At 41.0% G+C, this 57671-nt stretch carries 51 protein-coding genes, 2 pseudogenes and 1 riboswitch (2 of these 54 running past the window's edge); of the genes and pseudogenes, 6 read left to right on the forward strand and 47 right to left on the reverse strand.

Annotated elements, in window-relative coordinates; genetic code table 11:
* Positions 1 to 1332, forward strand: the 3' portion of a protein-coding gene (gene pdxR, locus BUA78_RS03980) for a MocR-like pyridoxine biosynthesis transcription factor PdxR (RefSeq protein WP_072911157.1). The gene continues 69 nt to the left of window position 1, outside the view; the window shows 1332 of its 1401 coding nt (coding positions 70-1401); its start codon lies off the left edge, out of view; it ends in the stop codon at positions 1330 to 1332.
* Positions 1333 to 1465: 133 nt separating this feature from the next.
* Here the strand turns inward: pdxR and BUA78_RS21005 are convergent.
* The 6 genes and pseudogenes from BUA78_RS21005 to BUA78_RS04010 all read right to left on the reverse strand — a co-directional run bounded on the left by BUA78_RS21005 (position 1466) and on the right by BUA78_RS04010 (position 7402).
* Positions 1466 to 2025 (reverse strand): annotated as a pseudogene (locus tag BUA78_RS21005) (NADPH-dependent FMN reductase).
* Between the two features lie 341 nt (positions 2026 to 2366).
* Positions 2367 to 4064: a sensor histidine kinase gene (locus tag BUA78_RS03990; protein ID WP_084082296.1), complete on the reverse strand. Its 1698-nt coding sequence runs from the start codon at positions 4062 to 4064 to the stop codon at positions 2367 to 2369.
* A 3-nt stretch (positions 4065 to 4067) separates the two neighbouring features.
* Positions 4068 to 4745 (reverse strand): response regulator transcription factor, encoded by a 678-nt coding sequence (locus tag BUA78_RS03995; protein ID WP_072911158.1) that lies wholly within the window; start codon positions 4743 to 4745, stop codon positions 4068 to 4070.
* Positions 4746 to 5011: 266 nt separating this feature from the next.
* Positions 5012 to 5743, reverse strand: a complete 732-nt coding sequence (locus BUA78_RS04000) for a class I SAM-dependent methyltransferase (protein ID WP_072911160.1) — start codon at positions 5741 to 5743, stop codon at positions 5012 to 5014.
* 156 nt (positions 5744 to 5899) lie between these two features.
* A complete protein-coding gene (locus BUA78_RS04005; RefSeq protein ID WP_072911161.1) occupies positions 5900 to 7090 on the reverse strand; it encodes a DUF2812 domain-containing protein in 1191 nt (396 codons plus the stop codon).
* Between the two features lie 3 nt (positions 7091 to 7093).
* The gene (locus BUA78_RS04010; protein WP_072911163.1) at positions 7094 to 7402 is read right to left on the reverse strand and encodes a PadR family transcriptional regulator; all 309 of its coding nucleotides are present in this window, start codon (positions 7400 to 7402) and stop codon (positions 7094 to 7096) included.
* 265 nt (positions 7403 to 7667) lie between these two features.
* Between BUA78_RS04010 and BUA78_RS04015 the strand changes: the two genes are divergently transcribed.
* Both BUA78_RS04015 and BUA78_RS04020 read left to right on the forward strand, forming a co-directional pair.
* Positions 7668 to 8567, forward strand: a complete 900-nt coding sequence (locus BUA78_RS04015) for a hypothetical protein (RefSeq protein ID WP_238456710.1) — start codon at positions 7668 to 7670, stop codon at positions 8565 to 8567.
* A 140-nt stretch (positions 8568 to 8707) separates the two neighbouring features.
* Positions 8708 to 10132 carry a trypsin-like peptidase domain-containing protein gene (locus tag BUA78_RS04020; RefSeq protein ID WP_072911164.1) on the forward strand — a complete coding sequence of 475 codons (1425 nt, stop codon included), beginning with the start codon at positions 8708 to 8710 and terminating at the stop codon, positions 10130 to 10132.
* Between the two features lie 124 nt (positions 10133 to 10256).
* Here BUA78_RS04020 and BUA78_RS04025 read toward each other — a convergent pair whose 3' ends face one another.
* The 12 genes from BUA78_RS04025 to BUA78_RS04080 form a co-directional block, all read right to left on the reverse strand.
* A complete protein-coding gene (locus BUA78_RS04025; protein ID WP_072911166.1) occupies positions 10257 to 10676 on the reverse strand; it encodes a VOC family protein in 420 nt (139 codons plus the stop codon).
* 237 nt (positions 10677 to 10913) lie between these two features.
* A complete protein-coding gene (locus tag BUA78_RS04030; protein ID WP_072911168.1) occupies positions 10914 to 11855 on the reverse strand; it encodes an EamA family transporter in 942 nt (313 codons plus the stop codon).
* 230 nt (positions 11856 to 12085) lie between these two features.
* Positions 12086 to 13558: a hypothetical protein gene (locus BUA78_RS04035; RefSeq protein WP_072911170.1), complete on the reverse strand. Its 1473-nt coding sequence runs from the start codon at positions 13556 to 13558 to the stop codon at positions 12086 to 12088.
* Positions 13551 to 14945, reverse strand: coding sequence for a sensor histidine kinase (locus BUA78_RS04040; RefSeq protein ID WP_072911171.1), 1395 nt, complete (start codon positions 14943 to 14945; stop codon positions 13551 to 13553). Before BUA78_RS04040 ends, BUA78_RS04035 begins: the two co-directional genes overlap by 8 nt.
* Entirely contained in the window at positions 14942 to 15655 is a 714-nt protein-coding gene (locus BUA78_RS04045) for a response regulator transcription factor (RefSeq protein ID WP_072911173.1), read from the reverse strand. Before BUA78_RS04045 ends, BUA78_RS04040 begins: the two co-directional genes overlap by 4 nt.
* A 4-nt stretch (positions 15656 to 15659) precedes the next feature.
* A complete protein-coding gene (locus BUA78_RS04050) occupies positions 15660 to 17561 on the reverse strand; it encodes an acyltransferase family protein (protein ID WP_072911174.1) in 1902 nt (633 codons plus the stop codon).
* Positions 17562 to 17760: 199 nt separating this feature from the next.
* A complete protein-coding gene (locus tag BUA78_RS04055; RefSeq protein WP_072911176.1) occupies positions 17761 to 18093 on the reverse strand; it encodes a DHHW family protein in 333 nt (110 codons plus the stop codon).
* Between the two features lie 14 nt (positions 18094 to 18107).
* Entirely contained in the window at positions 18108 to 19514 is a 1407-nt protein-coding gene (locus BUA78_RS04060) for an MBOAT family O-acyltransferase (RefSeq protein ID WP_072911177.1), read from the reverse strand.
* Positions 19515 to 19524: 10 nt separating this feature from the next.
* Positions 19525 to 20130, reverse strand: coding sequence for an SGNH/GDSL hydrolase family protein (locus BUA78_RS04065; RefSeq protein WP_072911179.1), 606 nt, complete (start codon positions 20128 to 20130; stop codon positions 19525 to 19527).
* Positions 20131 to 20351: 221 nt separating this feature from the next.
* The gene (locus tag BUA78_RS04070; protein WP_072911180.1) at positions 20352 to 22085 is read right to left on the reverse strand and encodes a sensor histidine kinase; all 1734 of its coding nucleotides are present in this window, start codon (positions 22083 to 22085) and stop codon (positions 20352 to 20354) included.
* Positions 22082 to 22756, reverse strand: a complete 675-nt coding sequence (locus tag BUA78_RS04075) for a response regulator transcription factor (RefSeq protein ID WP_072911182.1) — start codon at positions 22754 to 22756, stop codon at positions 22082 to 22084. The genes BUA78_RS04070 and BUA78_RS04075 overlap by 4 nt, the downstream gene beginning before the upstream one ends.
* Positions 22757 to 23026: 270 nt before the next feature.
* Positions 23027 to 23605 carry a cyclase family protein gene (locus BUA78_RS04080; protein WP_072911183.1) on the reverse strand — a complete coding sequence of 193 codons (579 nt, stop codon included), beginning with the start codon at positions 23603 to 23605 and terminating at the stop codon, positions 23027 to 23029.
* A gap of 163 nt (positions 23606 to 23768) precedes the next feature.
* On the opposite strand from BUA78_RS04080, the gene BUA78_RS04085 reads away from it, so the two are divergent.
* On the forward strand, positions 23769 to 24245 hold the full coding sequence (locus BUA78_RS04085) for a MarR family transcriptional regulator (protein ID WP_072911185.1): 477 nt from the start codon (positions 23769 to 23771) through the stop codon (positions 24243 to 24245).
* 47 nt (positions 24246 to 24292) lie between these two features.
* Here BUA78_RS04085 and BUA78_RS04090 read toward each other — a convergent pair whose 3' ends face one another.
* The 16 genes from BUA78_RS04090 to BUA78_RS04165 all read right to left on the reverse strand — a co-directional run bounded on the left by BUA78_RS04090 (position 24293) and on the right by BUA78_RS04165 (position 42142).
* Entirely contained in the window at positions 24293 to 25192 is a 900-nt protein-coding gene (locus BUA78_RS04090; RefSeq protein WP_072911186.1) for an ABC transporter substrate-binding protein, read from the reverse strand.
* Between the two features lie 33 nt (positions 25193 to 25225).
* Positions 25226 to 25882, reverse strand: a complete 657-nt coding sequence (locus BUA78_RS04095) for an ABC transporter permease (protein WP_072911188.1) — start codon at positions 25880 to 25882, stop codon at positions 25226 to 25228.
* A complete protein-coding gene (locus tag BUA78_RS04100) occupies positions 25882 to 27015 on the reverse strand; it encodes a betaine/proline/choline family ABC transporter ATP-binding protein (RefSeq protein ID WP_274377370.1) in 1134 nt (377 codons plus the stop codon). Before BUA78_RS04100 ends, BUA78_RS04095 begins: the two co-directional genes overlap by 1 nt.
* A 148-nt stretch (positions 27016 to 27163) precedes the next feature.
* A riboswitch (cyclic di-AMP (ydaO/yuaA leader) is annotated at positions 27164 to 27303 on the reverse strand.
* A gap of 339 nt (positions 27304 to 27642) precedes the next feature.
* Positions 27643 to 28284: a Vat family streptogramin A O-acetyltransferase gene (locus BUA78_RS04105; RefSeq protein ID WP_072911189.1), complete on the reverse strand. Its 642-nt coding sequence runs from the start codon at positions 28282 to 28284 to the stop codon at positions 27643 to 27645.
* Complete coding sequence (gene mef(A), locus BUA78_RS04110) at positions 28268 to 29536, reverse strand: macrolide efflux MFS transporter Mef(A) (protein WP_072911191.1); 1269 nt, start codon at positions 29534 to 29536, stop codon at positions 28268 to 28270. Before mef(A) ends, BUA78_RS04105 begins: the two co-directional genes overlap by 17 nt.
* Positions 29537 to 29895: 359 nt before the next feature.
* A complete protein-coding gene (locus BUA78_RS04115) occupies positions 29896 to 30426 on the reverse strand; it encodes a GNAT family N-acetyltransferase (RefSeq protein ID WP_072911192.1) in 531 nt (176 codons plus the stop codon).
* Between the two features lie 7 nt (positions 30427 to 30433).
* Complete coding sequence (locus BUA78_RS04120) at positions 30434 to 31603, reverse strand: GGDEF domain-containing protein (protein WP_072911194.1); 1170 nt, start codon at positions 31601 to 31603, stop codon at positions 30434 to 30436.
* A gap of 318 nt (positions 31604 to 31921) precedes the next feature.
* Positions 31922 to 32524, reverse strand: a complete 603-nt coding sequence (locus BUA78_RS04125; protein ID WP_072911195.1) for a class I SAM-dependent methyltransferase — start codon at positions 32522 to 32524, stop codon at positions 31922 to 31924.
* Between the two features lie 43 nt (positions 32525 to 32567).
* Positions 32568 to 33743, reverse strand: a complete 1176-nt coding sequence (locus BUA78_RS04130; RefSeq protein WP_072911197.1) for a macrolide family glycosyltransferase — start codon at positions 33741 to 33743, stop codon at positions 32568 to 32570.
* Positions 33744 to 34015: 272 nt separating this feature from the next.
* Entirely contained in the window at positions 34016 to 35395 is a 1380-nt protein-coding gene (locus BUA78_RS04135) for an ABC transporter substrate-binding protein (RefSeq protein WP_072911198.1), read from the reverse strand.
* 35 nt (positions 35396 to 35430) lie between these two features.
* Entirely contained in the window at positions 35431 to 36546 is a 1116-nt protein-coding gene (locus BUA78_RS04140; protein WP_072911200.1) for an ABC transporter ATP-binding protein, read from the reverse strand.
* Positions 36515 to 37930 (reverse strand): ABC transporter permease, encoded by a 1416-nt coding sequence (locus BUA78_RS04145; RefSeq protein ID WP_072911201.1) that lies wholly within the window; start codon positions 37928 to 37930, stop codon positions 36515 to 36517. Before BUA78_RS04145 ends, BUA78_RS04140 begins: the two co-directional genes overlap by 32 nt.
* On the reverse strand, positions 37927 to 39093 hold the full coding sequence (locus BUA78_RS04150) for an efflux RND transporter periplasmic adaptor subunit (protein ID WP_072911203.1): 1167 nt from the start codon (positions 39091 to 39093) through the stop codon (positions 37927 to 37929). The genes BUA78_RS04145 and BUA78_RS04150 overlap by 4 nt, the downstream gene beginning before the upstream one ends.
* A 56-nt stretch (positions 39094 to 39149) precedes the next feature.
* Positions 39150 to 40034: a carbohydrate ABC transporter permease gene (locus BUA78_RS04155; protein ID WP_072911204.1), complete on the reverse strand. Its 885-nt coding sequence runs from the start codon at positions 40032 to 40034 to the stop codon at positions 39150 to 39152.
* Between the two features lie 23 nt (positions 40035 to 40057).
* Positions 40058 to 40930, reverse strand: coding sequence for a carbohydrate ABC transporter permease (locus BUA78_RS04160; RefSeq protein WP_072911206.1), 873 nt, complete (start codon positions 40928 to 40930; stop codon positions 40058 to 40060).
* A 141-nt stretch (positions 40931 to 41071) separates the two neighbouring features.
* Positions 41072 to 42142, reverse strand: a complete 1071-nt coding sequence (locus BUA78_RS04165; RefSeq protein WP_072911208.1) for a D-alanyl-D-alanine carboxypeptidase family protein — start codon at positions 42140 to 42142, stop codon at positions 41072 to 41074.
* A gap of 287 nt (positions 42143 to 42429) precedes the next feature.
* Between BUA78_RS04165 and BUA78_RS04170 the strand changes: the two genes are divergently transcribed.
* Positions 42430 to 43149 (forward strand): VanZ family protein, encoded by a 720-nt coding sequence (locus BUA78_RS04170; protein WP_072911276.1) that lies wholly within the window; start codon positions 42430 to 42432, stop codon positions 43147 to 43149.
* Between the two features lie 137 nt (positions 43150 to 43286).
* Here the strand turns inward: BUA78_RS04170 and vanS are convergent, their stop codons facing one another.
* Positions 43287 to 44450 carry a vancomycin resistance histidine kinase VanS gene (vanS, locus tag BUA78_RS04175; protein WP_072911209.1) on the reverse strand — a complete coding sequence of 388 codons (1164 nt, stop codon included), beginning with the start codon at positions 44448 to 44450 and terminating at the stop codon, positions 43287 to 43289.
* Positions 44428 to 45135, reverse strand: coding sequence for a VanR-ABDEGLN family response regulator transcription factor (vanR, locus tag BUA78_RS04180; protein ID WP_420795490.1), 708 nt, complete (start codon positions 45133 to 45135; stop codon positions 44428 to 44430). The genes vanS and vanR overlap by 23 nt, the downstream gene beginning before the upstream one ends.
* A 460-nt stretch (positions 45136 to 45595) precedes the next feature.
* Here vanR and BUA78_RS04185 point away from each other — a divergent pair, with 460 nt between their 5' ends.
* Entirely contained in the window at positions 45596 to 47011 is a 1416-nt protein-coding gene (locus BUA78_RS04185) for a catalase (RefSeq protein WP_072911212.1), read from the forward strand.
* Positions 47012 to 47118: 107 nt separating this feature from the next.
* On the opposite strand, the gene BUA78_RS04190 is transcribed toward BUA78_RS04185, so the two are convergent.
* From BUA78_RS04190 to BUA78_RS04240, 11 genes and pseudogenes are all read right to left on the reverse strand, one after another.
* Positions 47119 to 48288: an MFS transporter gene (locus BUA78_RS04190; RefSeq protein ID WP_084082299.1), complete on the reverse strand. Its 1170-nt coding sequence runs from the start codon at positions 48286 to 48288 to the stop codon at positions 47119 to 47121.
* 67 nt (positions 48289 to 48355) lie between these two features.
* The gene (locus BUA78_RS04195; protein WP_072911215.1) at positions 48356 to 48628 is read right to left on the reverse strand and encodes a hypothetical protein; all 273 of its coding nucleotides are present in this window, start codon (positions 48626 to 48628) and stop codon (positions 48356 to 48358) included.
* A gap of 141 nt (positions 48629 to 48769) precedes the next feature.
* Positions 48770 to 49141, reverse strand: a complete 372-nt coding sequence (locus BUA78_RS04200; RefSeq protein ID WP_420795491.1) for a MarR family winged helix-turn-helix transcriptional regulator — start codon at positions 49139 to 49141, stop codon at positions 48770 to 48772.
* 323 nt (positions 49142 to 49464) lie between these two features.
* Complete coding sequence (locus tag BUA78_RS04205; RefSeq protein ID WP_072911218.1) at positions 49465 to 49953, reverse strand: hypothetical protein; 489 nt, start codon at positions 49951 to 49953, stop codon at positions 49465 to 49467.
* A 163-nt stretch (positions 49954 to 50116) separates the two neighbouring features.
* The gene (locus BUA78_RS04210) at positions 50117 to 52114 is read right to left on the reverse strand and encodes an FtsX-like permease family protein (protein WP_072911220.1); all 1998 of its coding nucleotides are present in this window, start codon (positions 52112 to 52114) and stop codon (positions 50117 to 50119) included.
* Positions 52107 to 52874, reverse strand: a complete 768-nt coding sequence (locus tag BUA78_RS04215; protein WP_072911221.1) for an ABC transporter ATP-binding protein — start codon at positions 52872 to 52874, stop codon at positions 52107 to 52109. Before BUA78_RS04215 ends, BUA78_RS04210 begins: the two co-directional genes overlap by 8 nt.
* A gap of 171 nt (positions 52875 to 53045) precedes the next feature.
* Entirely contained in the window at positions 53046 to 54092 is a 1047-nt protein-coding gene (locus BUA78_RS04220; RefSeq protein WP_072911223.1) for a sensor histidine kinase, read from the reverse strand.
* Position 54093: 1 nt separating this feature from the next.
* Positions 54094 to 54752: pseudogene (locus BUA78_RS04225) on the reverse strand (response regulator transcription factor).
* Positions 54753 to 55005: 253 nt separating this feature from the next.
* Positions 55006 to 55824, reverse strand: a complete 819-nt coding sequence (locus BUA78_RS04230) for a CvfB family protein (RefSeq protein ID WP_072911224.1) — start codon at positions 55822 to 55824, stop codon at positions 55006 to 55008.
* Between the two features lie 67 nt (positions 55825 to 55891).
* Complete coding sequence (locus BUA78_RS04235; RefSeq protein ID WP_072911226.1) at positions 55892 to 56287, reverse strand: hypothetical protein; 396 nt, start codon at positions 56285 to 56287, stop codon at positions 55892 to 55894.
* A 103-nt stretch (positions 56288 to 56390) separates the two neighbouring features.
* Positions 56391 to 57671, reverse strand: the 3' portion of a protein-coding gene (locus BUA78_RS04240; RefSeq protein WP_072911227.1) for a DEAD/DEAH box helicase. Its footprint extends 162 nt past the window's final position; only the last 1281 of its 1443 coding nucleotides appear in the window; the start codon falls outside the window, past its right edge; it ends in the stop codon at positions 56391 to 56393.

Consider the following 57671-nt stretch of genomic DNA (forward strand, 5'->3'; position numbering starts at 1 on the left):
AAAGATATTCTGAGCGGCATTTTAAAACCTGACGAGAAACTACCTTCTAAGCGTAATCTTGCACAACACTTAAAGATCAGTGTGATTTCAGTAGAAAACGCCTATGCACAGTTAATACTGGAAGGATACATTTACGCCATTGAGAAGAAAGGATATTTCGTCAGCCCATTGCACGACACATTACCCGATCCGGTGGTTTCTCCTGTGAAAAAGCAATTTGTTCACGCTGCTGCCAAAGACGGATATATTTTTGATTTTCAATCCAATAATATCTGTTCTGGTAAATTTCCTTTCTCGACCTGGGCAAAATTAATGCGTGAAACCTTATCCGAACAAGCTGCTCATTTGCTGGAGGCTACGCCATACAACGGCATTGAAGAACTGAGAAAGGCCATTGCAGACCACTTATACCGTTTTCGTGGCATTTCTGTGCTTCCCCAACAAATTGTTATCGGTGCCGGGACCGAATATCTCTACAGCCTGATCATTCAGCTATTCGGGAGAAATCGTATTTATGCAATTGAAGATCCTGGTTATCCCAAAATGGCTAAGATCTATAAAAGTAATGATGCCTCATGTGTATTTATCGGTATGGATAATAGTGGCCTATCTCTCAAGGAATTAGAGGCTTCTGCTGCGGATATCGTGCACATATCGCCTTCCCATCATTTCCCTACCGGTATTGTTATGCCGATCAAACGACGACAAGAGCTCCTGATATGGGCAAATAAAAAGGATGGGCGCTATATCTTGGAGGATGATTATGATAGCGAGTTCCGTTTCTCAGGAAAACCCGTGCAAACCCTGCAAAGTATTGATGTCAACGAGAAAGTGATTTACATTAATACCTTTAGCAAAAGCATCGCCCCCTCCATCCGCATTAGCTTCATGGTTTTGCCGCCGCATTTAATGAATAAATACAGAGAAGATTTCCATTTTTATTCCTGTACCGTACCAAGCTTTGAACAATTTACCTTAGCTAAATTTATAGCCAATGGGTACTTTGAACGCCACATCAATAGGATGCGTTATTACTATAAAAGACAAAGAGACTCAGTCATTCACTTGTTAAAGTGCAGTCCTTTACGAGATAGAATCACAATATTAGAAGAAGATTCGGGCCTTCATTTCCTTATGAAAATACAGACCAACATGAGTGACGAGGCGATTGTCAAAACAGCGAATAAGCAAGGCATACGACTATCCTGCCTATCTAATTATTTCTATGATTCCTCAAGGCAGGAGGACGGCGTTATCATCGTCAATTATTCCGGCATCGAGTATGATAAAACGGAAGAGGCCATGCAACGCCTGATAAAGGTATTCATGTAAATATCAACATCTTGGGGTGAAACCGTCTTATTTTCCCTCTTGACCACGGTAATCATTTACATTCCCACCGTGAACGAAATCAGCGCAAAAAGACCCACTCTGTTACAGGTGGGTCATACGGCGGGTGCCGATATTATTTCCTATTTCTAATAAAAGCAAGAAAAGCATCTGCTTGTTTGATTAAATATGGAGCGCTTGTGGTTAGCTCTAGTTTCCCATCTTGATTCACCTGTTGCATGGCATTTGGGATGGTTAGACGAGGCAGATTCATAATATCCATATTTAGAAAGCTCAGCAAGGTAACTAAATGATCCTGGGCAATCCCTGTACCAGACATTCCCGGTGAAATCCCGCTGATGGCAGCTGGCTTCCCTGTTAAAACCTGCCCTTCTGTTTTGCTAATTGGCCTTGAAAGCCAATCAATTAAATTTTTCAGCACCCCAGGGAAGAAATGATTGTATTCTGGTGTAAAAAACAAATGCCGTCGGCCTCTTTAACCTTTTCTCTTATTTCTTTAACCTTTGCCGGAGCTGGATATTCAATGTCCTGATTAAAAAGAGGAACCTCACTATAATCTAATATTTCAACACTTGCTTTATCTTTTATATATTTTTCCGCCTCTTTGGCAAGTTGAAGATTAAAAGAGTCCTTCCGCAGAGATCCCACAATTAACATTATCGTAGTATTTTCCATTTATTTTCCTCCTTACGCGATTAATTTATTCCAGTATCAACCCATTTTTTGTTCTTGTAAAGATATAAAGCTATATTTTTCCTCATCTAGTTTCGCTTTTAATCATCAGGCAATTCATTGAATGAGCCAATGCTCCACAAATTGGCTGCAATCAATATCTAGTTTTTAGCCTGGCGTTTACTATATTCCTATAATTGGCTTATTTATCCCAGATTTGTACCTGCTAACTTCTGCCTCAGTCAATAACTTACGTAATCTATAACCCTTTGCCTCCATCTCTTCTTAAGGGAAGCCTATCAATACCAACTCTTATTTCCTTGTTTTTAGAAGTTTGTTTATATCTAAACAAATTTAAACCAGAATACTACCCCATCCTTGCTATTTTTAACACCATACGAAAATTTATGTACTTCCAGAATTGTACGTGAAATGGAAAGTCCAAGCCCTGTACCCTTTGTCTTACTGCGTGAAACCTCCGCTTTTCTGTAAGGCAGCCATATTTCGTTTATCTTTTCTTCCGGGATGTGGCTGCCGCTATTGTAAAATTCAAGTGTAGTGTCAAATATTCTTATACGAATTGATCCACCCTCAGGAGTACTATCAAGTGCATTGACAAAAAAATTATCAATAACTCTTTCAATTAAAGAATTATCCGCCTTGATAACCGCATCACCTTCGAGACTCGTCATTATGTGTTTATCATGACAAACTTGACTGTAACGATTCGTTATTTTAGCACACACTTCACCAAGGGATACATCCTCGAATTTTATTAGCAACCTATCAGATTCTAATCTTGACAATTCAAGCATTTCTCGAATTATCTTGTCCATACGGTTTACATTAGCCTGGATATTACCTGCATAGTACTCCCTTTTCTCTGTATGAACATTTTCCATAAGGTTTTGTGCATACCCTGAAATAATGCTTAAAGGTGTTTTCAAATCATGAGCTAAAGCATTTGTTATTTCATTCCGATGTTTTTCAAGCTCTTCTCTCTTTTGATAGGTTTTATAGGTTTGTTCTGAAAGAATCAAGGCTGCTGCAAAAAAGGTTATAAAGCAACTCAACCACACAAAAGTCAATGTACCAGCACATTGATCCAGAAGATTAACTTCCCGGGCAAAAACTGTCCAGAATTCACTATAATTATTTTGGTCGTTCGTCTCTTTTATAGTATTCTGATAAGGTATCGGTAGGTAATAGCGGTATGTTACCGGATTTACTCTTTCATAAGAAATATCCCCCGTATAATGCTTAACAGCCTCTCTTAACTTTTCTTTATTCAGTACCATATTACGTAGCTTCGCCTGTCTTTCATCATTGCCATCGCTGTTATTGGCAGGCTGGATGCTGCCATGCTCAAAATATGGTAAATCATTGGTATTTTTATAGTTTGAAGTATAGATAAGATTGTTTTGCCTTGTTCCACCACTTGACTTTACTTCCCCATGATCATCAAAGCTATGAGCATACATGGGAGTAACACTTATTTTATCAGGAATAATCATTTCATCATCAAGCCAAAAGCCTTCAATATTAAGTAAATACCCTGCCAAATCTCCTACCTTTTTAGCCTTTGGTTCAGCATATAAATAATTTTCAAGCTCCGTTACCGATTTTTCGTCAAACCAATCCTTCGGCTTTACATATCCGTATCCAATATAATGTTTGCTGCCTTCGCTATACTCTGTGTAGCTGCCTAACCAGTTATCGTTTGTATTAAAAATCAGCTTGTAATCGCCCGTAAAGATCGCCAGTTCTGTCCCTAAATCGGTGAAAAAGGGAGAATTTCTGACGAATTGCTTTTTTACCTTTGCAATATCAGTAACTTGATTATTGCTATCAATGGCATCTTGTAGGGTGCTTTCAATAGTACTATTAACTCGTAAAGCGAATGTTCGGAGTTCCAAGCCCTTCATTTTCTTTTCTTGAAATATCAGTAATATGCTAAAACCGGTCATTAGCACCAGATAAGCAGCTAATAAGGCAGCCAAGGTACGTATATATATGGTCTGCTTTGTTTTGTTCTTTTTCAATTTTTAGTCCTCCAATTTATAACCTCTTTTAATCACAGTTTTAATTTGATTGGAAGCACTCCCCAGAGACTTTCGCAGTTTTTTGATATGATTGTCAACAACCCTATCATTACCTGCAAAATCATAGCCCCAAATCCTGCTTAACAGGCTATCGCGGCTCACTATTCTCCCGCAATTCTCCATTAGTATTTTTAAAATGGCAAATTCAATTGGTGCAAGTAGTACTTCCTCCTCATTTACAAAAACCGTATAACGATAGGGATTCAATTTTATCCTTCCTGCAGTCATGATTTCGTTTCTTACTGTGCCTTTGGTACGTCTAATTAAAGCTGTAACCTTTGCATAAAGCTCTGCCAGTGAAAAAGGTTTGGCTATGTAATCATCACACCCGAGATTATATCCGTGCAATCTGTCGTTCTCATTGTGCCTTGCTGTTATAAAAACAATAGGAACATCACTATTTTTTCGGAGTTCCCGGCAAATTGTAAATCCATTAACCTCCGGCAGCATTACATCTAAAAGTACTGCATCATATTCGTTCTCCAGACATTTTTCTTGGCCTTCACCACCTGTCTCGGCAGAATCTATAGTAAAGGTCCCCCCGCTTTTCTCAACAAAATAGTCTGTGATAATTTCTCTTAACTCTGCATCATCTTCAACTAATAGAAATTGATAAGCCATCTTTTCACCTCCCAGTACATGTTAGCATACCAATGTATCTTCCCTGTATCCTTATACCCTAACCCTATATACTAATCCCATGATTTTTTCAAATAGAAAAAACGTGAGAATCATCACTCTCACGCTTACATTCTAAACGTAGCTTAGCTCAAGTACACTACACTATAATTGCTTTTCAATTGTTTTATCTGCAACAGGCTATGGCTCAAGGGGATTATGAAATTTATTTTTAAATCTATCATCATACCTGAAGCCCATGCTGCAAGTTATTTTTTCTTAGCTGAAATAATTAGCATCATGGGTCTGCGCAGCTCATCCCGCATTCCTTTAACAGTATGAAGTAAATGTTCTGATGGCTGAGGTTCTACAATTCCCGTCACTTCAAAGCCCCCCTGTAGCAAACCATTCAGATAGGTTGTCAGTGTTTTGTGATATTTGATTACTTTTTCACCAAGAAAGTTAGCGGTTCTCTCGCCTTCCGAAAAGTAATTATCAATCGGAAAATGAAGAATATTGCCGTTTTCATCATAATACCAATCTTGGCTACCGTAAGCAGTAAAAACTGGGTGTTCTATAGAAAAAACAAAATCTCCATTAGGTACGAGGCAACAGGAAATTTTCTCTACAATCTGTTCGAAAGATTCAATATAGTGAAAAGTAAGCGAACTGATTACTACGTCAAATGAGTTTTCATCAAAAGTAATATCTTCAATAGGCATTTGGATATAGCGAATTTTATCATCTGTTTTATCTTTCGCTACCGTCAGCATTTTTTCGGATATATCCACACCTGTGACAGCCTTGGCGCCATGCTCTATGGCATATTGACAATGCCAGCCGAAGCCACAGCCTAAGTCCAGTACACGTTTATCCTGAAACCCAGGGAGTAACTTTTGCAGCGTTTCCCACTCGCCCGCACCAGCAAGACCTTTTGTGGAGCGATCCATTTTGCTGTATTTCTCAAAGAATATTTTGTTATCATATTTATTCTGTTTCATTTTTAATTTCTCCCATACCAACACTTACTCTTTTAGCAACTGGCTCCCATACACACAACCTTATGGGGTTACCCCACAACGGACAATGCACAAGAACAAGGTTTCTTTTTTGCGTTTCCATTTGCTAGACTGCATTAATCCTCATGTATGTTATAGCTATTCTTGATAAGAACCTAACTTTTCAGAAACGAAAGGAATGATATCCTCCATTTTCTTCTTTCCGTAATAGGTAACATGGATTACTCGATTATCTAAATAAGCAAATATCTGTTTTCTACTACCATCCTCAGCAATATATATTTTATCAAGCTTCAAATTATTGACTTCCTTAATTTCAATATTGTCACGCCAAACATGGCGATTAATAAGATCAAGGGTAAGGTTTTCAGCCATGTCACCAAAAATCAGCTTGTAATACCGAGTGATTATGCTGGGCGAATATTCCCCACTTTTATCGCTCCACATTTCACCCTTTATAATTCCATGTTCATATATTTCATATTGAATGGGTGCCAGTAAACTCCAATCGTATCTTACTCTGTTTGCCCAATCAACCTCATTGTCCGTATAACCTGTCTCACGCACCAGCTTTGGATTTTGTTCTATGTCCGCAAGCCTAACGATAGGTAGATTGGTATTGGCTTCTGGCAGCGTGTAGTCTTTGCTTTTGGCAATATCAACTAATGGTATCAAAATAGTAAACAATGCCATAGACAAAACTAAACCTAATAATATCCCACCTACCACTCTGGCTTTTCTGTAGTCTTCTTTATGATTAATTGTTTTGCCTTGTAGTAAAGATTCTCTAAGATTGCGAATGGCCACATAATTGCGTATTACTGAATAAAAAACATAAAGTTCCACAATAACAAGTAGCATTTGCTGAACAAACTGACTTTTTATCATATATAAAAAAGGCTCATTGGTTAAAAAATAGATGCTAAATATCATACCCAAGAATAACAACATGGCAATTGATGTAATGATTAAATTAATTCTTAGCCGTTTGTTCAATTCTGACAAGGAAAAGCCTTGCACAATTGGGTCTGTATGTAGCTCGGTGGCGCCTGCTTTCTCATCAGCAGAAAAAACATATAAATTCCCATTGTTTGTAACGATATCCCAACCACAAGCCTGATAAACATCAAGCTGTTCCTGTGAAGGTGCTTCCTTGATCATATCAATTCTATATTTGGTTTCCTTTGATTTTCCCTTTTCAAAGTAAATAAAGATTCGCCCGAACTTCTTTAAATGTAAGCCCTTTTTCGCCATATCAGAAAACCAGCTTTCATTCCTGCCAATAGCATACATGTCATCAAACATTACTCTTTTTACTAACTTGCCCATGTATCATATCTCCTCTACTAAAATGCCATCTTGTACCATATCCTTTAATCTTTTATATTCTGCTCTAAGGGCAACTTTACCAGCTTCTGTAATGACGTAAGTTTTTCTTCGCCCATCATCATTTAATATTACAATGAGCCCATCCTTTTGTAGTCGTGTAAGAACGCCATATAATGTTCCCGGCCCCATTTTAATGCGTCCATTTGATACTTGATCTATTGCAGCCATTAACTGATAACCATGGTTGGGATTCATCAAGGCAAGGAGTATATAATACATTGCTTCCGTCATCGGATTGCCTGTATATGTCATAGTATCCCTCTCCAATATTATGTATAGCGATATATCGCATGACATAATATTAGTGCAACATCAATTTTTTGTCAATAAAAAGTACTGTCATTCTATTATTACAGGCAAAGAAGGCTATCCTTGACCGACTGTATCATTCCACCGCTTCACTAGAATCCACAATGCTCATTTATTGCTCAAATAATAGCATATTTATGTTATATTCTTCTTACGGTGTAGATTGAGGTTTTGTAGATATTTATTTAACAGAATGTGGGGGGTAGCTTTGAAGAAAAAAGTTCTTTCAATGGTCTGTTTGGCCATGCTTTTTATGCTTTTACCAATAACCGCTTATGCAGATGTTGGGCCAAAACCCTCTATTATAATTGATTTTAAGGGTCTTGAAAAAGAAAATTACTATGTAACATTATTGTCCAAAAACCCATCTACCGGACCTTATACTGCATTAAGCAAAAACCCCAACCAACAAAAATATACTCCAAGTGATGATGAATATGAAATTTGGAAAAAATTCGTATCCTATGAAGATGTAGACGAATATTATTTTTTACAATTTTTTAGCAACTGCTCTAAAACATCTCAGTTTGTTTGGGGCTATTATCCTCCCTCCAGTTTTAAAATTTTGCTTTACTTTCCTGAAACAGATAGCTTTATGGTAAGCAGTGAAATATATGAAAGATATGCTTTTGACAGTTATTACACAGCATGCATAACGGCAGGTGAAATACAAGGATCTACATACAACTATAACGGTACTATAAAAGTAGAAAAAAGCTACGATTACACATGGGAGATCATCTCTCTTTTGGCAAGAATAATAGCAACCGTAGCAATTGAAATTGCAATTGCGCTATTATTTGGATTTAGAGCAAAGAAACAAATTTTTATTATTTTAACTGCAAACATTATCACACAGTCGGTATTGAATATTTTGCTTGCTATTATTAACTACAGTCAAGGCAGCATGATGTTTGTATTTAGCTATGTATTGCTAGAATTTCTGGTATTTGCTATAGAAGCAGCCATCTATTATATCTACCTGAACAAATACAGCAACAAAAAGATAACACAAAAATGGATTGCCCCATTATATGCTTTGTTGGCAAATATTGCATCATTCGGTATCGGTCTTTTTATCGCCAGAATAATACCGGGAATTTTTTAGTATGTATTTACGACCAGACTTGATGCTTTTAAAAAGCCATGCCATGTTTTCTTTAGCCTGTTTAGAAATTCTAACTAGTCACTTATTTAATATTTATTTATACTTACAGTAGGTACATTATTTATATGGGGAGAATGGATATGATCGTGAGAACTAAACCTTTAAAGATTAAACGTAAAGAAACACAGACTCCTCTCGAAGATTTTATGCTTATAAATGAAAATGACAATTATTCTGTTACTAAAGAAGTTCTTTTTGTCAGATATATTGGTATTCCTAATTCTATCGAGGATTATATTGAAAACATTCTTACAATAGACCGATATTTTTCTTCAAGTATGTCCACTTCACCTTACTTGCGGTTACATAGGCTCGAGATAACATCAAATGTAAATGACATTAACAGGCTATCGAATGTTTGGGAGAATTGGCAAACTATCGTTACTAATTCTCTCACTGATCCTTCTTCACTTTATCAAGCACCTCTGTGCACTCAATTAGATAACGATACCCTTGAGTGGACTAAAAAACTCACCTTTATACAAATTCTTTCAATGTATAAAGAAATTTATCCTAATTCCAATGCAACTTTATTTAAAAACTTTGCTATTAAGTTTTTGAGTTGGCTAGAAATCTATTTGCCAAAGCTTTTTTATTCCGGAATAACCACTAGTACATCTCCGAAGATCGTTTTTATCGGAGATATTAAACATCATGAGTTATTATTTTTATATTTCTTATCTAAACTTGGCTGCGACATATGCTATATGAACCCCAAAGAGGATATTGTCAATTTATACCCTGAAATAAAGGAGTACTCAACATTATATAAATGCAGCACCCTCTATTCAGATACCGTAACAATACCGGATTTTTTACCTACACCAAATACAGGACGTCCTTCCTTGGCCTCCATGCCGGATACTATTTCCCGCTCCAAGATACCTACTACTGCAAAACCGTCCTCAAATCTATCCAAGGCTGAAGAATTTAGTTATGAACAGTTAGCTGGTTTTTCAAACTCTGTGGTAATGATTAAAACCTATGATGATCAGAATACTATTTTATGTTCTGGCTCCGGTGTTGTTATTCATAGTAATGGGTACATTTTAACCAATTTACATGTGCTTGCAGGTGGACATCATTTTTCAGTACTTTACGAAAATGAAACTAAAGAATATATAACAGCCAATTTCATTAAATATCATCAGCAATATGACCTAGCTATTATCAAAGTTGATAAAAAATGTTCAGCTCTTACGGTTAAAACGGATGATCATTTAGTTCGCGGGCAAAAGATTGTGGCCATAGGCAGTCCCTTAGGGCTATTTAATTCCGTTTCCGATGGCATTGTTTCCGGTTTCAGAGATATTGATAGTACACCTATGATACAATTCACCGCTCCGATTTCTAACGGAAGCTCTGGCGGTGCACTGCTGGACATGTTTGGGAGGCTAGTAGGCCTGATAACTGCAGGTTTTAATCAAGGGCAAAATCTAAATCTGGCAGTACCTTCCCAAAAAATATATCAATTTGCACAAAACTTTATTGAACACACTAACTAGCTTTCAAATATCAAAGTCGTTTTTAGGGGTAATGTCCGCTAGAATAGTAAAAACGTGAATTAAATCTATCGGGCGCAACAATTGACCCAAGAGTTAATTCACGTACTATATAGCAATTATTTGATTATGGTTGATTAGGTGCTTCTTCGGCAACAATATTCCAATTAACTCCGAATTTATCCGTTAATGCCGCATGGAATGTACTATAAAATGTTTTTACAGGTGGAAGCGTAACGCAGCCACCATCACTTAACATTTCAAAAATATCTTTTGCTTCTTCAGCGGTAGCTACTGTTGTAGTTAACTTTATCATATTACCCTTCGATACTGATTGCACTTCATCAGCAAACCAAAAATTTGTACCACATATCTCCATTTCCGCATGTAAAATCCAGGCACTAAGATTTTCTGGAGGTGCATCAATTCCGTCAGGGATATATTCTCCATATGGTTGCGACATTTTGACTTCACCTTTGAACACATTCTGATAAAAGTCCAAAGCTTGACTGCAATTTCCATTAAAAGTAATATATGGTGTAACCATTCTATCTCTCCTTTTATTGATAATAATTCTCGATTTTTTGAAATAAATTATATCCTATCTTAGTTTTCCTATGTCTATATTCCATACCTTATAATTAGCATAACCATATTATTTCAACTAAACAATCCTCTATAGACTATAGCAATAAGATATAGAATAATTAACGTAATCGGTTCTTTACTATTTTATGAACAAAAAAGCAGACAAATATCAAATACTTGTCTGCTTTCATTATATCTAGTTACCCTTTCCCGGGGTTGTTTTTGTCTTAAAAAACTGCTGTATTAAAGAGACCCCAAAATTAGATATTACTAGCCCTATGAGTATCACCATGCAGCCCAGCCATTGCATTTCTGAAAGCTGTTCTCCCAAAACAATCCGAGCTGTAATCAATCCGGTTACAGGAACCAGTAGAGAGAGCGGCGCTACTTTGCTGGCAGGATACTTGGCAATCAATTTACTCCAGGTGTAAAAACCAAACAAGGTTGCACCAAAAGTCAGATAAAACACGGCAAACACACCCATGGCATTCATATTAATAACTGCATCTACTAATGTTTTTGGTGTATCCAACATCAGAGCAAAAGCGAACATAGGGATTGGCGGTATCAGACTTGACCATACCACCAAACTCAACATATCCAGTTTTTCCCCCTGGGAAGCGCTTTGTTTGGCAGCATATCTAACGACTATATTGGAAATTCCCCAAAAGGCGGCTGCCAGAAGTGTTAACAAAAATGGGATCAGAGGAATTGAGGCCGCCACTTCATTACTCCCAACATTACCACCTATAAAGTAAAGTCCAAGTCCAGCTACAACTAAACCTACCAGCTGACTTCCTTTTACTGATTCTTTTAACAACATTGCCGCAAATAAAAGGGTAAAGAAAGGCTGCGACTGAAGAACAACAGAAGCAACACTAGCGGGCATGCCTATATTCATGGCATAGAACAAACAAGAAAATTGCCCTACCCCAACAGTCATTCCATACATAACAATGTACCGCCAGCCGATTGCCGGGCGTTTGATAAAAAAGATGGCCGGTATAGCGGCAAAGGTATACCGTAAAGCAACCAGCAACATAGGGGGTATACTATCAAGTCCTAATTTAATTACCGTAAAATTTGCTCCCCATACTGTTACAACTAACAAAGCAAGTATTAAATCGCGTCTATTCATATATCTAGATCCCATCTCTTAATGCTTTTCGCAAATACCTTAATAGAGTTCTCTTAGTTTAATTACTCTCATGTCTAAATTTTAACATAATAAATTCAATTACTGCAATACCATTGCTTATCAGCTATAGCACCAACCTCAAAATAGAAACAACTAAAAACACCTTCCGTTGAGAAATGGCCTTGTACACCATCAAATCAACGTGGAGGTGTTTTTCTATGGCACTATATTCAGCGTAGTCGGATAGAGCTACCCGATAAGGCTTGGGCGCCATAAGCGAGAAAGGATTTCTCCCAACTGTCAACGTAAGACCCGGTGGCCCACTCGGCCATGATGACGGTCGTTCCTTCCGGCAGTCCAAGCTCCGCCAAGGGGGTTTCTGCTAATTGCACCGCACCGATGGGGTAAATCGTTAATTTATTTTTAGTTTTAACCAAGGCGATGTCCTTATTGGGCGAAGTAAAGGCGTCCATGGCATCGGGAACCCGGTCTTTGATATTATGCCAGTTTAGGACTAGGGTATCATAAAAGATCAAATTAGCCGGGGGGATGATTTTGAGGTCAAAGTCTGTTTGCTCAAACTTACCGTCACTTTGATAATTGACTCTTCCCACCAGAAACCAATGACCGTTTTTCCGTACCAGACCAAAATTTCCCCCGGACTCATTCCGGTTAAGCAAGGTAACTCCTTTATTACGTAAGGCCGCAACAGACTGCTCCCTGGCACTCAAATAAGCATTCAAGCCATTATCACCCAGCAAATCGGACACCTTTATTTCGGTAGGTGATGATAAGTTGTCCACCGGAAGCACCTGCAATTGATTTACACCGGCGGTTCTCTTTTCGATGGCCACATAATCATTACCAATATAATTGATAATTCTTAGCGCCGGATCGGTATAGACTTGATCGCCTGTTCCCTCTCCCCCCTTTTTCATGTCGGGGATCTTGGCTGCCACATTACGGGCCGTCAGGATATTGCCTGTCTCTCCCTCGGCAGAGCTATCCTGGACATCAAACTCCCAAAAACCGCTGGTGCGCGGAAAAAAAATCCGTTCGGCCGCCAGGACCGGATGAAGTTGCTGATGCTCGACAGCAATCCAAAGTGTCTGATAGGTATAGTCGGCACCCGAGGGTATCCTCAGTCCCAGCAAGACACCGGAAATCCCTTCGTTACGGTTCAGATTCAGATGCTGAGCATTGGTATCGGCTACTCTCAGCGTACTGTCTGCCTGATCAGCAACTTTTTTCAAGAGTAGCTTTTTATTTTGCATGAAGAAAATCATGCTTGTATCATCAAGCTTCATAAATTCGCCCAGATAATTGGCGGCAGCGTAGACAGTTATGACATCGACCCGATCGGTTTGCGGGACAGGAATGCCGTCAGACGGAAAGTATTTCATCATCAAGTAATCCGCTGCATTGATCCTTTTGATTTTAAAAGAAAGTTTGTCCCAGACATGTCCGCCAAAGGCGACAGCACCTGCAGCAAACTGGACATCACTGCCAACCCATTGTAGGTTTACCCCTTCCCCATTGTCGTTGATATCCAACTCTTGAAGCACCGTCCATTTACCAACTAACGGATGGAGATGGTTCGCCGGCGGGATAATCTTGCCAGCCGATTCGCCCGAAAATTCGGCGCAGCCACCAAGCATAAGCAGCAAAAAGGAAAGCAAGAGAAGCAGACATCTTTTACCCATTGGCACGCGCCTCTCTGGGCAAAGTAATGACGACGGTTGTCCCCACATTGACCTCACTGCTAATTTCCAACCTACCTTTCATCAGGCTGACGATCTCTTCACAGATGGATAAACCAATGCCGTTTTGAGAACGTGAACTCTTACCTTTATAAAACTTTTCTTTCACCATCGGCAGTTCCTCGGCAGCAATACCGCAGCCGCTGTCGGCAATGGTAAACGTATATTCTATTTCCCCGAGCTCGGCCTGAAAACTGACGGTCCCCCCGGCAGCTGTAAAATTCAAGGCATTATCCAGAATATTGATTAATACTTGTTTTAAACGGTTAGCATCTGTCAACAAATCGGGAAGGTTTTCCGGATAAACAACCGTGAAATGGATATTATCTCGTAACGCTCGCGGCATTAGCTGTTTGCGGATATGTTCCATCAGCTCGGCTACAGTAACCTTTTCATATTCGAGTTTAATTCTGCCGGAAATGAACTTGGAAAAGTCCAGGAGTTCTTCGACCATCCGAGTGAGCCGCTCAGTCTCCTTGGCAATAATACCGAGGCCGTCGTTCAGCATTTCTTTCTGCTGGAATTTTTTATTTTGCAGCGTAATTGCCCAACCCATAATGGAGGTCAACGGGGTACGCAATTCGTGGGAAACCGAAGATATGAAATCATTTTTCAGCTTTTCCTTTTTGGTAATTTCATCAGCCATGTAGTTCAAGGTATCCGAAAGCTTGCCAATTTCGTCAGCTCGCTTTTTCTTGCTCTTGATTTGAAAATTGCCTGCCGCCATACTCTCGGCAACAGCAGTCACTTCTCTCAGGGGGATAAGAATGGTATTGGCTAAAAAGATACTGAGTAAACCGACAACCACTGCAACAAAAAGGCCGATGGCAATAAAAATTTTAGCCGTGTCTCGAATATCCTGATCAATAGCATCGGTAGAAGCAATAAAACGTAAGGCTCCGACAATTTGACCCTCCGATTTCAAGGGATACGCTACGGCCATAACTTTCTGACCGTTTAATTTTCCCACCCATTCCCCCATTTTGTCATTGAGAGCATCCTGTATATCCTCCATGGGCTCCCCTTGTTCCGGGATCATTCCTAGAGAGTCCATGACAATCTTCCCGTCCCGATCGACAATCTCCACTTCGGCATTGCTTTGGTTCCAAAAGGCATCCACATTATACAAAATATTATCTTCCAAAGAGGTATCGGAATAATATTTGGAGTACATATCCGCGCTGATTTTGACCTGGTTGGTCAGGTTACCCCTTAGGCTGCCGTAATAATTTTGCTGAACCGTATAGAGCAGCAGCACTTCCAAAATAGCCACTGAAACCAAAATCACGATCATGAAATTAGCCGTCAGTCGCCCTCTAATCCCTTTCATGGTACCCTCCCGTCAAACTCCGGCTGCCACCGGTAACCGGAACCCCAAACGGTTTTAATATACCAAGGTTCAGAGGGATTATCTTCGATTTTTTCCCGGAGCCGCCGGATATGGACATCCAACGTTTTGGTATCCCCAAAATAATCTTCTCCCCAGACTGCATTCAGTATCTCTTCTCGTTTCAGAGCTTTCCCCGGATTTTCCATGAACATTTTTAATATCGAATATTCCGTAGGGGTCAGTTCCACTTCCCGGTTGTCTCTAAGCAGTTTATTGGCGGCAATATCCAGGTGCAGGTTGCCATAAGTATAGATCGTTCTTACGGTTTCAAACCGGTTTCGGCGTCTTAGCATGGCTTTAATCCTGGCAATCAATTCAAAGGGGTTAAAGGGCTTAACCATATAATCATCCGCTCCCAGTTCAAGACCCATAATTTTATCCGTATCCTGCCCTTTGGCGGTCAGCATGATGATGAGCGGTTCTGGCATGGTTTCGCGAATGTGCCGACAGACTTCCAGTCCGTTTATCCCAGGTAGCATCAGATCCAACACCAGCAAATCGGGAAGGAATACTGTGAGCATAGCCAATGCCTCCTCCCCGCTGGCCGCTTCTCCCACCTCGTAGCCCGCCATCTCTAAATTAAGGGTGATAAAACGTCTGATCGAAGCTTCATCTTCAACAACCAATACCTTTATCTTGTGATCGTGCATAGTTTCATTCCTTAAGTTTTTTGTTATTATAACACGATTTATCTTTATCGTTTTGATGGGAAATCAAGGCTTCGATCAGTATTTCCCCGTAGGCTGCCACACCCGTCTTAGTCAGATGAACACCGTCCGAATAAAAATAATCGTCATGACCGCTGCTGGCTGAATACCAATCAATCAGCCTGGCTTTGGGGTAAGACTCCGTTACCTTTCTCAGCGTCTCATTCACCACCGCTTCCCAAGGCTTTGGAACACGGGTATTTACCAGCACGATCTCCGAGGTGCCTTGCAGGGAGTCCAAGGTCTCTGTTAACTGTTTTTCTGTGAAGGAACCGTTTGTGCCTAATTCAATAATGACGATTTTCCTCAGTTTACCTTCTTGTTGCAGCCTGGAAATGACCTCCGGAGCCTGAACCATTTGCCTGCCGATTTGTGCGTCGATGACAATGCCCGGCAAGCGTTCTTGCAAAACAGGTCCCACATTGATGAGTAAGGAATCTCCGATAACCGTAATCTCTTCTCCACTGACATCATTCTTTTTATCTGTCACAGCAGGTTCCACGGTGACAGCTCCAGCTTCCTTGTCCGTCCCTTGAGTTGGAGCTGCTTCTGTAGTCACCCGACTGCCCGCTAAAGCTTTAGCCGAAATTTCCGTGCCTTCATTGGGGGTCACGAACAATAGCGAAAACACCAGCACGATACTGAACGTAACTTTTGCGCGGTGGGGCAATGGCCTTTGCCACCAGGGAAGGGCCGACATCCGCCGCCGCACTCGTTGCCGCCGTCCGTAACGGATCGGCTCCTCAATCAGGTAGCGGGACAGAGTCGCCAGGATAACACTTACCGCAATTTGCCAGAGGGTGTGTGAAAGGTCTGGGCCACCCGTATTGACAACTGGATTCGTCAGGACGATGACCGGGTAATGCCATAAGTAAATCCCATAGGAACACTCTCCCAACCAACGCAAGGGACCCCAACTGAAGCACCGGCCCAGATAGCTGGCCGGATGGGCCAGAACTGCCACCACACAAGCCGCTGCCAAAGAGAAGAGCAGGAGCCCACCCGGATAGAGTGAGGTCTGGTATTGGTTGGTTTTGCTGATCATCAGAAGTACCACCAATAACCCCAGGCTGCCTGCGGCATCCAGTGCCAGTTTCTTTTTGCCGGACAGGTCTGCGCTCATTTTTCGACTGGGCCAGACCATGGCTAAGACAGCCCCCACAAGCAAGGCGAAAACACGTGTATCTGTTCCATAATAGACCCGGCTAGGGTCATGACCCGGTATGTAAATCAGCGCCATCGCTGCAGCGGAAGCCAAAGCGACAGCAATGGTTCCCCCGACCAGCCATTTGCGCTGTCGGAGACAGCGCAGCCCCCATCCCAACAGGAGTGGCCAAAAAAGATAAAATTGTTCTTCTACCGCCAAGGACCAGAGATGACCCAACGGAGACGGTGGGCCAAAGCTTTCAAAATAGGATACCTGATGGAAAATCAAATACCAATTGCTGGTATAGAATACTGCGGCCAGTGCTTCCCACTTCAAGGCTGCCAAACGTTCGGGAGCACAAAGCATCACCCAGATCATCACGCCTGCCAGCATCACAAAAAGAGCCGGCAGTAACCGTCGAGCCCGGCGCAGCCAGAAGTCTTTCAAATCAATCGTGCCGGAGTGCTCCCATTGCTGTAAGAGAATATTGGTGATCAAATATCCGGACAACACAAAGAACAGACTTACCCCTAACAGCCCTCCCGGAGCCCAGTCTAGATTGAGATGGTAAGCAATCACGGCCAACACCGCCAAAGCCCTCAGTCCATCCAATCCCGGCATATAACCTCGAGAATTCGCCCGCCCTCTTTGCTGTCGGTTCGCTTGCCAATGTAACTGATCTGTTCTCTTGCTGTCATTCATGTTATCTTCACTCTCCACTTAGGTCAGGCTTCTGATTTTCCATCATAGCTGCTTCTTCCTTTTACTATACCAAGTTTTGGGTTTCAATTTTTTACAAAATAATTAAACTTTCTTACGAAAAAGTTAACAATTTATCGAATAATTGCAGATTGTGAAAAAAGAAAAAGAGCGATTGAACGCTCTTGGTGCCATGCAGATCTCACTTGCCTTGAACGGCTAAATCAACATCGGCAGAGTTACTGTCCTCCCCTTGAAGTAAAATTTGATTGGAGCCTTTGTGTATATGAACCCAAAAATTTCGAAAAGGGAACTGATCTGAAAAATATGATTTGACTTTGTTCGCATAACTCCCATCTAATACTTTTTCAATGTGGAAAACAGGCCATTGTGCTAAGTAACGTCGCTCCTCCTTCGAAAAGGTTTTATCAGGTAAGGCTAAATGAACTATAAACATAGCCAGTATAAATAAAAACGGCAACATACACACGATATTCTGTATAATAGCCAAATTCTTTTTGTTATTCCTTCGCATATCAATTCTCCAAGTTAAAATCGAAAATATATAAATGGGTTATAGGTGGAACCAACCATATAGGCCGTTGAAAAAAACATTAGTGCACAATAATACACAGTTACTGCTAGTCTGTAAATATTGCCATGATTCCTTTTAAATAATAATGCCCGTTTCTTCGGCCAAGGTGAAGCGGCAATGATGCAAACAATATATAAGGCGGCATAAGCTTTTAGCTTCACAATTACTTGGTTATCAATCAAGGCGTTGCCCCCTATGCCAAACATGGTCTGCAGAAAACTCATCATATCCGTCAGGTTGGTAAATTCAAAAAACACCCAGCCTATAACAACAAACAGCAATAAATATATATGACGGACAGCCTTTGGCCAATGTGCCATGCTTTTCTGCAAGAATAATTTTTCTATTACTAGCAAAGTGCCAAAATAAAGCCCCCATAAAACAAAATTCCAGCTTGCACCATGCCAGAGCCCTGTGAGAAACCATACGATGAACAGGTTTCGTATCAGTTTCCACGTACCAACACGGTTCCCGCCAAGAGAAATATATACATATTCCTTAAACCATGATCCGAAGGAGATATGCCACCTTCGCCAAAATTCTGAGATACTTTGCGCAATATATGGATACTGGAAGTTTTCTTTGAAGCGGTAGCCAAACATTTTTCCTAATCCTATGGCCATATCTGAATACCCGCTAAAATCAAAATAAATCTGCAACGTAAAGGCAATAATCCCGGCCCAGGCCATTAGTACTGAAATTTCTGTACCGGGCATAGCTTTTACTTCGGACCATAGCATACCTATATTATTGGCAAGAAGCACTTTCTTTGCCAGACCACAAAGGAATCGTCGCATTCCGGAGTAAAATCCTTGGAAATTTATCCTCCTGTCAGCTAACTGTGATTCAATGTCTGCATATTTCACAATAGGCCCCGCCACTACCTGCGGGAACATACTACTATAAAGAGCGAAAAGAATTAGGCTTTTCTGCTGCTTCACTTTTCCCCTGTATACATCAATCACATAAGATAATGTCTGAAAGGTGTAAAACGAAATTCCAAGGGGAAGTGTCGGTATTCCTACATTCAAATGCCAACTGCCAATGTCTGCTATTGTACATATGATCAGGCCGAAGTATTTAAAATAAGCGAGACACCCTACATTAAAAACCAAGCTGATAATTAAAAGAAGCTTCCTGTTTCGTCTGCTGGCATCATCTCTACCTAAGAGAGCACCTATACAGTAATTAATCAGTATGGAACCGCACAGCAATAACACATAGACAGGTTCTCCCCAGGCATAAAAAAATAGGCTGGCAGTAAGCAGAACAATATTTTTGAAATGCTTTCCTAACGAATAATAGAGAATTACTGTGACCGGCAAAAAAGCAAAGGTGAAAAACAAACTGCTGAAAACCATATATCCTCCGCTATAATGCTTGAGAGAGTTTCTTCAGCCACAGTAAATAAAATTCTTTCTTGAAATGAACACCATCTTCGGCAAATAAATTGGGGGATTCCTTGGCCAATGCTCCTATGTCTACATAATGAACGGCTAACTTGCCCGCCAACTCCTGTAAAAGCTCGTTATATTCCTCTATTCTTTTATAGCGGGACTCCTGTTTTATTGCCTCCTGTGTCACAGGTGTTATGGATTGGAGATATATTTTACTGTCGGGCAGTTCCTCCCGTATTTTGTTAATCAGTTTCGTTAAATCCTTTCTGAATAATTCTTTAGGATCATCCACAGGCATGAGTATATCAACCGATCCTAACATAATAAAAACATTATCCGGGTTCTTTTCCACCAAAGCATCAATATCATCATAAGTAAAGCCGGCAGTGGCACCCGCCCCAGCTATTACACATTCTTGAGGAAGAATTTCATTAACGGTGAAGCCTTCGGTAATGGAATCTCCCATAAATACACTGTTTTTAAACTTAGCTGTAACATCTTTTTCAACAGTTGTATTCCCGCAGGCAGTGATACCCATTAGAAGAACACCCATCAGGAAACTAATTATTTGTTTGTTCACATTCAACACCTCTTTTTATTCGATACGCAGATATTACAGCAGCCAAATGCAGAACAGGTGCAGATGAAGTAAAGTTTGGATATTATTTTGGTTCTATTTTTTGGCAAAATAAAAGCCATGAAGTATTCTTCATAGCCCTTTCGCCAGTAAATTATTAAATTATTGGAATAAGAGTATCTCAAACAAAGCCTATATCTTTCTCCCAAAATACAACTAATGCTTTATGGTTGTACCGGCAATGAAAAGAAAAAGCGGACGCCATCTTTCGTATTTTCCACACCATAAATTGCATGATGAAGTTCCAGTATTTCCTTGGATATGGCCAGTCCAAGGCCCGTACCTTTGGATGTCCCTGCCCCGACACGGTAGAATTGGTACCAGATCTTTCTCCTGTCTTCTTCTGCTATCGGGTTCCCCTGATTTTCTACGCTGATTTCTGTTGTCCGCTCATTGCCTCTTACAGCAATTATGATTGCTTGTCCATTCTCCGTATGTTGGATTGCATTACTGAGAAAATTAGTAATAACGCGTCCGACCAGTCCTTTATGCCCTAGCACCATTCGAGAAGAAAGGTTTACTGTAAGAGAGAGATTTTTCTCCTGTATTTGTTCGGCCAGCGAGCTGCATACTTCGGTAATTACTTTATCTATTGCAAAAGGAGCTATTTCAGGCTTATAGGTACCAGATTCAAACTTAGCTAGATCCAACATGTTGACAACCAGCAAGTCCATCCTCTGTATTTCGTCTTCCATCGCCTGAAAGTAATGTTCCCTTTTTTCAACTGCAATTCCGTCTTTTAAAATAGATAGACAGCTTTTCATAACAGCAAGGGGTGTTTTCAATTCATGAGATACCCCGGCAATAAATTCCTTCCGTGTATTTTCTAGCTGCTTCTCTTTATCAAGATCCTGTTTCAGCTGACCAATATACGCTTCCATCTGGCTCGACAGGTAATTGATATTTCTGGATAATTGACCAATTTCATCCTCGGAACGTATCGGTAACTTTTCCGAAAAATCCATGTTTGCTATTTTCCCTGTTACCTGGTTAATGGATAACAGCGGCTTCGCCAGCCATCTAGAAAAAATAAATGCCAAAAATATAACACACAGTAAGGTAACACCAAAAAAGTAAGGATAGAATTGCCTGATACCCGTTATTGCTTCATCTACCGGCTGAAGAGAGGTCATAGCAAAAAGATATCCTGCTGCTCCATTTTCAATAACCGGTTTAATAATTATTTTGTAGGCTGCAAAATTTTCTGTTGCACTGAGTTCTTCTGTACGCTGAAGCGGTTTCGCATTTTCAGCTAATAGACCGGCTTGAAATTCTTTTACCTGTGTCAAAAAATAACGCTCATAATAAGGAAACGGATTATACTCCGTTCGTTCCGGAAATACAGTTTTTGTTATTGTTCCCCTGTATATACCGGTACTAAGATGACTATATGCTTTATCAGCATGAGGGCCATGCAGCTTGTTGGCAATGTTTAAATTTACGACTCCCGTTGAATCAGTCTGTATATGATAAGGTATTCTTTCATCTGCTATGTTAACAGTATCAATAACCACCTCATCGCCGACCTTAAGTGAAAAGAGCACATCGGAGGAAAATTCTCCTTCAAAGGAATACATGGGAATGCGCCAATTGCCCTGGGATTCATTCTTCAATTTTACTTCGACATAGTAATTTTCTACATCGCAGATACGTCCATATTCATCCAGTTTTGTAATCCAGATATGGTTATTTTTATAAAATTGCCCAGAGGCTGCTTCTGTTCCTTTTTTCGCCGCCATCTCTGAATACTCGTCCAGATGCATTTTAAGAGTAGCCAATTTCTTATTTATATAATATTTTTCGAAAAAATAATTTTGGCTAATGCCAATGAATAAAAACATCGTAGAGAACAATAGTGCTGTCAGCATAAACCATTTAAAAACAATACTATTTTTCATAGTAGTTCCTTCTCAAATTTATATCCCGAACGAATAACCGTAACAATGCAACTGCCCTTACTGCCTAGCTTGGCACGCAGGTTTCTCATATGGCTGTTTACTGTCTTTTCATCACCATAAAAATCATAACCCCATATTTTAGCAATTAGTTGCTCCCTGGTAATGACAATCCCTTCATTTTGCATTAAGTAAGCGAGAATTTCAAATTCTGTATGTGTCAAACTAATTATATTGCCATCTACAGAAACTAGTCTAGATCGCATATTTATGCTAATCCCACCAGCTGACAGCAACATTCCATCCATAGTACCCGAGTATTTTTCAAGAAATCGTCTCACTTTTGCCATTAAAATCCGGGGACTATATGGCTTGATTAGATAATCATCCGCTCCCAGCTCATATCCCAGGAGAGAATCATCCTCATCTGAACGGGCGGTCAAAATGATTATCGGGATAGTGGAATTTTTCCTTATTCTACAGCATACTGACCAGCCATCAAGCTTCGGCAGAACAATGTCTAGTATCACTAAATCAACAGAATTTGATTGAAACAGTTCTAAAGCTTTTTCTCCATCTGCAGCCTCTAATACCCGATATCCATCCTCCATTAGATAATCCATTATCACTTCACGTAAAATATCTTCATCTTCTACAACCAATATGTTATTCATCCTATACCCCCACTTACAGACTTAATTAGAGTTAGCAGTGTAAGCTATCATCGCAAATAGCATTATCAAGTTTTGCTACTTCCGTTTCAAGTATCAGTTTTAGCTCCTAATAACATATCATCATTTGTCTTTGTTTAATGTATCATTACTTGTTATAACTTACTATTTTTTATCATAACTTCCCCAACGTTGGCAACCGTAGGGTCAAAAAATAAAATGACACCCAATTGATTTCAGTTTGGGTGTCATTTCTTTCGTCTTTTGCACAACTTATACTTCAGCAATAATTCTGCAGGGAAGACCTGAAAAACCAGTCATATTCACAGGAAAGGTATATACAGTAAATGACTCATCCTTTGTTTTCTCATACAATAAATCTAAATTATTGAGATTTTCAATAATAAATATCCCCTTATCCGCACAGTATTGATCAATTCTTCTATGGTCTTGAGGTTTTTTCACGCCTCCCATATCCACCCCTATAAAGCTCACATTCTTTGCAATCAATTCATCAATTAATTCATCTGATAGCTCTATATTAGCCGATAAGTATTCCTTTGTCCCATATCCCCATCTTTTTAAAGTCCCAGAGTAGAACATTACAAAGTCATCGGGTTGTACACTACTTAGATTTACATCACTTATTTTCACTTCTCCAGTTGTCAGACCACTTATATCAAATACCCTGCCCTTTGTAATAATTTTTTCTATGGAAAACTCTTTATCCATAACATCAAAATGAGTCCCTACATGCCCAGCTTTATCAAGATCTCTTTCAATGCTTTGTACTGCCAATCCCAGGGTTTCCAAAAGTTTTTTATCTACTTGTAAACTCAAATCAAGTTTCATATGTTACCTCCTAAAATATTATTTGTTTTCCTAAGAAACAAAACAATATTTACACATTAATGTTTCCTGGTAAACTATTATAACATAATATTTACACGGCGACATAATTAATGTATAATTTTTTTATTTCCTGAGAAACTAATTTACAAAGGAGTTTTACATAATGAAAAATAACCTGGGGAAATTTGAAATAGATGTAATTATTAATAAGCTAATATATTTATCCGATTACATAAATGATTACTCTAAAATTCACGAAAAATCCTTACAGGATCTATTGGCCAAATATAGTCCAACTAAAAACCTTATGCTTTCAGAAATTCATGTTATTGATTGTATTGGCAAAAATCAATTGCCAAATGCAACATTTATAGCAAAGGAATTAAACATGACGAAGGGTGCTATATCCAAAATAACTTCAAAATTATTGAAGAAGCAATTTATAAAAGCAAATTATTTAGAAAACAATAAAAAAGAAATTTATTATACCCTGACAACGCAAGGAAAAGAAGTTTTCAAAGTTCACGAAAAACTTCACGACATAGAAAATGAAAAAATCATAAACATCCTTACTTTATACAATAAAGAGGAATTACTCACAATAAACAAATTTTTAGATGACTTGTTAAATGAACTTTAGGGTTACCAATGGTAACCCTAAAGTTCATTTCCATACAAATAGGTAGTTTATTGAATTAGTCCTTCCTGCTGCAGCCAAGTTTTGGCCACATCTCTGGCTTTTTTCTTCTCTACATCAACCTGGGCATTTAACTCTGCCATAGCTCTATCGTCCAATTTACCAGCTAATTTATTTAATATTTCTTTCAGCTCTGGGTGTTTTTTGAGGGTCTCAGAACGTATTAATGGGGCAGCGTAATAGGGAGGGAAGAAATTTTTATCATCCTCCAACAAAACCAAATTATATTTGACCAACATTCCGTCTGTAGCAAAGGCATCGATGATATCTACCTGCCCTTCAGCCAGAGCTTTATATTTAAGGCCCGCATCCATCGCTTTGATACCTTTGAAGTTTAACTGATAGGTTTTCTGAAGCCCCTTCATCCCGTCATCACGTTCTAAAAACTCCTGCATGGTACCAAAGGTGAGCTCCCCAGCCACAGCTTGTAGGTCGGAAATCTTTTTAAGATTATACTTTTGGGCTATTTCCTGAGGCACCGCTACGGCGTAGGTGTTGTTAAAACCAATGGATTCCAGCCATTCCAGGTTATAGTTGGTAGAAAATTCTTCTTTGACCTTATTGTAAGCCTCTTGGGGATCTAATATTACTTCTTCGCCCAGGATGTTCATCAGGCCGGTACCAGTATACTCTACATAGACATCGGCACTACCATTTTTAACGGCATTAAAACAAACATCCGTGCCGCCCAGAAAGGACTTGACGGTGATCTTCTGATCTGTGTGCTCCTCTAGCAACAGACCCAGCATATTGGCCATGACATCTTGCTCTGTAAAGTTTTTACCCACCACGGTAATCCCTTTGTCGTCTTTGGTGGAACAACCCACCAGAGTTGTCATAATCAATACCAATAGAAGAATTCCCACCTTTTTTAGTCCCGTGATTTTCATTAAACCAGCTCCCTTTACTATATTTGTGTCCACTTAGGCCGCCTGTTGTTTTCTAAGTCGCAAGCCCTGCGGTGTAATATACCAATCAACCCAGGCTAACAGCAGATCAAACAAAATCGCCAAAACTGCTGCCGGAATGGCTCCTGCCAAGATCACCCCGGTATCCACCATCGAAATGCCTCGCAAAATGAGGTCACCCAAACCACCGGCACCAATAAAGGCAGCTAGGGTGGCTACACCAATGGTCATTACAGTGGCAGTTCGAATACCAGCAAAGATCACCGACCGAGCCAGGGGAAGTTCCACCATAACCAGCCTCTGGGAATTTGTCATACCCATACCACGTCCTGCCTCTAATAAGGATTTATCCACATCCAGAATACCTGTGTAGGTATTACGTAAGATCGGCAGCAATCCATACAAAGCCATCACAATGATGGCCGGAAGCGAGCCGATACCAAACAGCGGAATCATAAAGCCCAACAAGGCTAGGCTAGGGATCGTTTGAATCACCGAGACAACCCCCAGCACCAAACCAGCTATTTTGCGATATCTGGTGAGAAAAACCCCCAGAGGTACCGCAATGATAATGGCCCAAAACAAGGCCATCCCCGAAAGTAAAATATGTTGTCCAGTGGCCTCTAAAATATCCGGCCAGCGATCTACTAATACCAATAGCAATTCATTCATTAACTAGCCTCCTCCTGAAGATAGGATTTTGCTAAAACATCCACCAGGCTGGCCTGTGTCAGTAACCCTGCCAGTTTACCATCGGCAGTCAATACCGGAAGGTAACCATAGGGTGCTTCCTGTACCAGGGGAAGCACTTGTGCCAAAGGAGTCCCACTTTTAACGGTAACAGCATTGACCTGCTTGACATCGGCAATGCAAAGGGATTCGTCAGTGTAGCGGCGATAGATATCCGAAGTGCTGGTAATACCCAAGTATTGTCCGTTTTTATCGGTCACCACCAACCCGGTAACCCGTTTTTTGACCATGATTTGTACCGCTTCGGCCAACCCCCTGGAGGGTAATACGGTTATGGGCTCTTTTAGCATCACATCATCCACCAAATAAGACAGATGCGAGGATAACCGCTTCTCTCCCAAAAATTCGCGCACGAAATCATTGGCAGGATGTCGCAAGATCTGGTCGGGCTTTCCTTGTTGTACCACTTTCCCTTCTTGCATGACAACGATTTGGTCCGCGATCTTTAGGGCTTCGTCCATATCGTGGGTTACGAAAACGATGGTTTTGTGAAGTTCTTCATTGAGCCTGATTAACTCATCTTGTAGTTGTTCTCGGGTAATGGGGTCCAATGCGGAGAAAGGTTCATCCATTAGAATGATGGGGGGATCGCTCATCAAGGCCCGGGCTACTCCGATGCGCTGTTGCTGGCCTCCAGATAGCTCCGCAGGGTAGCGATTTCGGTACAATTCCGGATCTAATCCCACCAATTTTAACAGTTCATCAACCGCAGCAATATCCACCGCCTTTTTACCAAGCCGTAATCGGGGAACCAGGGAGATGTTTTCTGCTATGGTCATGTGAGGAAAAAGACCGATTTGTTGAATGACATAGCCTATACCCCGTCGCAGTTCCACCGGGTCTATGCTTTGGATATCTTGGCCGTTGACTAAAATTTTACCGGATGTGCTCTCGATCAAACGGTTAATCATCTTCATAGTAGTGGTTTTTCCACAACCCGAAGGACCAACTAGGACCACAATCTGTCCCTCTGGGATACTTAGATCCAAGGCTTCGATCACCAGGGAGTTACCATATTTCTTACTCACCCCTTCAAACACGATGGCATTTTGCAAACTTACTCCTCCTTTTCCCAGTATTAGAATAAAAAAACCCTCAATTACATGAGGGTCAAAAAGACAAACCCTAACTAGATGGCAGGAAAAATAAAAAGACCCCGCCATGTGTATAGGGTCAAAATGATTAAGATATTACGCTAAAAAATAATTGACCCATCTGTGCTGACGAGGTTAGCTGACGGACTCGGAAGATGGTTCCCTACTGTGCATTGCACTGATTCGCCCCAAAAAAGTGGTTCCCCCGCTTTCCAGTAATTCATTCTGGAAATTAAGCAAATGTAATTGTTACTATTACTATAAGTCATTTAGCAGATCCTGTCAAGCAACTCCACGTAACATTAACAGTTGTCAGTATATCCTTTCAAGTTATTTTTTTATCTTTGAACAGTCAAATACTTGAAGTTTAACTTTTTTCTGAATTCATAAGTTACTGCTAGATAACTATATTTCATGCCAGTTTTTCTTGTGCTATACCTATACCTTGCTGAGCGCACAAGGTAGGCTTATCTAAATATGCGAGAGTTAAAAAAGGCATCAAGATTTATCATCTCGATGCCTATATACCTTCCTACATTCAGAAGATTGGTAATTATGCTAGTTTATACAATTACGCAAACTGAACTTTTATCGATAGTGTTGTATTAATTGATCTAAACCAGCTTCCGATGTTAACTTTTCAAGATTATTAAATATCTTCTCTTCGTCCCAGTTCCACCATTGAAGTTTTAACAAAAATTCAACTTTTTCATCACTGAAACGCTTCTTAATACATTTGGCTGGGTTGCCACCATAGATTGTATAAGGTTCAATATTTTTAACTACAGTTGAGTTAGCAGCGATAATCGAACCATCGCCAACTTTAACACCCGGCATAATAGTAACATTTTGACCAATCCAAACATCATGGCCAATTACTGTGTCTCCCTTAAAAGGAAGCTGTTTTCTTGTAGGAGTCACCTTTTCCCAGCCACAGCCAAAAATATTAAACGGATAGGTTGTAATTCCATCCATTCTATGGTTTGCTCCATTCATGATAAACTTAACACCCTCTGCAATCGCACAAAATTTGCCTATGATAAGTTTATCTCCCAAGAATTCGTAGTGATGCTCTATATTATCATAAAATTTTTCAGGAGACCTTTTATTATCGCTATAATAAGTATACTCTCCAATATCAACATTGGGTCTTTTGGGCAGATTACTTATATAGCAAACTGTCTTTATATTTTCATTCGGATAAAGTTTTTTCTTATCGGGTCCGGTCATAAAATACCCCCTCCTTTGGCAAATATCCTTTGCTTTTTTCATCTAATTTTCTAACCTCGGTCACCAGTGGACAAATTAAAGCGATGCCGATAATTAAAATACCTGATAGTAGAAACCAATGATTTACACCGATGCTATCAGCAAAGAATCCAGAAAGGATTAAACCAATGGGCATGGCCAGAGACATGATGCTCCCTGTCAAAGAAAACACACGACCTAAATATTCAGGTTTGATTTTTTCCTGAAAAAGAGCTGTTTGAACACCGCTGTAAAATGGAACTGAAAGACCCATCATTACACAGCAGGCTACAAATATAACAAATCCACTTGGGGGAAGTAACCCCGAAATGGTTAAACTAGCTCCCATCGTAAAAATAGATGCCGCTATTAATCGAATCCTCTTTTTATAGCTACCAAATAGTCCTAATAGCAGACCACCTGCCAGCATACCAGAGGCATAAGCAATTTCGGTAATAGCAACATGTACCGGTGTTCCTGCAAAATATTCCATGCTGATTAAAGGATACAGTGCATTAATTGGCATATAAACAAACATATATAGTGTGCCTATAAGCAGCAATGCAAATAACCCTTTATTTTCTTTTAATACAAGAAATCCTTCTTTCATCTCCTTCATAAAATTTCCCTTTACGTCTTGTTGCTCTACGGTAAGCTTGGGAATACGTACAAGAGCTACCGCGATACAGGCAATCACAGCACCCAGCACGTCGATGGCTATAATCGCATTTAACTCCCAAACAGAATATAAAAATGCTGCGGCAGCAGGACTAAGAATATAGCTTATGGACTGCAAGGACTGGCTATAACCCGCACATTTGGTCAACTGTTCTTCTGGTACTAAAAGGGGTGTAACCGCATTTAGTGCCGGGGAATGAAAGGCGGTGCCAACACTTCGGATAAACAATATTACCATAACCAGCCAAATCGGTAACTCCATATGCAAAGCAATAATAGCCAATAATGCACCAGCTGCAGCAATAATTAAATCAGCACCAATCATTATCTTTTTTCTATCATAGCGGTCGACTAATACACCTATCGCAGGTCCAAGAACTGCGTATGGTAGAAAACCAACTAGTGAAGCAATTGACAGAACCATCGCTGATCCTGTTTTTTCTGTAAGATAAAAAATTATCGCCATTTGCAAGATGGCACTGGTAATCAGTGAAATTGCCTGACCTGTCCATATCGTAAAAAAATCTTGTTTCCATTTTGCTATTTGTTTGGTCATATCGGATTCTCCTGCCTTTTCATTGTTGATTTTAATTTCGTTCTGTTTATAGGCAATAAAAAAGACAGACTAAAATCCGCAGTGCGAGCTTTAGTCTGCCTTTTAACGTTAAAAAGACATAGGCAAAAACGTATAACCTCAGATGGTTACACTTCACCCGTATCTATGTCTCAATTCGCAAATAAGCACAACAAAAAAGCCCACCATTGTGGATGATATAACCGCTTTTTTATTGCTAGCTTACCGTAAACGAATAGAATACATAGATAGAATGTCTCCTTTAATTTGCTTTGTTGCAAAATAGTTTTATCATAAACAATATAGTTTGTCAATTTTGCCTTCCTACTATACGAGGGGCCCTATTCAAAGAACTCCTTGCTATAGGCCACAGTTCCTGTAATACCGTTAAGACTCTTGTCTTCAAGTTCTAATGCCATAAACACTTCATCCGGTATATCAAAGGGTGCTTTAATGCCCCAGCTACTCGCAGGTTTAAAGCCAAATCGTGGATAATATTTATCATGTCCAAGAACAATTACTGATTTATAACCAAGTTCTTTTGCAATCTTTATACTTTTATTGATTAATTTACTACCGATACCTCTATTTTGATATTCTGGTAAAACCGAAACAGGTGCTAATGCCAATGACTCGTATCTATTCCTCTCATTTTCAATAAATAGTTTTGTCAGCATTATATGTCCTATAATTTCTTTACTGGTTTCTGCAACAAGTGACAGCTCTGGTATAAAGAGATCACTTCTTCTTAATCTAGCAACTAAAAATTGCTCTTTATGGTCACTATGCTCTTCATTTTTAAATGCTTTTTCTACCACGGTTTCTGATAATTTATAGTCTTTTTCAGTTTCTTGCCTTATGTTTATATTCATTTTGATATCATACCTCCGCCACACTTCTGCAGCAATTTTTTCCGTGGAATTTTGCCAGATAAAGGGCCTGATCGCAAAGTTTATAGAGCATATCGATATCTGTTCCTTCATCTGGAAGGATACTGAAAAAGCCTATGCTGATCGTGTACTTTATTTTGAGGTCGGCATCTACGGACGAATTCTCTACCTTCGATCTTAGCCGTTCCACAACTTCTTCGACATTTTTCTCGTCTGCCCCAGGAAGCAATATGGCAAATTCTTCTCCGCCATACCTGCCGAATAAGTCGTAATTCCTCAATTGGTTTTTAAGGGTATTGGCAAAATCCTGCAATACCGCATCACCTACAAAGTGCCCGTACTTGTCATTAATTTTTTTAAAGTCATCAATATCGATCAATAAAAATGAGATTTTCTCTTGCTTCCTCATGCACAAGGAAATAAGCTCTTTTGCACGCAATATGAATGTCTTTCGGTTCAATATGTTTGTTAATCCGTCAAAAGATGCCGCTTTTAACAGTTCTAGATCCTGTTTTTCTTTTTCTAAGAGGATGAACCCGGTACTTCCTGCAAGCATCACGATGTAGAGCAGCAAAAACGACCAGGTGTTAAAAATACTTGTTGATGCCAAATTCATATCCAAATCTGTCGTTAGTGATGCAATAGCCCGGAATATCGAAAAGAACATTGTTAGGCTGTAAAAGGCGGCGATTACTTTTTGCAGTCTGGAAGCCTTCTTATCTGTAAAAAGCTTATACACGGGAAATACTATCAATATTGCTGTGATCGAGGAGGTAAATGTGATCCTAACGTTCTCCGGGAAGCCATAGGCTGCCGCAGCAACAAATACGATGATGCAACAAATAACCAAGGCGGTATAAGACCGTCTCACTGCTTCGGTATAGGTATTTTTTAGAATCATCAGAGCAATCAGTTCCAAAGCCGCACCAGTAAACAAGATTGAATTGCTGACAATTATTGAAACCAGATTGGGTGTATTGTCTCTCATGATAAGCATAACCCATCCCGCCGCCTGCAGCAATTTTGAAAGCAAAAACATATTGACCGCTTTGCTTCTGTTTTGTTGCGAGGTATAAGCAATAATGAGCACGCTCGTTAAAAGATGGCCTAAAATAAGAATGATCAAAATGGTTACTACGTTTATGTTGAAAAGAAACATCTGTATCCTCCGCAGTTTTGAGTTGGCTTTTATTAGAAAATTTGATAGTATAAACGCGCTTCGCTTCTTTCGATTATACAGCAAAAGGGGGTTGGGAAAAATAATCTTGAAGCGTGTTGAAAGGGATAAATTTCTAAAAAAGCACTCTGCGGCATACATCAATCTAAATAGTTGAGTAGCATGAAACCGAAACAACAGTTGTGTTATATCGGGCAAAAATTAATATTCCGTTATTATCCATCATGATTATTGTTTACAACATGCTTTGAGGATACAGAAAAGATGCCCCTTGAGCCCGGTTTGGTCTAGGCGGATACTTTATTTCTGAGAATCCAGAATAAATAAAGAGGCATCATGCCCCATAAATATTTTACTTCCAGTATAAAAAGTTTTAGATTGAATATCCCTGTATCCTATTTTTGTCATACTATCAATTAACTCTATCTGATCAAATCCGTTATGAACCATATCCGAAACTATTTTTTCATTTTTATCAAAATCTACAATTAGTAAGTGTCCGTTTTCATTTAGAACCTCATATAGTCTTGATAAAACTAATTCAACATCATTAATATGGAGTAAAACCTGAGCCATAAAAATATAGTCAGCATGTAAATCCAAAAGGTTATCTTTTTCAAAGTCAAAGCATAATGTGGCTGCATTCTGGATATTAGAACTCAAGATTTTTTGCTTTATTTGATTAAGCATGTTTTGTGATGTATCTAGAAAAAGTATAGAATTAAAATTATTTAATAAGTTCATTCCAACGAGGCCAGTTCCACAGCCAAAATCAATAGCATTCTTATCTCTAGTATCAACTAAATATTCACGAATAGCATTTGATGATACTTTCGCAATTTGGATTCTTTCAGGAGTTTCATATGTATTAGCTATCATTTCAAATTTATCAGTATTCCCCATTGTTACCCCTCCAATCCCCACCTTAATATTCTGATAAAAGCCGCTATTTTTCTCCATCATTTATAACATTTAAAATCACATCTGCTGCCTTTTTGGCCCCTCCAGAAGTTTTAAAACTTTTCAATATTTTATTTGCATTTTCTTTATAAGTAGCATCATTTAATATCTGTTCAATCACTTTTCTTATATGTTTAGGTTTATTCCCACTTAGCATAAGACCAGCTCCCAGAACTGCAGTACGTTCTGCCACCATAGCTTGCTCACTATGCTGCGGAAACAACACCATAGGTACACCATGGTATAAACTTTCATTTACACTATTCATACCACAATGTGTCAGAAACACATCTGATTTCTTTAATACCTTAATTTGATCCACCCTGTTTTTAACTATAAAGTTATCAGGAATTTTACCCAAAGCAGCAATGTCAGTTTTTTCTCCTACCGACATTATTACATCAACATTAAGTCCTTTTAATGCTTCGATACAATTTTTATAAAACTCATTATTTTTATTTAGTACTGTACCTAACGATATATATACCGTTCTACGTTTATTCCCAACATATTCTTCTACGTCACTCACTGATGGTCCTACAAAAGTATACTTATCAGAAAATGTTTCAGACATAGGTTGAAATTCTTTAGAAGTATAAACTATCGTATTAGTGTTATTATCATTCTCAATCAAAGAAACAAAATTATCAATCTCATATCCATTTGCTCTCAAAAGTTGGATCTTCTTATTTATTCGAGGCATTCCTATAGCCATACGTATGATTTCTCCAACTCCACGTTTCATCATTTTTACAGTATACTTATTGAATGCAAATGAAGTTGTGGAACATATATATTTAATCTTTAGTTTCTTTGCAAAGAGCTTTCCCCAGAAGCACAAAGAATCCGATACTATGCAATCTGGTTTAAAATTTTCTAATTCCTTACAAACCTTTTTATCTAAACTAATTGTAGTATCAGCGACCATTTCAATTAATCCTGCAAAATCTTTCCCTATCTTTTTCTCATCTTCTTGCTTAAGTTCAGGTAAATATTTATCACAACTAATAAATTTTGCACCAACAGTTTCTATTCTCTCTTTAAAAGTATTGAATGAATAATACCATACTTCATGACCTCTTTTTGTTAGCTCTTTTACTACTGCAATCGTAGGATTAGTATGTCCATGTGCTGGAATGCTGAAAAATACTATTTTGCTCATACTAACCCCCTATTCCATCTTTATTCCCCAAATGCTTCATCTGTTTGCCGGCCTAGCTGTACACACACAGCAAAACTACCGTTTTGTGTGTTCTAGATAGCATTAGTAGTTTGATGTTTTTTATGATAATAAATACTGCGATACAAACAATTAAAATTATGAGTATTCCAGTGTTTCAGAGCCACTTCAAACAGCTGCTTTTATATGAGAAGAATCAGTGGCTCTGCCACCTCGGAATATTCAACAACCTTCACTGACGGATACAGGCTGTACTATTCATTTAAGTATGTGCTCACCCTGTCCTGAATCAATTGGGCAGTCGCCTCCGCTGTCTTCTGTCCTGTAAAGAAGGCCGCGGTTTCCTCCTGAACAATGGAAATAACCTTCTGGTCCGTTCCGATGTAGACCTTCGCTTGACTCAGTAGGTTTTCCATATACTCGACATCCTCCTGGGTGGGGGGTTGTAGTGTTATCGATTGAGCTGGAATGCCGTCGTCCTTAATTCTCATTTTCCCACCCCTTTTTTGGATAGCCTGGGTAAAATTCTGGGCAATCTGGGGAAGTACACTCTTATTAATTGGCATTCCTCCCTGAGTCATCATATCATCAGAGACCAAAAATTTTAAAAATTCCCAGGCCAGTTCTTGATGGGCTGATTTACTGCTGATCCCATACATGGCGTCTGTGGAAAAGAACACGTTTCCGGGGGGCTTTAAAAGCTGAACACCCTCGCTGAAAATCGCCTTGGCCACTTGCAGGTCCCAAAACCCTCCAAGAGAAGTGAAATTAAAAACAAGTTTACCCCGGGAGGCCATATCCATAATGTTAGTCTGGTCTATATCCGTATTAACCAGTTTATGGTCAATCAAATATTTACTCAGGTTCAGTAAATCAAGAAATTTTTGGCCGGTAAAATTGGCTGTTTTCTTCTCCGGATCGACTAGGCTGGCATAGTTCTCTTTAACCAGAGTTGCAATCAGTCTTTTTTCATCCATCCCGGCCAAGGCATACATCTCCTGGCTTTCCCCGTTTTGCTTGTCGTTAATAACCTTTTCCGCCGTCTTGACAAAATCGTTCCAGTCCCAGTTGCGATCGTCGATTGGCACCTGGGAATCAGCCAGTAAGGTTTTATCGGCAGCAATCATATTAATACCGATATTAACCGGCAGCGCATAGAGCTTACCTTTATATTCTAAAGCCTTGAATATATTTTGGTAGTATTTGCCGCTGTCGAAGCTTTGATCCGACTGCATCAGCTTGCCTAAGTCAACTAAAAGATTCTTATCTGCATAGGTCTGATAGGGCAGGTTGTTTAATAAAATGATATCGCTGCCCTGGCCAGACATGAGCTGGGTATTCATGGCCGTGACATATTTTTCAATATCGCCGGGCTCTGTCGCCCTGAGACCTTCACCTTTTTCTGAAGTACTGGAGGTGTATTCTTTCACTTCCACACTAACGCCGGGATGAAGTTCCTCAAACTTTTTTACTGCCGTATCCAGGTACGTATCTTTGGTCACCACCGCAATGGTCAGGGAATTAGGATTATCAGCTTCCCTGGCAGACTGAGTATTGCCGCAGCCTGCGGTAGATACCCCCATGCTGAGGACCAGAATCAGGCTTAGGACAACTCTGCATTTGTTTTTGATCATCAAAATACCCCTTTTCTTTAAGTATCCGGAATGGACTACTGACTGCTGATGTTCAGCCCACTTTCTTGATCGAAAAAATGGGCCTTGGCCATAGTAAAACCCGCTCCGACTTCCTGTCCGGTTTCGGCGCGCAGCTCCGGACTTACCCTGACAACCACCTCCCTGCCGTCTATCCTTACATAATGGTAAGTTTCAGCCCCTCTCAATTCGCTAAACTCCAGCCTCCCGCGCAAAGCACACTCGGGATAGCGGTCCAAAAAATCTCCGCTGCCACAAAGATGCTCCGCTCTTATCCCCAGGACCACTTCCCGGTCCAGATACCCCTGCTCCTTTAACCTTTGTCCCTCGGCAGTGGGAACAGGCAGCAGTGCGTCCGCCAGTTTGGCAAAAATACAGCCGTTTTCCTCAATAATTAAAACTTCCAGAAAGTTCATCCCGGGGCTACCTAGAAAACCGGCCACAAACATATTGACCGGCTGGTCATAGATAGCTTGCGGGCTGTCAATTTGCTGGATCAGGCCGTCCCTCATCACCACGATTCTGGTGCCCATGGTCATAGCTTCGGTTTGATCATGGGTTACATAAACAAAGGTTGTCTGCAGATTTTTATGGAGCTTGGCAATTTCTATTCTCATCTGGGTTCTCAACTGCGCATCCAGGTTGGACAGTGGCTCATCCATCAGGAAAACCTTGGGTTTCCTGACAATGGCCCGTCCCAGGGCCACCCTTTGCCTTTGCCCACCGGAAAGCTCCTTGGGTTTGCGTTTCAGAAGATCTTCAAGGGCCAGAATCCTGGCCGCTTCCTGCACATTTTTCCTGATTTCAGCCTTGGGTATCTTTCTCAACTTAAGTCCAAAGGCCATATTGTCATAGACCGATAGATGGGGATAAAGAGCATAATTTTGAAAAACCATAGCGATATCCCGGTCCTTGGCAGCCACGTCATTAACCAGCCGGTCGTCAATAGATAATTCACCGGCTGAAATTTCCTCCAGTCCGGCAATCATCCTTAAAACGGTTGTTTTGCCACAGCCGGAGGGACCTACCAAGATTAAGAATTCCTGATCCTTGATTTCCAGAGAGAAATCCCTGACTGCCGTAACCCCGCCAGGGTAGGTCTTAGATAGATTTTTCAGATATAAACTCGCCATTCCCTGACCTCCTCTCAATCAAAGTAATCACAGTTAAAAATACAGAGCTGAATAGCAGCAACACCTCCCCTTTCTCGATGACAAGAGGCATTTTTATGATCCACAGCAAGGCGGTGCCCAGACTTAAGGCGGCCAGCAGGAAAATGCTGCAAAACACTTCAACTTTGAGCAGTTTTTCCTGCAACAGCTTGAGCTGGTAAAGTCCCAGCAAGAACAGCGGCCAACCAAGAAAGATGTTTAAAAACAAATTCCAGTTCTGGATGGTAGTAAGGATATTCAACTGAACTTCTCCGGGCGGCGCTACATAGCCAGCGCTTTGCAGCCTGGTTTGAATCCCGTCTTTAATGAGGTCGGCCCAAAATGAAACATCAATCAGTTCATTGGGTATGTTTTCCGGCGGAATATATAGGGTAAATTTGATTAATTTCCATACCAGCAGCATTACGGCAACAAGCGCTGCTATTTCCGCCATCCCAAGCACAAGCCTGGCCGCGTCACCCTTGATCAGCTCCGACCAATATTTATCCCGGAGTCTCAGGCGGCAGAAATGATCAATACCCTTTATTTTTATCCTAAGCCAGCCGAAAAGCATCACCATGACCACCGTCCCCGCTACGAAATTGCGCAGTAGGTTGTCTTGTTCTATCAGGAGACCCGCCACGTTATAATCGATGATTTTATAGTTGGCTTGGTCCTGACCGATGGAAACCAGGGCCGTTGCCAAAACAGCGGTATTGCGGCCCGTGGTGCCGGCATCCTTGGTTGCCATTGCCAATGAGGTTATTCGGGAATCTGCTTCCAGTTCCAACAGTATTTTTGCTGGTATGTACACTGTGCCATATCCCCTGTCCGTCAGAGTCCCGATCAGGGAACAGTCAACCCCGGCCACCCCGACTATTTTGAATTTCCGGCCATACAGCTCTATCTCCAGGCCCACCACATTGCAGTTCCGAAAAAGAGCCTGCGCCAGATCTTCATCGATGACAGCAACCTGCTGGTTTTCCTGTTGGAAGGTTAAAAAACGGCCTGATCGCAGGTTTATTTGCTGGAATTGATCGTACCTGTCATTCACCCCCAGCACCTGAGCTGGGCTCTGGTTCTTTTGATAGGCGGCAGAAGTTGAAGCCTCCAGGGCGTAAGCTAGATCATAGTCCCGGAGGTTGTATTGGCTAAGCTGCCTCATATCTTGTAGGGAAAAAGAGTCTTCTTCCGGCTGCTGGGAGTTGCCCAGCCAGGTGGCGGTGATTTTGTTGGTTTTGTGCAGGCCGCCAAGCTCCGCCAATTTTGCGGGCAGGGCTGACCCCAGGAGGTTATTCCAGGTCAAAACCAACAGACCCAGGGCCAGCATAAGATAGGCCGGATAGGCTGATTGGACCGGTTTCAATTTGCCGCCTCCTTTAGAACCCTATTCCCGTCCTCCAGCGGTTTACTGCTTTGCATCACCACTTCGCCCATCACCATATCCGTGAGAGCAGACTTTACATTATCGCTGTCTTCCACATTGACTTCCACCTTTTGCAAATAGTTCTCTGTACCTAAAGGTCCTTTTCTGGATTCCAGAACGAAGACATAGGAGCCGCTGTTGTCGTCATAAACCGCGCTGTTCGGTACGAGGGTGGCGTAAGACTTGGTTTTTTTGCTTAAATAAATTTCTCCCTTTTCGCCGCCGGTCAGGCCTTCCAGAGACACGTCGATCCACAAATCCTTCTTATCCCCGTTGTGCTGGCTGTTTTCCACAATTTTGTCAATTTTCCCCTCGGTTTTTTGATCCCCCAGGGAGAGAATATTCACATTCACCGTATCTCCGGGTTTGACGTAATCAACCCAATCCTTGTCAATTGGCACAATCAGCCGGAACCCCTGCCCTAGGTCAGCCAATTTAAACAGGGGCAGGGAGCTATTGGTCATCGACCCTGCGGCAAAATTCAGTTCTGTGATCATGCCGTCTACGGGCGCTGTATACACGCCGTTATTGGCCACCTGTTTGGCCAGGGTATCCACCTTTCTGGCCTGTATTTCCAGATTAAGCTGAATGTCCTCACAATTTCTTTGCGCGTCCGCCAGGTTTTTTGCGGCATTTTGCAGATTTACCGCCGTTTCGGCTTCATGATCAAACAGATACTTCAGGTTATCGTAATCCCTTTGTTTTTGCGTCTGCTCTGCTTGGGCCCCCGCCAGGGATAACTGCAGCTGCCGGTAGCGGACCTGTTCATCCTGATAATCCGACTTCAGGCCGTCCACGTCCAGGGTGATGATGGGCTGGCCTTTGCTGACCCTGTCCCCCTGCTCCACCATGACCTCCTTGACCCGCAAATTGGCATCTGCGTATTCCGCCCGGTTTGATTTGACCTCGATCGTCCCTACACCGAATATTTCTTTGATTAACGCCCCGTTGGTCGGCCGGACTGTTTGGACCCTGGGCAGAGCAAAGTTATTGATGGTATTGGAAAAGAAAGTTAACCCGATCATCGTCATTAGGAACAGCAGGCTCAACTTTCCGATTACTTTTTTTCTTTGCGCATCATCCGCAATTGCTTGATTTGGCAATTTTCTGTCTCCCTTCCTAACCGGGTGCAGCGACCCAAAAGCAAGGCACTCGTTGCTCAGCCTTTGATTCCAGAAAGCCGGATTCCTTCCAGCAAGTATTTTTCGGCATAAAGGAAGTTCAATAGCATCGGCATCATATACAAAGTAGACGCGGCAAAGGCCACTCCTTTTTCACCGTCGATGATTCTGGAAAGATAGAGGGAAAGAGGCTGTTTGGCCGCATCCTGTAAAAAAATCAACGGCTGTTCGACCATGTTCCAGTTATCGATAAAAACAAGGATAGCCATGGCTGCTATGCCAGACCTGGACATGGGCAGGATGATTTTGAGGAAAATCTGGAGCTGGTTGGCTCCGTCCACCCGAGCTGCTTCAAGATAGGCGTCCGGTATTTGCTCCATATATTGTTTTAAAAGAAATACGCCAAAGGTGCTGAAAATGCCGGGCAAGATAATGGACCAGTGACTATTGAGCAGACCCAGCTGGCCGGCCATTAAATAATTGGGCACAAGAGTAACCTGGAATGGCATCAGCATCACGATGATATACAAAAAAAACAAGAAATCCCTGCCTCTAAACTTCAGCTTGGCAAAGGCATAGGCCGCCAGGGTTGCCACAATCGTTTGCCCAATGACGATAGGAAAGGTAATCAGCACGGAATTCCAGAACATGAAAAGAAACTGGGTCTTTTTGATGAGTACGTTATAATACTGCTTCAGCACCACCACGTCGGGTATAAGCTGGAACCGGGCGAAGTGATTGGCACTGTCATCGTTATAGCTGCTTACATTTTTGTCCGTCACCGGATCATAATTATCGGCGATTTCCTGTTCACTCATAAAAGAATTGGTGACGGTTACAGCCAGGGGAAACATGAATAGGACAGCCAGTACCAGTAAAACTGTAACATGGAGTATATTTTTTATTCGGTGATTACGATTCAACCCACACACCCCTATCGCCGATTCTAATTAATCATGTTGGTGATCTTTCTCTCCACGATAAAAAGCAGTAAAACAACGGCCACGATAAAGGCAGCCATAATGAAGGCCGCGGAAGTTAATTTTTGGTAATCCAGAGCCATGAACATATTATTCATGTAGTGCTGCAGCATATAGATGCCGTTATGGGGATAGTCTCCGGAGATAAGATAGGTCTCCCGAAACAACTTAAATGAATTGATAATCGAGATAACAAAAACAAAAAAAGTCGTGGGGGTCAAATAAACCAGGGTTATTCGGAAAAACTCCTGCCGACGGCTGGCCCCGTCGATCCTGGCCGCTTCGTAGTATTCAGCCGGTATACTTTGTAATCCGGCCAAAAACAGGATGACGCTGTAACCAATGTTTTTCCATAGATAAATCACCAGCACGACAATTCTGGACCAATTGGTTTTCATCCAGTCCACGGGCGGGTAACCCAAGGCATGGATCAGGGAATTTAAAACGCCGTTCAAATCAAAGAAAGCCTGCCAGACCAAAACTACCGAAGCTACGGGTACCACTAAAGGAGTTATCATGATGGTGCGAAACAGGTTCCGGCCCTGTAATTTTTGGTTCAATAACAAGGCCACTCCTAGGGAGAGAATCAGATTAAGAGGTACACAGAGTAAAGTAAACTTGGCTGTATTGGCCAGAGCTGATAAAAAGCTCGAGTTTTTTAACAAAGCGCCGTAATTATGTAATCCGACAAAAGTACCGTTAAGGGGATTGTCCACCAGGGAATAGTAAAAGCCGGTGACAAACGGGAGCAAATAAAAGAGAGAAAAACCCAGCAGGCTGGGCCCGAGGAAAAGCCAGGCCAGGTAGCCGTTATTCGTTTTTAATTTTCCAGTTCTCATCGTTACCATCCTAATCGTGATGAATCCTTTCAGGAATGTTAAAAGCCTGTCCGATTCGGCAATTTCATCTTACCGAGATCAGGCAGGCGATGTTGGAATTTTAACTTAGCAAAATCTTAATAAATTCTTATGAGGAACTTATTATTTTCTTATACTGTTGTATACAGCTAATGCATCGGTAATATTATACTGTTCCGAATGGTGATCCCCCTTTGCACCAGCTGAAATCAGAATATATTCTTGTTTGCCCACTTTGGCGAGACTCGCGAGACATAGACCTGCCTCAGCGGTATATCCAGTTTTTCCTCCTAAAATTTCTCCACCAATAATGTTTTGATTGTTGAGGTCTTCAAACATGGTACTGTAAAAGGTTATCCCTCTAGGGTGCTTATTCGTAGGTTGTGTGGAATGGCGGGATGAAGTAAAAATCTCCCGGAAAGTATCATTTTGCAAAGCATAACTTAGAAGAATAGCCAGATCTTTGACTGTTGTATAATGGTTTTTATTCTGAAGCCCGGTTGAGTTCTCAAAATGTGTGTTGTGCATACCGAGCTCTGCCGCTTTTTGATTCATTATTTTTACAAAATTCTGCTCTGATCCCGCAATTTGATCAGCAAGTCCAATACAGCACTCCGCACCGCTCGGCAGCATTACTCCGTATAACAAATCGATTGCCCTGACCTGCTCGCCCGGCTGGAAACCTGCCATTGAAGCATCTGCTTGGTACAGCCCCTGAAACGTAAAATTGGTCAGTTTGATTTCTTTCTTCAAGCTAGGTAAATTTTCTATCGCCACAATGGCTGTCATCATTTTAGTCAAAGAAGCAGGATAGATTTTCTCTTCGCTATTTTTCTGCATTAAAGTAGTTTGATCTTTTAAACGGATCAGAATCGCATTAGAACTGTTCAGCTTAGCGGGAGATATGGAAACAGAGGGATCCAGTTCCCGGCTTGGACCTTGCTCGGTGATGGCCCATCGGTCGATCAGATGCCTGCCGCCCGAGGAAACCGGTGTTGTTCTATCATCGGAAGAACCGGGTGTTATCTTTAAAGAAGAATATGACGATAAAACCTCGTCATATTCTTTTTTAAAGATGTGCTGGTATCCTGGAATAAGGATAGATTTATAAACAAAAGCAGCAATGACAACCTTCAACAAAAGTGCTACAAATATGCGTATTCCTGACTTTTTCTTTTTTACTTTTCGTACCATATAAAACAGCTCCTTATTCTGTGCTGATATTATTCAATCATAGAATAAGGAGTAATGTTGAAATTCCATCTTATGAACTTCTTAAGATTTTCTTATCTTGGCATCTGTAATTTCACTATGACATATATGTTCTTTGCGACACTACTGTATCTTACTAGTTGTAAAAATAAGAATAAAACTTATTAAGAAGAAAATCACCCTATCTTAAGGTTTTATTAAGACATTTCTTTTTTAAATATTCTATAATAAACAAGTTAATCACAACGGAGGTGCATTTAGTGCTCATTATGATTTTAATGTTTATTATAGTGTCGATTACATGGTTTATTAGTACTTTGCCATTCTTGATTCTATACCAGATACTACTGACCTCTCAAAGTAAAAAAATTGGCTATAAACTGTCAATTGAACATATTATAATCATTTGTATCTTTGTGTACTACCTTACTGCTGTGCTAAGTTTTACGGGTATTCCTTCCATAATGGATATTGTTCAGAACAGCTTTGGCATAATAACCCCAGAGGGGTTGAGTTTTCCACCGGATGAGATCAATCTGATTCCCTTTTACTGGCTTACAGAGGGGGTTCGCCCCTATATAGATAACATCTTGCTTTTTATACCCCTTGGCTTTCTGCTTCCATGTATTTGGAAAAAGTATGAAGCATTATGGCAAACAGCATTATCCGGTATGACATTCTCTCTGATCATAGAATTGAGTCAATTATTCAATAGAAGAATCACGGATATTGATGATTTACTGATGAATACTCTCGGAGCATTGATCGGCTGGGTAATTTTCAGGCTGCTGCAAGAACGTTTAGCCAAATTACAGGAAAAGGTTTCTCTCCAAGGTACTAATATCGAAAAAATTCCCTTGCTCCTACGTGAAGAGGCATGTTTTTATATGACCAGCACATTCGCCGGTATGTTCTTTGTGTTTTACCCATTTTTAAGACCTGCATTAATCCCATTTTTAAGATCTTTATTTGGATTTGTTTTGATTTAATAAGTGCCAGACGAATTAAATTACAAAAGGACAGCTATCTGACTTAAGCAGATAACTTGTCCTTTTCTTGGCAGATCAGAAAGTATAAATTTTATCTGCATAAGGGCAAACTAGGCTTTCGCCGGCGTCTTAAAGACTTAGTGCAAGCCTAGTTTTTCTAACTTTTGTGGAAGCACGACAGTAAAGACGGTCTTTTCTGCATTACTTTGCGCAAAGATATTGCCGCCATGGGCGTTGACGATTTCTTTGGCAATAGCCAGTCCAAGCCCGGCACCGCCTGTATTGGTGGCACGGGATGTATCCAGCCGAAAAAATTTCTCAAATATCGTTTCCAGTTTTTCTCGCGGGATAGGATTACCTTGATTCGTAAAGGTTATCACAATATTTTTGTCCTGCTGTTGAGCAGAAATATCAATGACGCTGTTTTCATAGCTATGGGCTAGCGCATTTTTCAGAATGTTATTGAACACCCGGGCCAGCTTGTCGGCATCTCCCCACAGCGTGAGGCCTTCAGGCACATTGACGGCCACCTGCTTTTCCTGTGGGGTCAGCATTGGATAGAATTCATCTGCCATCTGCTGGAGCATGAAGAGTAAATTGATTTTTTCTTTATTCAAAACAATCATTTGAAGATTAAATCTTGTGATCTCAAAAAACTCATTTATCAGCTGCTCTAATCGATAAGCCTTTTCCAAGGTAATACCGACATATTTTGCTTTCTGTTCAGGAGGCATATCAGGAGCTTCATCCAAAAGACTCAAGTATCCTATGACAGATGTCAGAGGTGTCTTTATATCATGAGCTAAGTAAACTACCAAATCATTTTTGCGCTGCTCGGCATCAAGAGCAGCCTTCTTTTGTTTTTCCAGATTGTTTTTTATTTGATTAAGCTTATTTTCCATAAAATCCAATTCCGGTGATAATGTAATTTCAGCATCGGATTCCTCAGTAAGTTTATCCATTCCAGCACTGATTTCATCAAAATATTTTGTAAACCAAGAAATAGAAAATCGAAAAAGGATAACTAAAAATAGTAGGATGATAACAAAAAGGATCATGTCCATATTGTTACGAATTACCAACTGATAGATTGTCTGTGCGTCCGAATTATTAAAATGAAAAGCGTTGATTAAAAATCGAACGATACGATTTCCGATCTGTCCACGCAGAATATAGCGCAATAGATAAACAGTCACAGCGGCGGCAACTGTAATCAGAAGCATTTGAAAAAATACTTTTCCTTTTAATTTTGTATAATCATTCCTCCTTTTATCTCTCTTACTTTTCAATTTTATAGCCAACCCCCCATACCGTTTTGATATATTTAGGATGCTCTGCACTGTCGTGCATTTTTTCTCTTAAATGCCTGATATGAACCATTACCGTATTATTGCTATTGGTGAAATACTTGTCTCCCCATACCTTATGGAACAATTCTTCCGAACTGACCACCCGTCCGCGATTGGAACAAAGGACCCAAAGAATAGAAAACTCTGTAGGTGTGAGAGCAAGCGATCTTTCGTTTAATGTGCATTCATGTGTATCCTTGTTCAATACCAAACCAGAAAAGGCAATCAAGTGTTCTTCCTGGTTTGGCTCCGCAGAATTATATTTGGTAAATCTCCGGAGCTGCGCCTTGACACGGGCAATAAGTTCCAAAGGGCGGAACGGTTTCGTGATATAGTCGTCCGCACCTAATGTCAGCCCGGTAATCTTATCGATTTCTTCTTCTTTGGCTGTCAGCATGATAACCGGGAAATTGTGTTTTTCCCGGATTTTCTGACAGATTGAAAAACCGTCTAGATCAGGAAGCATAACATCCAAAATGGCGAGGTCTAGTTTTTCATTTTCAATGCAGTTGAGGGCATCCTTACCGTCATAAAATTTAAAGACATTATAATTTTCGTTTTTCAGATAAACTTCTACCAAATCTGCAATAGCCTGTTCATCATCAACGATTAAAATATTTGCAGCCAAAAGCGTCATCTTCTTTCTTTTAAAGATATATCTCCACAGTTATTATACCGCAAAGCAAAAAACCAATTTTATAGCTTTTTACTTATGAAAATCTTAAGATTTTCTGAATATCGCGATACTGATAGTCTGTATAAGACAAGATGACTTGTAAAAAGAAAACTTGCTACAAAAGGACAAGTTTAATACACCATGTTTACTTGGCAGTCAGCTATCATCATTCATTTGTGTAGCTGCAAATACTGCAATTTGTACCGACCAAAAACGCACGCGAAGGTTTGATAGTTATTGCCTCGGGTTACTACCTGGGGCTTTTACATTATATAACCTGGATGATGTAGCAATGTTACATCTGATGCGCCGGTTTGCAAAAGATCGAAATATGTCGGTGCAACGGTATATTTGGGATGCCTGCGAATACACTTTATTATAGTATTATCGTACTTTTAGTACGCTTTAGGAGGGTTCATAAATGGACAACAATAACGGAGGGTCTCAAGTAGAGAAAGGGAATACCCGGGACACGGCACCCCCCAAAAACGTAACGCCCACAAAAACAGGATGCTCAGAAGTATGCCATTCGCAGACCGTGGGTGTACGGGGCCCTGTACTTGTGCAGGACACCGTTCTACATGAAACCTTAGAAACTTTTGTATTTTCTACCACGCTGCCACGGCGCCTACACACAAAAGGATTTGGTGCTTTTGGGTATTACTACACTACTCATTCAATGAAGGAATATACCAAAGCCAGATTATTTCAAATACCCGGTCAACAGGTGCCGGTAGCAGTGCGCTTCTCCCTTGCTTCAAGCAATCAGGGAACACCGGACACTTCCAGAAATGTTCGCGGATTCAGCACCAAGTTTTATACCGCTGAGGGAATCTTCGATCTGATCTGCAATCATCTCCCTGTCTTTTTTGTACGAGACGCGATTCTTATAGCGGATGTGATCAGTCATCTTTCGCCTTCTCCCGTGAATAATCTGCCGGACCCGGAACGGCTTTGGAGCCTGTTTGCCAAGTATCCCGAGGCAACGAATATGCTGATATGGTTTTTTTCAGATTTGGGAACGGTCAAAAGCCTTCGCCATATCCCAGGACATAGTGTAAGCACCTATGTCTGGCTAAATGCACAGGGTGTTCGGCACTATGTGAAATACCACTGGTTCCCGATGGCCGGGGTAGCATACATTGATCGGCAGGAGGCTCAGTGGCTGGCATGCCAAGATCCTGACATTGCCGGACGTGACCTGTATGATTGTATAGCAAAGGGCAAGGCTGTCGAATACGAACTGTGTGTACAGCTGATGAATCCTGAAGATGCAAAGATACTTCCGTTTGATCCTTTGGATGATACCAAGGTATGGGATGAAACCCGCTATCCCCTTTGTCCCGTTGGTCGGATGGTTTTAAACTGTAATCCGGAAAATTATGCCGAGCAGGTAGACAAATTGGCCTTTGATCCAGCAAATTTACTTCCCGGGTTGGAATTTTCAGATGACAAGGTACTGCAGGGACGTACTTTTATTTATTCGGATGCACAGCGTCATAGACTGGGCCCGAATTATCGTAATATCCCCGTCAACAGACAGCCAAACTGGTCTCCTGCATGTATGGTATCCAGTGGAAACGGCAGATATGTCGCCGGTGAAATTATGCGTGCCGAAATCCCGAATCCGGACAATTTTACACAAGCGACTCAGAAGTATGAATCCTTTTCACCAGCAGAGAAAAAGAACCTTGCGGATAATATTGCGTCGGGGCTTGTACACGCCCTGCCCAATACGCAGCACATCGTCTTATGTCATTTAGAGCAAGTCTCCCCTGTACTTGCAGCGACGGTCAGAGATCAAATGTGTTTGTATGCCAGTACAGTGGGAAAATAGACCCTCATAGCAAAGCAGGCCAACACTTTCACTGCCGGCCTGCTTTGCTATGTCTTTTTACTTAACATATCTGGTAGAAAAGTATTTCTTTTAAGCCTAGTCAATATCTAACCCATCTGTGTACTTGGCTTTTTAGCATCCTTCCAAAAGAAAACTAACATCGGGATTATTACAACAAAAGCACATATAAGGTACATATAGGATAGTCCAAGTGTATTTGAAACCAACCCCAGTGAGATAGAGCCAATGCCAATACCTAAATCAAGGGCAGTAAAGATGGTGCCATTGGCCGCCCCTCTACGAAAGGGCTCAACTCTATTTATAGCCATAGCCTGAAGGGTTGGCTGAACAATACCAAAGCCTATGCCCAGTATGATGGCTGATAAGATAAACATCAGATAGCCCTTTGCCAAAAATAGAACTAAAAATGAGATGGCCAAAGCTAAGAAACCGATGAACATGATCTGGTTGGGGCCTCTTTTATCAAATACTTTCCCTGCATAGGGTCTGACGAACAAAAGGGATACACCATAAACCATGAAGAAGATACCCGCATTTGCAATGTTCAGTTCTTTAGCATAGAGGGTTATAAAAGATACGATTCCTCCATAGGTCAAGTTAACAAAGAACAGTACAACCGACAGGGAATAAACCCTGGGTTCTAAAAAGCTGTTAAGGCTTATCTTTGTTTTCTTCTTATCTATATTACTTTCAAAGCCCTTTATGCCAAGCACACATAGAAGGGCAAGGGCAGCAATGATTGAACCAGTTGTAAATAAAGTATTAAATCCATATTTATCAAGAATATAAAGACTTAAGACAGGCCCCAAAGCCATAGCAAGGGTACCGGCTAATCCGTAATAGCCCATTCCTTCTCCTCTTCTAGCAGCAGGCACAATATCACTGGCGATGGTTCCTGCCCCTGTTGAAGTAAATCCCCAGGACAATCCATGAATTGCTCTTAAGAGAAAAAGAATAAGCAAACTTGTTGCTAAATTATAGGCAAAGGTTACTGCCACAAAGGCAACTAAAGCAACCACCACAACACTTTTTCTCCCCATTGTGTCAAGCAAGTAACCCGAGATGGGACGAACTAAAACAGCTGTTATGGTAAGGACCCCTACAATATAGCCAACATTACTTTCACTACCCTTTAAGACCTCAGTGACATACATTGGTAAGGTAGAGATTAAGAAATAAAAACTTGTAAACATAAATAAACTAGTTAGACAGATTAAGATGAAGTCTTTGTTCCATAGGGATTGTTTTTGATTCATACGTACATCTCCTTGTACAATTATAGTCTGACTGTTAGTGAGTATAAGTTAAAAGAAATATCTTAAACTACTCGACTTTCTTATTGAAAGGTATGACAAGACAATTAAACCCTTTGCCAGAATTTGTTTGACCAGACCAATAGAAAGTTAAAATATGTTGCCCCAGTTCAAAAATTTGGGTGTTTCTAATCACATATGTTTTTTTGCAACCCAGTGGGTAATATCGATAGCCATCTTCAAATTTCTTTAGGTTATATCCTCTTTTTTCATGACATTCAGGGTCGAAAAATGCATTTAACAGAGCTTCTTTGGATCTTTTAAAAACCAAAACATCTCTCATCGTAACTCCCCCTTATTACCGATTAGTGGAAACAGTAGTAAGGCTAGCTAAGTTTTGAGCATTTTGTTTACCCTTTGGATGAATGTAGGCCAAGTACTACGAAAACCAAGTAATTGTCCGAACAAGTATTTAGGTAAAAATTTATCTGTCCAGGTTATCAAAAATTTTATTAAGAACAACCTTTACCTGATCAATTTGCTCTTTATCTATGCCTTTTATGGACTTATCAAGGGCTTTGAAAGCTAGAGGAAAAAGTTTATCTTTTAAAGCTCGGCCCTCATCCGTTAAATAAATGAGATACGCCCGACCATCCTCTGGGTTTACCTCTCTTCTGATAAAGCCCTTTTTTTTAAGCTTTGAGAGCATTCTTACGGTTGTCGGTTGGTCTTTTGATGTAAGTTCTGACAGTTCTTTAGGTGATATCCCTTCCGTCTCCCACAAACGGTTTAGAACAGCCCATTGCTCAGGCGTTACGTTATAATCTTTTAGATGGTGTAACAAATTATTTTTCATTCGTGTATTTGTACGATTTATGATAAATCCAAGGCTATTCTCAATTTGAAAGCTCACTGATATCCCCTCTATTTCTATATTGTTGTCAGGACAATTATATACCTATTTTATATAAAAAATCAACTTTAAATTAGTTTTTAAACTCTTTCTAGTTTTATTCTGCAGTGAAATAGGTAGTCTTCTTAAAACAACAAACCCGGAAAGGAACATTACTGTGTTCTCTTCCAGGTTTTTGTTTGGCTCACTCCGGCAATCACCGATTGCGGTGCAGGTCTACATCAGGTTCCTGCAGGATTTTTGGTAACTCAGCCTTACCATAGCCCCTATTGATAAACAACAACTAAACAATGTGGATTTCCGTATGGGTCTTGCTCAACGATTTCCTTTATTTCTGAAATTGTCAATGAATCAATATGACACTTTTTTATAGTTGGTTTTCCATTGCTGTCAAGCCATACATTCCATAATTCGATTTCCAAACTCGTCATCAAATGTTTTGTCATATATTTTATTAGTTGCTGTGCGCGTTTTTCAGAATACTCCCATTGTAATGCAGAATGATAGCGCTTATTTGAATACTGTTTTGCATAGATAGAATCATTATCATCTGATATTTCAATTTCACGTAAACATTCTTCGTCGGGAGCATACAACACTATTTTATCAGTGCGGTTAATATTCATATTTTTAGAATACCAGTTAGGTAGGGAAATTCCTCTTTGTTCAGCTTCTTCTATGGATAGATATTCAATTTGATGATTACTTACCGTCTCCAATGGCTTGTCACTTGATAAAAATTGATAGATACTCATGCTCCCCTCCTGCACTTGTCTCTGTCACAGCCTTTCAGGGCTTCTCCAATTACCATCTCACTCTGTCCCGCTCCATAGAAGTTTGCTAACCCCTACTTCCACAGCGGCTCTCTGATCGTTGTTGAATGATACCAGTTATCCTCTTTTCTAATCATGCAGCCGCCTATGCAGATGTGCCCCAGCTGACAATTCTATAATACACTTTGGCCGTCAGCCTATAGACAATGGCATAAAACAGTGCAAAAACCAAGATTGTACCCGCCGTGCACCAAGCGAACAAACCCACATTAGTGAGATTCAGTACTGCCAGCAATTTGGTAATGATGGGAAAAGCAAAAGCAATATGGATACCGGCGGTAACGAGGGGCAGGAAAAATACGGTCAGAACCTGGCTGCGGATCGAATCTTTCACCTCCTCACGGCTCATTCCCACCTTCTGCATGATTTCAAATCGGGCCTTATCGTCATACCCCTCCGAGACCTGCTTGTAATAGATGATCAGCACGGTAGCCATGATGAACAGCGCCCCCAAGAATATCCCCAGGAAGAACAAACCTCCATAAATGGCGAAAAAGGATGCCTTTGCTGCCACCGGGGATTCGATCCTGCTGTCGGGATAATCACTGCCCACGGCCGTGCGGATATCCTGGTAAACAGCCGAGATATCAGCCTCGTTGGCGTCCAGGTCAAAGCCCAAATAATATTGATAACCGGATGGATCATACCCGTTCTCTTCAGCCTGGGCCTTCTCCATAGCTTTGACTACAGCTATATCCTTAACCACGATATAATAGTTGCCCATGATCAATACCCTGTCCAAGCTGTTTTCAAAAAACGAGTCCAGCCTTTCCTTGACTGTAAATGTCCGGTTAAGCACCGTCAAGGTATCTTCTTTATACACGTTACGGCTGGAATAAATCATTATCTCATTGTCCCCCAAGCTGGCCGTTCTATTAGTCAGCCGGTTATAATCCTCCAGGGGAATCACATAGAACTGCCTGACTGAAGACGAGGCATTGGACATCTTGCTCTCATCCGTAATCACCGTGTCACCTTCCTGATTGCCGGCAAAGGCCGCATACCTGTAGTCCAGCATATCCTTCCCCTCCAGCCGGTGCTGGGCCAATACTTCGTGAACCGCTGTCTGCAAACCCTCGGCTGATTGATGGGCAGGAACGGGAGTGGTAATCATGATATTTTGAGGATACCGGGTGCGCAGCACGTCCTCCATTCCAATGTACAAGGACACGGTGGTGGACACCATCACCAGCACGGCAGTGGCCATGATGCAGATATTAGCCAGACCGACAGCATTTTGCTTCATCCGATACATCATCCCCGCTACGGCGGTAAAATGCCGGGTCTGATAATAATATCCCTTGTTCCGGCGCAGCAGTTTGAGCACTGCAATGCTGCCGGCCGTAAACAAACAATAGGTGCCGACCATCACCAGGATAACGGCAATAAAAAATTGGGCCAGTGCGGCCAGCGGAGATTGGGTGGTGAGGGAAATATAATACCCGCCGCCCAAGCTCAACGTTCCGATCATTACCAAGGGCCATTTTGTTTTCGGCTCCTTCTCCCCTGTTTGACCGCCCTTCAGGAGTTCAACAGGCTTAGCCAGATGAATTTGGCGCAAGGTATTGAGTAGCGTCAACAGGAAAATTCCCGTGAACAGGAGCGGCACGGCAGCCAAAGCGGGGCCGGACACGGAAAAGCCCAGGGGCACCTCGAAGTGCAGGATTTTCAGCAGAACCATGAAGATCAATTTGGAGAAAAGTATCCCACCCAGCAGGCCTGCCCCCAGGCTTATCACCGCCACATACAGGGTTTCGAACATCAATACTTTGGAGATATGCTTCTTCTCCATCCCCAAAATATTAAAAAGACCAAATTCCTTTTTGCGCCGTTTGATCAGAAAGCTGTGGGTATAGAAGAGAAAAATTGTCGCAAAAATGGCAATTACATAGGAGCCCAGGGAAAGGATCGTTTGCATATCGGATCCGCCAGCCATGTTGCCCAAACCCTCGTTTTTAGACAGAAAAACCATAATGTAATACATCATCACAGTGCCGATGCAGGTTAGAATATAGGGCAGATAGGTTTGGGCATTCTTCTTTAGATTGGTGGCGGCCAGCTTGGCATAAAAGAATCTACTCATGACGCGCACCGCCTGTCGCCATGGTGGTCAGGGTATCGGAGATTTTCTGGTACATGGCTTCATCCGACATCCCGGCTTTATATAGCTGGTGGAAGACTTCACCATCTTTAATAAACAGTACCCGTTTGGCATGGCTGGCCGCTTTTACGCTGTGGGTAACCATCAACAGGGTCTGCCCGTCCTGATTGATTTCCTTAAATAGGCGAAGCAAACCCTCAGCGGCCTGGGAATCCAGGGAACCGGTAGGCTCGTCCGCCAGAATCAGCTGAGGACTGGTAATTAGGGCGCGGGCTACCGCACAGCGCTGCTTCTGCCCTCCCGATACTTCATAAGGATATTTGGCCAGGATATCACCGATGCCCAGCTTGCGGGCAATGGGCTGCAGGCGCCGGCTCATCTCCTCGTAGGACTTGCCGGACAGCACCAGAGGCAGAAAAATATTATCCTGCAAAGAGAAGGTATCCAGCAGATTAAAATCCTGAAACACAAAGCCGAGATTTTCCCGGCGGAAGGCCGAAATCTCTTTTTCCTTGATGGTGCTGAGCCGCTCCCCCTTGAGCAGAACCTCACCGCTGGTGGGTTTGTCGAGGGAGGCCAGAATATTGAGCAGGGTCGTTTTGCCTGACCCCGATTCACCCATGATCGCTACATATTCACCCTGCTCCACGGAGAAGGACACATTGGATAATGCCTGAACATGGCTGCCTCCAAAGCGAGTAGTATAGACTTTTTTAAGATTATTCACCTCTAAAATGGTCATAATAAAGAACCTCCTTTGCTGAGTAGGTTCAGTATAGCAAAACTGGAAAATGCCCTGCCATAACTTTGGCTTACATTTTCCAGTTCAAGCTTACCCTTTTGTAAGGTAGAACATAACTACATTCAAGGAGCATGGATTATGCAGGAATCTAAGGGACCCAGCAACCGCCCTTTATTCCATCACCATATCTACCGTATCCAGGCCTAGCTTAACTTTCGTGCCCTTGCCCGACTCCGCTTCGATCACAATGGTGTGGGATAGCTTGGTCAGTATCCGCTTGCACAGATAGAGACCGATTCCTGTGGACTTTTTATGCCTTCTGCCGTTATAACCGGTAAAGCCTTTTTCAAAGACTCGGGGCAGGTCTTCACCAGCAATGCCTATCCCTGTATCGGCGATCACCAGGGTTTTGGCACTGCCCCTTTCCATATAAATGGAGATCTTCCCCTCCCTGGTGTACTTCAAAGCATTGGACAATATCTGCTCAATTACAAACAGCAGCCACTTTTCATCAGTCAGCACGTCACAATTCAGTTCGGAGAAGTCCAGGCTGATTTTCCTGCGGATAAACATCTTGGCATATTTGTGCACCGCCTGCCGGACAAGGACGTCCAGAGAATAGCGTTTCAGTACAAAATCAGAGGAAGGGCTCTCCAGCCGCAGGTATTGGAGTACCATTTCCACATACTGTTCAATTTTGAACAGCTCCATGGCCAGCTCGCTATTATGCTCCATGCTCTGAGCAGTACTCCGGTCATCCTCCGCTGAGGGGGAGGATTGGAGTAGAAGGCCCATGGCGGCGATAGGAGTTTTGATCTGATGAGCCCACAAGGTATAATAATCCACCAAGTCACTCCGCTCATTATCGGCCTGGGAAACCAGCCCGATCTTATCCCGGTATACAGCGGCGATCAGTTCCTGATACTCCTGTTCCAATAAGCCCTTAGGCTCAGGGAGCCCTTCCAGGCTGAACGTGATCTGTTTTTGCAAATCGCGGAGCACTCTGTATCGTTGATAGTGGCGATGAAAATCCACCGTCAGGACCGGAAGGACTAGAACGACACAGAGCAAAACAGCATACAGCACCGCTTCCACAGGAAGATGATACAGATAAAACACCAACGCAAATACACCGGCAAAGATGCAGTACAAAAGGATTCCCTTGCTATGCCCCTGGAGGTACTGCTTCCCCACTGCCCATGTGCTGATCTCTTTCATATCATGTCACCATATACCCTATCCCTTTTTTGGTCACAACAAACCCGGCCAATCCTGCCGCCTCCAATTTTTTGCGCAGCCGGCTCATGTTGACCGTCAGGGTGTTTTCGTCAATATAACTGTCCGTTTCCCACAGGCGGGCCATGATTGCTTCACGGCTGACCGCCTTCCCTTTATTCTCCATCAGCATTTTCAGGATCTTATAATCGTTCTTGCTCAGCTCAACCTTGGTGTCGTTATAGGTTAAAGAAGCATCACTGGTATTGAGGATGGCTCCTTGGTGCTCCAACAAATCGGTCTGTCCGGCAAAATCATAGGTCCGGCGCAGCATGGCCTGCACCTTGGCCGTCAGAACACTTAGGTCGAAAGGCTTGGCAATAAAATCATCACCACCCATATTGATCGCCATGACGATGTTCATATTATCGGCAGCGGAGGAGATAAAGATGATCGGTTGCGGATCTCGCTACACCAATGGTACCCATTGTAAAAAGGCAACGAGATGTCCATGAGCACAAGATGGGGATTGTAGGAGATAAACAGGGACATCACCTGCTCGAAGTCGGTCACACATTCCCCTTCACACCCCCAGGTTCCGATATGGTTTTTAATCGCTTTGGCAATAACGGCATCGTCTTCGACAATCATGATCTTATGCATGAAGCAGTTCCTCCCTTTCGTGATACTATTCTATCATGGAAGAGCGGCAATAAAAAACCGGCATGAGCTCCTTTTTCTGCCCTTTCAAGGCTCTCTGTCCTGAATCAATTGGGCAGTCGTTTCCACTGTCTTCTGTCCCAGATATAGCTATAGAAAAGAAGAAAGCTGGGAATAAAATTCCACAGCTATCTCCGTCAAAAATCCATTTACACTAAATTTTTACACTCCCGGATAATCGATATTAAGTCTCAAATTACCACATCGACTTAATACCTTCCTCTGTAATTTCGATTGCTCCTTCTTTTAAAAGTCGTCCAACGGCCCTTTTGAAGGCACGTTTGCTCATATTTAACTCTGTCTTTATATAATCGGGAGAACTATCATCATTGATTAGTAGAGTACCGCCACCTGATTTCAGCCGTTCTAAAATCTTTCGTGCATCACCCTCTATTTCATTGTAAGCCTTATCTCTAAAACTTAATTCTAGCTTACCATCCGCTCTCACCTTTTTAACTCTTAGTTCAATCTGGTCACCAACAGCATAGTTGCCATATAGCTGGTTTTTATGAATTAATCCATGGTACGTATCATCTACAGCCACAAAAGCCCCAATCTCTTCATTAATACTATAAATAGTTCCATTCACCCTATCCTTTTCTTGATAGGGTGAATCGTTGCTTAGTAAGTTATATATACGCATACTTGCACATACTTTATTGTTATTATTAATATACAAACCTACAAGACAAAACTCACCTTCTCTAATCACACCCACTTGTTCCTTTAAAGGTAATAACAAGTCTTTCGGCATACCCCAGTCTAAAAAGGCGCCGAAGTTTGTAATTTCTACTACTTTTAAAAAACCCAATTCTCCAATTGTCAGCTTTGGTTTCCTAACCGTTGCTAAGGTTTTGTCTTCTCCATTTTTATAAACAAAAACCTCTATTGTATCACCAATTTCTAAATTCCCGGGGAGTTCATTTATAGGTAATAGAATATCATCAACCAAATGCGCCCCACTACCACTCTTTCTAATTACTTGCAGCTTCTGCATTTTTCCTATTTCTATCATCATGTACCTTCTTTTATCATTTATTTTTTAGCAATAGCGATATCTTTCTATCCTTACACGCACTTTCTCAAAATCCAAAATTCAACTCATCATTCCATTTCATTAACTCCGCATGATTACTACTAACATCTTTAACAGTAACGGAATTATTGAATTTTTTTAGTTCATCTCTAACTTTGTTTGCCATCTTTACAACTTCCGCTTTTTTGGTTGTGAATGTCCCTCTAATTTGCTCATTTAATGCTGCATCATTAATGACAATGATTATCTCATCTTTTATATATTTTTTTAATTCCTTCAAAAGTGTTAGTAAGGCAACGTGACTTACCACCAATGGCTTCTGATATCCCTTGAGAATCTTTTTTTCGGATAGTAGTTCTTCATCTTGATAGATGCGATAAAGAATTTGTATATCCTCATTCTCATAGGGAGTTGATATTCCTACTAAATAAGCTTTTATCATCATAAACCTCCAAATAGCTACTGCTTACTTTTTACAATCTTCTATTCGTTTTTAATTTAATCCTATTTCACCCTGGCAAGGGTTCTGCTCATGCACATGGTGGCTATCTCTCCGCTTTACTAACCTTGCGAGGTCTTCCCTTGATATTCATATTTTGTAATTTTTGGAAAACAAATTCTCCTTTACCATTTAATATTTCAACAAAGGTAGATATATCAAGGATGTTGATTATTCCTATGTCCTCCGCTGTCATACCCTCTATATTGCAAAGTGTACCCACAATGTCCACTGGCCGCATCTTAGTTTTCTTCCCTGCGTTTATATGTAATTTCATAATCTCTTTACGTAAGGGTGCACCTTTTTCTTCTTTTATTTTTGGTCTAGTATTCATTTTTTTATTAAATGCCTGTTTGAACTTATCTACAGTTTCTTTTTCTGGTCTTTCTTTCAGAAGAATTTCTTTTCCGATATAGCGTTGTATATCTTCTAAAAATTTACTTTCATCCTTTGTTACAAAAGTAATTGCTCTACCCTCTCTGCTGATACGTCCAGTTCTACCAATTCTATGAACATAGCTTTCACTGTCTTGGGATATATCGTAATTAATGATAAGGGAAATATTATCTATGTCTAATCCTCTAGCGGCAACATCTGTTGCTATCAGATATCTAAAATAACCTTGCTTAAAATTCTTCATTATCCGCAATCTATCCGGTTGTTCCATCCCACCATGAATCTTCTGACAGTTATACTTCAGATTTGTTAGTTCATCATAAACCTCATCTACTATTTGCCTTGTATTACAAAAGATAATACAACTATCGGGATTTTCAATTATTGTTACATCTTTTAAAAGGTCTATTTTCTCTCTTTCTTCAATGATATATCCTGCCTGATAAATCCGATCTAACGATGAATTTTCTTCTTCTATTTCAACGTGTATAGGGTTTTTCATATATTGTTCACACAGGGTTTCTATATCTTTCGGCATGGTAGCTGATAATAACATCGTCACACGATCTATCGGTATACTGCTAATTATTATTTTCAAATCCTCTATAAAACCCATAGTAAGCATTTCATCGGCTTCATCTATTACAAGATATTTAATTTTTGATGTATCAAAGGTTCCTCTTCCAATATGATCTATAATGCGCCCAGGTGTGCCAACCACCACATGGCTTTTTTGTTTAAGCTCCTTTTCTTGCATATAGAAGGGTGCTTTCCCGTAAATCGCAGGTACTTTAACCCTTTTAAATCTACCGATATTAAAAATATCTTCTTTAACTTGGATAGCAAGTTCTCTTGTTGGTACAATCACCAATGCTTGCGGTTTATTTTCTTCCCAATCTACCAATTCACAAATTGGAATAGCAAAGGATGC

Origin of the sequence: Desulforamulus aeronauticus DSM 10349 (genome assembly GCF_900142375.1) — a bacterium.
Taxonomy (GTDB): Bacteria; Bacillota; Desulfotomaculia; order Desulfotomaculales; family Desulfotomaculaceae; genus Desulfotomaculum; species Desulfotomaculum aeronauticum.

Coding starts and splice junctions, on each gene's coding strand:
- BUA78_RS03995 (WP_072911158.1), bottom strand. CDS start 4,745: ATGGCTTATCAATTTCTATTAGTTGAAGATGATGCAGAGTTAAGAGAA.
- BUA78_RS04000 (WP_072911160.1), bottom strand. CDS start 5,743: ATGAAACAGAATAAATATGATAACAAAATATTCTTTGAGAAATACAGC.
- BUA78_RS04005 (WP_072911161.1), bottom strand. CDS start 7,090: ATGGGCAAGTTAGTAAAAAGAGTAATGTTTGATGACATGTATGCTATT.
- BUA78_RS04010 (WP_072911163.1), bottom strand. CDS start 7,402: ATGACATATACAGGCAATCCGATGACGGAAGCAATGTATTATATACTC.
- BUA78_RS04020 (WP_072911164.1), top strand. CDS start 8,708: ATGATCGTGAGAACTAAACCTTTAAAGATTAAACGTAAAGAAACACAG.
- BUA78_RS04025 (WP_072911166.1), bottom strand. CDS start 10,676: ATGGTTACACCATATATTACTTTTAATGGAAATTGCAGTCAAGCTTTG.
- BUA78_RS04030 (WP_072911168.1), bottom strand. CDS start 11,855: ATGAATAGACGCGATTTAATACTTGCTTTGTTAGTTGTAACAGTATGG.
- BUA78_RS04035 (WP_072911170.1), bottom strand. CDS start 13,558: ATGGGTAAAAGATGTCTGCTTCTCTTGCTTTCCTTTTTGCTGCTTATG.
- BUA78_RS04040 (WP_072911171.1), bottom strand. CDS start 14,945: ATGAAAGGGATTAGAGGGCGACTGACGGCTAATTTCATGATCGTGATT.
- BUA78_RS04045 (WP_072911173.1), bottom strand. CDS start 15,655: ATGCACGATCACAAGATAAAGGTATTGGTTGTTGAAGATGAAGCTTCG.
- BUA78_RS04050 (WP_072911174.1), bottom strand. CDS start 17,561: ATGAATGACAGCAAGAGAACAGATCAGTTACATTGGCAAGCGAACCGA.
- BUA78_RS04055 (WP_072911176.1), bottom strand. CDS start 18,093: ATGCGAAGGAATAACAAAAAGAATTTGGCTATTATACAGAATATCGTG.
- BUA78_RS04060 (WP_072911177.1), bottom strand. CDS start 19,514: ATGGTTTTCAGCAGTTTGTTTTTCACCTTTGCTTTTTTGCCGGTCACA.
- BUA78_RS04070 (WP_072911180.1), bottom strand. CDS start 22,085: ATGAAAAATAGTATTGTTTTTAAATGGTTTATGCTGACAGCACTATTG.
- BUA78_RS04075 (WP_072911182.1), bottom strand. CDS start 22,756: ATGAATAACATATTGGTTGTAGAAGATGAAGATATTTTACGTGAAGTG.
- BUA78_RS04080 (WP_072911183.1), bottom strand. CDS start 23,605: ATGAAACTTGATTTGAGTTTACAAGTAGATAAAAAACTTTTGGAAACC.
- BUA78_RS04085 (WP_072911185.1), top strand. CDS start 23,769: ATGAAAAATAACCTGGGGAAATTTGAAATAGATGTAATTATTAATAAG.
- BUA78_RS04090 (WP_072911186.1), bottom strand. CDS start 25,192: ATGAAAATCACGGGACTAAAAAAGGTGGGAATTCTTCTATTGGTATTG.
- BUA78_RS04095 (WP_072911188.1), bottom strand. CDS start 25,882: ATGAATGAATTGCTATTGGTATTAGTAGATCGCTGGCCGGATATTTTA.
- BUA78_RS04105 (WP_072911189.1), bottom strand. CDS start 28,284: ATGACCGGACCCGATAAGAAAAAACTTTATCCGAATGAAAATATAAAG.
- BUA78_RS04115 (WP_072911192.1), bottom strand. CDS start 30,426: ATGAATATAAACATAAGGCAAGAAACTGAAAAAGACTATAAATTATCA.
- BUA78_RS04120 (WP_072911194.1), bottom strand. CDS start 31,603: ATGTTTCTTTTCAACATAAACGTAGTAACCATTTTGATCATTCTTATT.
- BUA78_RS04125 (WP_072911195.1), bottom strand. CDS start 32,524: ATGGGGAATACTGATAAATTTGAAATGATAGCTAATACATATGAAACT.
- BUA78_RS04130 (WP_072911197.1), bottom strand. CDS start 33,743: ATGAGCAAAATAGTATTTTTCAGCATTCCAGCACATGGACATACTAAT.
- BUA78_RS04135 (WP_072911198.1), bottom strand. CDS start 35,395: ATGATCAAAAACAAATGCAGAGTTGTCCTAAGCCTGATTCTGGTCCTC.
- BUA78_RS04140 (WP_072911200.1), bottom strand. CDS start 36,546: ATGGCGAGTTTATATCTGAAAAATCTATCTAAGACCTACCCTGGCGGG.
- BUA78_RS04160 (WP_072911206.1), bottom strand. CDS start 40,930: ATGAGAACTGGAAAATTAAAAACGAATAACGGCTACCTGGCCTGGCTT.
- BUA78_RS04165 (WP_072911208.1), bottom strand. CDS start 42,142: ATGGTACGAAAAGTAAAAAAGAAAAAGTCAGGAATACGCATATTTGTA.
- BUA78_RS04170 (WP_072911276.1), top strand. CDS start 42,430: ATGATTTTAATGTTTATTATAGTGTCGATTACATGGTTTATTAGTACT.
- vanR (WP_420795490.1), bottom strand. CDS start 45,135: ATGACGCTTTTGGCTGCAAATATTTTAATCGTTGATGATGAACAGGCT.
- BUA78_RS04185 (WP_072911212.1), top strand. CDS start 45,596: ATGGACAACAATAACGGAGGGTCTCAAGTAGAGAAAGGGAATACCCGG.
- BUA78_RS04190 (WP_084082299.1), bottom strand. CDS start 48,288: ATGAATCAAAAACAATCCCTATGGAACAAAGACTTCATCTTAATCTGT.
- BUA78_RS04195 (WP_072911215.1), bottom strand. CDS start 48,628: ATGAGAGATGTTTTGGTTTTTAAAAGATCCAAAGAAGCTCTGTTAAAT.
- BUA78_RS04200 (WP_420795491.1), bottom strand. CDS start 49,141: ATGAAAAATAATTTGTTACACCATCTAAAAGATTATAACGTAACGCCT.
- BUA78_RS04205 (WP_072911218.1), bottom strand. CDS start 49,953: ATGAGTATCTATCAATTTTTATCAAGTGACAAGCCATTGGAGACGGTA.
- BUA78_RS04210 (WP_072911220.1), bottom strand. CDS start 52,114: ATGAGTAGATTCTTTTATGCCAAGCTGGCCGCCACCAATCTAAAGAAG.
- BUA78_RS04215 (WP_072911221.1), bottom strand. CDS start 52,874: ATGACCATTTTAGAGGTGAATAATCTTAAAAAAGTCTATACTACTCGC.
- BUA78_RS04220 (WP_072911223.1), bottom strand. CDS start 54,092: ATGAAAGAGATCAGCACATGGGCAGTGGGGAAGCAGTACCTCCAGGGG.
- BUA78_RS04230 (WP_072911224.1), bottom strand. CDS start 55,824: ATGATAGAAATAGGAAAAATGCAGAAGCTGCAAGTAATTAGAAAGAGT.
- BUA78_RS04235 (WP_072911226.1), bottom strand. CDS start 56,287: ATGATAAAAGCTTATTTAGTAGGAATATCAACTCCCTATGAGAATGAG.